Here is a 53,989-nt window from a genome sequence, read left to right as displayed (position 1 = left end):
GGCCGCGATTTTGCCCTCTATGCTAGCTGATCTCCTCAGGGATCCCTTGCGCAGAAACCTCTTCAGGGCTGTAAGTTTGCAGGGCCAAAGCATGAATGCTCCGCCCCATGTGTTCCGCCAGAGCGGCATACACCAGGCGATGTCGCTGTAGGGTCGTTTTGCCGACAAACAGAGGCGACACCACTTGAACTCGGTAGTGCCCTCCTGTCCCGCCCCCGTGGCCGATGTGAAGGTGGGACTCATCCTCCACCTGCACATGAAGAGCCTGCAGCTTCTCCATCAGGTGCTGCCGAAGGTAGTCGGGGGTAAGCATGGCAACCCCTCTGGATGAGATGGGATCCCTTAAGATTGAGCCGTGGCCTTAGCAAAGGCTGCCTCGACCAGCGGACGCAGCTCGTTGCGGGCGTGCATCTCTTGGATGATGTCGCAACCGCCCACAAACTCCCCATCAATATAAATCTGCGGGATAGTAGGCCAGTTGGAAAACTCTTTAATCCCCTGGCGGATCTCAGGATCCTCGAGTACGTTAATCGCCGTGTAGGGGAAGCCCAAACTATCCAGCACACGAACGGCGGCATAGGAAAACCCACATTGGGGCATTTCCGGGGTGCCCTTCATGTAGATGAGCACCTTGTGGGTGCGGATTTGCTCACGGATTTTCTCTTCCAAAAGGGGATCCAGCATGGTGTTCAGCCACTATAGCGACAACAGTCGATAGGCAAACTGGCATCCTATCGAGATCTCATTTTCGTCTACTTTTAACATGCTCGACACTTTTCCCGCGGTTGGGCCGAGAGATTCTCTCATAGACTCTGTTCTACGGACGCCACCAGCAAGCCCCATTGCCCAGGGCTGGCCCAAGCCCCCAACCTATCCAGGCAGCGACCCCAGGATCCATGTTAATTTCTACACCAACATGGTTAGCGACAGGGTCGGCGACAAACCTCAAACCCTGATTCTTCCGTTGACCCGGTCGATCCCGCTCTGGGCAAGGGTTTCAGGCCCCTCGGCGGAGAAAAACAAGGGGAAATTGCAGCCGAAAACAAGACCTCTGGGCAAGGGTTATAATGGGGGGGGTCGCTTCCCTTCGGGGAAGTGGAATTAATGGAAACGCTGTAATTAAATTTCAACCCATGAAGTTTTTTGAAAAATACCTTACCGTTTGGGTCTCGCTATGCATTGCTGCAGGCATTGGTCTTGGGAAAATACTGGGGAATTCTGTTTCGGTGCTTGAAAGCTGGCAGATATATACCATCAACATTCCGGTAGCGGTGTTGGTTTGGATGATGATCTACCCGATGATGGTACAGATTGATTTTTCATCGATAGGCGGTGTTTCAAAAAATTGGAAAGGGCTGGCGCTGACAGTTACTGTAAACTGGCTGATCAAACCTTTCACCATGGCATTATTTGGATGGATTTTCTTTAAAAATCTGTATGCTACCTGGATCACTCCGGAAGATGCAGACCAGTACCTGGCAGGCGCCATTCTGCTGGGTGCCGCACCCTGCACAGCCATGGTGTTTGTGTGGAGTTATTTGGTAAAAGGCGATGCCAATTATACGTTAATACAAGTTTCAGTCAACGATCTTATTCTGCCGGTTGCATTTGTACCCATTGTAAAATGGCTGCTGGGAGTAACCAACATACAGATACCGTATGAAGTACTGATTACTTCGGTGGTTGTTTTTGTTGTTATACCGCTAACTACGGGTTATCTGACCAATCGGATATTGCCTCAACGAAAAGGAAAGGATTGGTTTGAACAAAAATTTCTTCCGGCACTTCGTCCTGTTTCCATACTAGCATTGCTTTCAACCCTGGTTTTACTCTTTGCCTTTCAGGGCGAACACATACTGGATCATCCATACACCATTTTGTTGATAGCCATACCACTGACCATTCAAACCTACTTCATATTTTTTATAACCTGGCTGGGTGGAAAATTGCTCCGTTTATCACATCCGGTTTGTGCACCGGCTGCGATGATTGGTGCCAGTAATTTTTTTGAACTCGCAGTTGCCGTGGCCATATCACTTTTTGGTCTTAATTCAGGTGCGTCGTTAGCCACGGTGGTTGGTGTACTCATAGAAGTACCCATCATGTTATCGTTGGTAGCCATCGCTAACAGTTGGAGGTATTAAATAAATCCAGATAAGTAACATTTCCCCATCCACTTCGCAATTGGAATCTGATTCTGGCGGCGGTTTGAGAAGCATACGGGCTTAAATCTATTGTCTTGGTTGCCCATTGTGATGGGGTAGGTACAAATGCAGTGGTCATATCAGGTGCTGTAGCCAATGGACTCGGGCCTGTATTATTACCATAAGATGCTAATCGTATCCAAGTATTGCCACAACCAGTGGTGATACTTACTATTAATGAATCAGTCGCTTCCCTTCGGGGAAGTGGAATTAATGGAAAAATTAATGGAAACAAACCAAGTGATCCCCTTTCACTTCCAGCCAGTGCCCACCTGGATAATCGGGGCTACGGCTGCCTCGGTCTGCTTTTAAGAGCTGGATCCCGGCTTCTACCTGGTCAAAGGTGGGGTGGTGGGGCAACACCAGGGACAAAAACTGGAACATTACCTGCCGCTGCAGAGCCAAGGGGGCAGCCCGCAAGGGATCCCGTCGCAGCCCTGGCAAAGCGGGCTCATATACCTGTGGCCATAGCTGAGCTGCTTGAGCTACCACCAGCTCATGTTCTGCTTGCAGCAGTGTGGCAGCCCGATTTAGGGCCGCTTCCAGTTGCGGATTAAAGTGCTGCTTCAAGTAGGGCATCACCTCCAGGCGGAGACGGTTGCGGCAATGGGCCAGATCTTGGTTGCTGCGATCCGGCCAGACCGGCAATTGGTGCTGCTGGCAAAATTGTTCGGTTTCCCAACGGTATAGACCCAGCAGGGGTCGCACCACCTGGGCAGAGGTGGGATCCCGGTCGTCTAGGTGCCGCTGCCAATCCAGGCTGCTCAGCCCGGCGGCTCCTGTTCCCCGCAACAAGTTCCACAAAAACGTCTCTGCTCGATCCGTGGCCGTATGCCCCATCACCACGGCGCTGCAATCCCAGATGCGGGCCCATTTCTCCAGTTGTTGGTAGCGCCAAGCCCTGGCCCCTGCCTCATCTCGGCGGATGGGATCCGCAGTCTCAACGGCATGAGGCAGTCCCTGCTGCTGCAGCCACCCCTGCAAAAAGCGAGCACACTCCGTTTCATCTGCCGACCAGCGGTGATCGCAATGCAAAACGAAGAGCTGCCAGCCCCAGCGAGGCTGTAGATCCCGCAGGATTTGGAGCAGGCAAAAAGAATCTTGCCCGCCCGAAAAAGCCACCAGCAGCCGCTGGCCAGGGTGAAGAAGTTGCCGCTGCCGAATGGCGCACTGTACCCGCAGGTGGAGAGGAGAGAGCCTGGCCACAGCTTGTTATTGCTCAGGTGCAACCCAGACCCTGCCTGCCTTCATGGGATCCCTTAGGCAAGAGCCCGGGTCAGATGAGAGGCCACCGCCTGCACAGCAGCAATGCTGCGTTCGTAGGCCATTCGGGTCGGCCCCAGCAAGGTGACGGTGCCCAGAGGAGCCGAGCGACGGTGGTAAGTGGAGGCGATAACCGTGCAGTGGTGCAGAGACTCCAGTGGATTCTCGCTGCCAATGTAGATGATCACCGGGATCTTGGGGGCAGGCTGTCCTGACTCTTGATCCATCTCCGTTGAGCTCGGCAGAGGAGGCAGATGCGCCAACTGCGGATCACCCCCATCGGCAAAATGGAGCCCAATCATCCCCTGAAGTTGCTTGGCTCCCTCCTCGATCAACTGCATCACCGCCTGCACCTGCCGGGCCTGGGAAAACTCCGGCTGACGCATCAACTCGGCCATACCGGCACTGAACACCTGCCCCAGAGAGGGCTGTAGACAGCGTTGCACCACCGAGCGCAGCAGTTGCTGGAGCCAATGGCCGTAGGTACGAAATTCTTCATCCAGTTTCAGCCAGCTCAGATCCTGCAACTCGGCAAAGGTTTTGCCCCGCAGCTTCAGGGTGAGAAAGTTGCTGAGCAATTGCAATTCATCTTCCAAATCCTCTCGGGAGTCGCTGGGCCAGTCGGGGGGGCTGACCAGAGCCGAATGGGTTTGATAGGAGTCGGTTACCACCAACACCATCACCCGCCCTGGCGCTACCGACACCAACTGCACATGATGAATGGCTACCACCGGCCCCTGAGGAGGAGTGATGAGAGCAATGCAACCGCTCAGATGGGCCAAAAGCTGAGCTACCCTTTGCAGGAGGCTGTCTAGGTCGTCTCCCAGCTCACGGCCAAGCTGATCCATCAACTGTTGCAGAGCGGGATGGGGATCCGGCTGAGGAGCATCGTGGGGGATCCCACCGCTGTTGGCGGAGGTCAACAAATCGTTGACATAAACCCGATAGCCAAAGTCGGAGGGAACCCGACCCGCAGAGGTGTGGGGCTGAAACAGTAACCCCACCTGCTCAAGGGTGGCCAGGTCGTTACGAATGGTGGCCGTGCTTACCCCAAAGTTGTAGGACTGGGCCAAGGTTTTGGAACCGACAGGTTCAGCCGTCGCAATGTAGCTGCGCACCGTCGCCCAGAGAATCTTCCGCTGGCGGGGAGTCAGTTCGAGTTTCATAGCCGATCAAAAGAACCCAGTCAACGCCTATCAAAGGAAACTGTTAATACAGAGCCGGTAAATTGCTCCAGGATAAACCAACTCAGAGCTGAGATAGGAATCCAGACAGACTTTTACATCTTCTAATCTATATGCATCTATTGTTACTCTTTATATAGCGGGTTGCCTAGGAAGGAAGTTGCAAAACCCGATGTCGGAAGAGGTTGAGACTGCTGCTTGTGCAGGAGAGAGTGAAATCTCTTGTAGCCTGGGCTCCCCTTTTTTGCCCAGAGGTGGTAGAAGATGAACTACGGCTAGCCACCTTGTTGCGTAGCAACAGTCCGCTGCGCCAAGACTGGGGATTTCTGCGCATGAGTTCGGTCAACTCTAGGCCAACTGGGCCTGCTGCTGTCCCCCCTGTATCCTTTTTTATCTTTGAGGTTGTCCCGTGTACTTATCCCCCCAGGAGAAAGACAAGTTGTTGATCTACCTGGCTGCCCAGTTGGCTCGGGATCGGCGGCAGCGGGGCCTCAAACTCAATTACCCTGAGGCGGTGGCCTACTTGAGCGCAGCAGTCTTGGAAGGGGCGCGGGAGGGGAAAACGGTCGCCCAACTGATGAGCGAGGGGCTGACGTGGCTGACCCGCGAGGACGTGATGCCCGGGATCCCAGAGATGATCCCGGAAATTCAAGTGGAGGCTACTTTCCCCGACGGAACCAAGCTGGTTACCCTACACCACCCCATTCGCTAGGGATCCCCCAGATGCTCCAAAGACCCAGAGACTTCAGGAGGTCGTCCCCATGGCTCGCCAATCCAGAACCAACCCTGCTGCCAACGCAGAGCCGGCCCTGATCCCAGGGGAACTGTTGCTGGCAGAGGATCCCATCCAGGCCAACGTCGGGCGGGCCACCGTGACGCTAGAGGTCACCAACCGAGGGGATCGGCCCATTCAGGTGGGATCCCATTTTCACTTTTTTGAGGTGAACCGAGCCCTGGTTTTCGATCGCGCCGCCAGCTTTGGCATGCGCCTCAACATTCCTTCCGGCAACGCAGTGCGTTTTGAGCCAGGGCAAACCCATCGGGTAACGCTGGTGGCTTTGGGGGGCAAGGGGTTGGTGCATGGCTTCAATCGGCTCACGGAGGGCACGATACGCTCCGCTGCCCAGAAGCGGCTGGCTCTGGCCCGATTGCAGGAGTGGCTGGGTGAAGCAGCCCATCCGTAGGGGGAATATGCCCCCCTCAAGTGTGCAGCTTTGGGCAGCGGTGTCAAGGCTCAACCCCATCCCCGTCTCTGCTCAGATTCAGGACAGTAGGGCTATCCTATTTCTCCTCTAGGAGCTGACAGATGTCAGAGCGCGAGACTGTCTTGTGGATGTGGGTGCAAGGCTTGGGGCTAAATCTTTCTGGGTTGGCGCTGTTGGCAGCAGCAGGCGCCGCCTTTGGGCCTCTCAGTTGGACAGGTGCAACGGTGGCGGTGATGTTGAAGCTCATTGGGGATAGCCAACTGGTGCGGGGCTACTGGCTCTGGCAAAGCCAGCGGCAACAGAAGGGATCCCAGCCCGTCAGCTCAGCAGCGGCAGTGCTCCACAGTCAAGCTTGAGACATTGCCCGGCACTTGTCCGGTCTCCGACTCGAGAATGCCAACGCGACCACCCCTACTCCCTTCTGGCACTGGCAAGCCTCACTGTACAAGCCTCACTGTAAATGAGCCACGGTCACTCCAGTACCGCCGTCTTCGGGATCAGCGGCTGAAAAACGCTGAACGCGCGGGTGATTTTGGAGATAAGCCTGGACGCCGGCTTTCAGGCGCCCTGTGCCGTGGCCGTGGATGATCCAAACCGGGCCGGGAGGAGCTTGGGCAAAGTGCTGTTCCAGAATGGCCTCAGCATCAGCAACGGTTTTCCCCCTCAGATCGAGGGTGTTCTGGCTGGTGCGCAGGTTCAGGGGAGCGGTGGCTGCAGGGGAGGGAGGTGGGGCTTTGGGGCGTTGGCGTTGCTTAGCCTGGTGTTCATCGATGGGATCCAACTGCCCCCGTGGCACTGTGAATTTGAGGATGCCGCTGCGCACCACATACACATCCCCTTCGATGGCGATCACTTCCCCCGTCTGACCCAAGCCTCTCAGCCGCACCCGATCTCCCACCTCTGGCACAAACTCCATATCCACAGGCGGCGGTGGGGGAGAGTAGCGCTGCTGGATTTGCGCCAGCTCGGCAGTAATGCGTTGGGGATCCTCTCCCTGCTGCAATTTGCGGATGGCGGCAGCCACTTCCTGACGGGCAGCAGCCAACAGGGCTTGCAGTTCTTGGTTTTGCTTCTGCTCCAGCCGGGCTTCTCGCTCGGCGATTTGGCGGCTGCGCTGCTGCATTTGTTGATGTAGGCTCTCCAGCTCTCGATGCAGGGATCCCACCTGGGCCGCCCGCTCTTCCAATTGAGCCCGCTGCGCTTCCAGGCCGGCAATGACCCTATCCACCTGGCTTTCCCCTTGCAGGTGCCGCTGGGCCCGCCGCAGAATCTCTGGATCCAACTGCAGCCGTTGGGCAATGGCCAAGGCGTTGGAGCGGCCTGGGATCCCCCACAAGAGGCGATAGGTGGGGGCCAGGGTGACCTCGTCGAACTCCACCGAGGCATTTTCAAAGCCGGGATGTTGGTATTTCAGGGCCTTTAGCTCGCCGTAGTGGGTGGTAGCCAGGGTGAGCAGTGCCCTTTCCGAGAGGTACTCCAATAGCCCAGCCGCCAGGGCAGCTCCTTCGGTGGGATCCGTGCCCGCCCCCACCTCATCCAACAGGACAAGGGCCGGCTCCGGAGCAGACTGCAGGGCCTGCACGATGCGGCTGATGCGGCGGATGTGCCCCGAAAAGGTGGAGAGATTTTGTTGCAGCGACTGCTCGTCCCCAATGTCGGCGTAAACCCCGTCGAACCAAGGCAGCTGGGGCGGATCCTGAGCCGGCAGGAAGATCCCCGCCTTGGCCATGAGCACCAACAGCCCCAGGGTTTTCAAGGCAACGGTTTTGCCGCCGGTGTTGGGGCCGGTGATAACCACGACACGAATGGAGTCCGCGAGGGTGAAGTCGATGGGGACAACGGCAGAGCCTTGACCCTCCGAAGGGGCGGCGGCGCGGGACTGCCAGAGCAGCAGAGGGTGCTTGGCCTGACGCAGGCGCAATCCTGCCGAGACAAACTGGGGACGATTGCCCTCCAGCCAGAGGCTGTAGCGACCCCGAGCCAGAGCCACATCCAACCCCACCATCACCCCCTGCAGATGCTCCAGATCGGTGGCCACGGCTGCCACCTGAGCCGAGAGCGCGGCCAAGATCCGCTCTTCCTCCGCCTGAATCTGAGCTTGGGTTTCTCGCCAGCGGTTGCCCAGTTCCACCACAGCGTAGGGCTCCACATAGAGGGTGGCTCCACTGGCAGAGCTGTCGTGCACAAGGCCGCGGATGAGATCCCGATGGGTGGCCTTCACCATCAGGACAAACCGCCCCTGCCGCTGGCCGATCAGGTTGTCCTGCAGCGCCTGGGGGTACTGGCTCATCAACTGTTGCAGGCGCTCCTGGATCTGGCTGCGTTGCCGCCGTTGCTGCTGGCGCAGATCCGCAAGGGTAGGGCTGGTGCTGTCCCGCACCTCACCATGCTCCTCCAGGCAGCGGAAGATCTCCTGCTCCAGCTCCGGGTAGGTGCGCAGGTTGCTCACCCAGGCCTGCAGGTGGGGCAGATGGTCATGATCATCGATCAGGCGGCGGATGCGGCGGGCTGCCCCCAGAGTTGTAGCGATCTGCACCAGCTCTTCCCCGCTCAGGATCCCCCCCCGTTCGGCCCGTTCCAAAGCCGGCAGCAAGTTGTGGATCCCTGCCATGGAAAGGCCCCCCGCCTGTGTGCGATCGAGGCGGATCGCCTCTTCCGTCTGCTCAAGGTAGGCTTCGCTGTCGGCGCGGCTCTGCCAGGGATCCAGCTCCAAGCAGGCGCGGCGGCCCAAGGGTGTGGCCGCAAAGGTGGCCAAGTGCTGACAAAGGCGGGGCCACTCCAGCAATTCCAAGGTTTCTTGCCGTTCGCCTTGGGAGGCCGTAGGCCTTGGGGAGGGATCGGGCTTGGAGAAGACTGGCAGCGGGTGCAAGGTGGGGACGGTGGGCATTAACCATTCAGTGATGCAAGGAACCCTGGAGACGCAGTTGCTTCATCTCTTGCAAAAACTGCTGTTGATACTTGAGGAAGGCAGTGTGCCACTCGCGGAAGCGACGTTCGCCATCCCGCACCAGCATCTGGCGGTACTGCTCTGAGTTGAGGCGGGGCCGAGCAAAAGATGGGTTCATAGGGATCGGGGACGCTCTCCATCCTATTGTGGCAGGCTCTGGGTCGGCTTCCACAGATAGCTTTTGGTGAGAGGGGCACGCTGATAATGGCGCCGTTGTCTCACGCGCTGCCTCTGGTGATCTTCCCAAGAAGCTGAGCTCACCGAAAAACTGGGTTCAAAGCCCCGCCCTACCGCTGTGGGGTTCGCCTTGGGTGTCCTGTGGAGGGTGGAAGTGAGCTGCATTCACGGCCAAACTGAACCTCACAAGCCTGCCATACTGAAGGAAGTTGCTGCACTCAAAACACTCAAGATCCGTGCGCAAACGAGTCACCCTCATTTTCCCCCGCCATTTGGTGAATGTGCCTCTCACCTATCGGTTGGCCAAAGACTTCGATGTGGCTGCCAATATCGTGCGCGCCAGGGTAGCCCCCAACGAAGTGGGTACTTTGGTGGTGGAGCTGTCGGGGGATATCGACCAGGTGGAAGCAGGATTGGAATGGGTACAGTCTTTGGGCATTGAGGTGACTGAACGGGCCAAGGAAATTCAGATTGACCCAGACTTGTGTGTGGATTGCGGATTGTGTACGGGAGTTTGCCCAACCGAGGCCCTGAAGATTTCTGCTCCCAGCTGGAAGCTGGAGTTCTCTCGCAACCGCTGTGTCATGTGCGAACAGTGTGTTGCCACCTGCCCCGTTGGGGCGATCAGCACCAGTTTGTAGTCAGTTTGTGGTCAGTTGGCTGAGTTACGAACTCCCCCAAGCTGACAAATCCCTTTACAATCCTGTTAGATTTGTTGGACATAGGTCTAGCTGCGGAGCGCACTCGACATGGCTTCTACTCCATCGTTGATTGGGTTAACTTATGCCGGTTTGGCTGTTCTCTATTTGCTGGTGCTGCCTCTGTTGTCTCTGCTGTATGTGGACAAACGCTGGACTTCAGGCAGTGCTTGGGAAAAGGTGTTGATGTTTTTCTTGGTCTTGTTTTTCTTTCCCGGCATGGTGCTCTTGGCTCCCTTCATGACGTTTCGGCCCAAGCCCCGGTCGCTGTAAGGTCAGCCGTTTATCGGTTCACTGAGCCATGCGCAGATTGGATGTTCTTGCTATAGGCTTAGCCCTGCTGTTGGGGGGAGGGATCCTCTACGGCCTGCTGCTTTGGGCGGGCTTGGATACGGGGGCTGCGCAGCAGATATCGAGCGTGGTGCTCCTGCTGGCTTGCTTGGGGTGGACTTTTGGCTACCTGAGGCGGGTGCTGCGGGGGGAAATGACCCTGAAGGCTCAGTGGGCCAGCTTTGAGACCCAGCAACTTCAAGAGAAACTCCACTCGCTGTCTCCAGAAGAGTTGCAGGCCCTGCAAGCTGAATTGGAAAGTGAGAAAGAAGGGATCCCAGATTGAATTGAGCAAGACAAACGTTGAGGCCGTCGGACAGGCCGCACCCAGAAATGGGCTGTCGGCTGCTGGGGATCCAGGTTTAAGGGTATGGAGCGTCGGGCTTAAACCGCAATACTTGTATATCTGTATATCCGGTTACCATTTGCTTCCCCTAAGAATGCTACATTACGCCCCGCGCAAGATTCTGGCGTACGACGGATTATTAAGTGGTGCAAGCCTTTGCCTTTCCTTCTACTCGCATATCTCCATCCACTGTGAGCAAAACCATACTGCTAGCTCAGGGCCAGCCCTTGCAATCTCATCTCTGGCAGTTGGGGCTGGAGTCTCAGGGGCACTCTGTGGTGCCGATTTCCCCACGTGAAGATCTGCTAGAGGCGGCAACAAGCCAGCCGCTGGATCTGATGGTGGTGGACATGACGACGGGGCTGTTTAACCCCTATGCCTTTTGTCGAGAGTGCCAAAGTAAGCTGCCCAACATCCCTGTGATCCTGACTCATCACCCCCGTCGCCACATCGAGCCTGCAGAGCGGCGCTGGGCAATTTATCAGGGGGCAGCAGATGTGATCCCTGGCTTGGCGGAGGCCGGCGACCTTCTCCACTCCCTCGAACGGATTTACGAGGCTGCCAGGTGGTTTTTGCCTATTGACACGGAGGCGCTCCACAGGGCTTTGGAGCAAGCGGGCGTATGGCCTGGGGAGGTCAGCCGTACATCTTCTTCCACCCCTCCCCCGCAGCCGAGCGCCCACTCTCCCACCGCCCCTCCACAACCCATCACCGCGGAAGGGGATCCAGGGCAAAAAGACTTGACCCCGCAGGTGAAGTACCGACTGATGTACCGGGGTCGCCCTGTCGATTGAGGTACTCGTTCCAACCTGCCGTCACTCGTTTTTCCTCGTAGCTTCTTGCCCTGCCAGGGTTGAGCTGCCGATTGGCAACGAGCAGGATGCAATCGCTGCAGCCCCGGGCAGCAGTGTATGGCCTCGCCGTGCAAGCTACCCGTCTTGTTCAGCGTCAATGTATCAGCGAAGTCTGCTGGCAGAAGTTGTGGAATGGATCACCTGGCCAGCAGAGGGGCCTGCAGAACTGATAGAGTTTTGGCACCTCTGCCTTCCCATTGCCCATGACCAAGCCCAAAGCCGGGATCCTCTACAACGACGCCAAACCCGCCGCCAAACGCAGCAGCGAAACCCTAGCCCGCTGGTTTCAGGAGCAGGGCTGGGAAGTCTGTGTGGCCCCCAACTGGGGCGGTATCCTCGGTTATGCCAAGCCCGACAGCCCCATCTGCCTGACCAAAGTAGATAGCCTGGCCCCGGCTGGATTTGATCAAACCATGAAGTTTGCGGTGGTGTTGGGGGGAGATGGCACCGTCCTGGCAGCAGCACGGCAACTGGCCCCCAAAGGGATCCCCTTGTTGGCGGTGAATACGGGCCATCTGGGCTTTCTGACGGAGACCTACCTTCCTCACCTAGAAGAGGCAGCCAGTGCCGCCATTGCCGGGGAATACACCCTGGATCGCCGCAGCATGTTGCTGGTGCAAGCCTACCGAGGGCAAGAATTGCGCTGGGAGGTCTTGAGCTTAAACGAGATGGTGTTGCACCGCGAGCCTTTGACCAGCATGTGCCACTTCGAGATCACCATCGGGGATCACTCACCTCTGGATGTGGCTGCCGACGGAGTCATCTTGGCTACTCCCACCGGCTCGACGGCCTATGCCCTCTCGGCGGGTGGGCCGGTGATCACACCGGGGGTGCCGGTTTTGCAGCTGATTCCCATCTGCCCCCATTCCATGGCGTCGCGGGCCTTGGTCTTCCCCGATTCGGAGGAGGTATGGATTAGCCCCGTTACCCCTCAGCCACTGGTTTTGGTGGTAGATGGAAATGCCGGCTGCTACATCATGCCGGAAGACCAGATTCGGGTGGTACGTGCCCCCTATTGGACAGATTTGATGCGCCTGCGCCGACCGGAATTTTTCCGGGTTATGCGAGAGAAGTTGGGGTGGGGACTGCCCCACGCTTCCAAGCCCACGTCGGTGGAGTTGCCTTAACTTTGCCGAGGCAGGACAAGCCATAGCTGCAAAATGGCCAATGCCCTTAACAACTCCACCCCTCTGTCGCTATGATGGTTAGGCTCGGAAGCGGATGTGGCGGAATTGGTATACGCGCACGTTTGAGGGGCGTGTGGCTTTGCCTTGCGAGTTCGAGTCTCGCCATCCGCATTACGCAATTAGTACGCGTTATTCATTAGTCCCTCTCCCAGAGAGGGAGAGGGGAAGCTGGCTTCGGCCTTTGGCACTATTCCCGAACGGCACCCTGCAGGCGTGCGCCCCAGGTGCGAGCAAAGCGCAGGTCAGCCCCAACCAGGTTGGCGTCGCGTAGATCGGCCCCCCGCAAGTCGGCGCCGTACAGGGATGCAGAAGAGAGATCGGCCCCCCGCAGGTTGGCCCCCCGCAAGTCTGCCCCCTCCAGGTAAGCGCCACTCAGGTTGGCTCCCCCCAATTGAGCCCGCCGCAAATTGGCCCCCACCAGGTAAGACTGGCTGAGATCGGCGCCCGTCAAGATGGTGCGCTCCAGATTGGCCTCGATGAGATCGGAACCGCTGAAATTGGCCTCCGCCAAATCCAGATTGCTCAGCTCAATGGATCCCAGGCGGCAGTTGGGACAGGTGCGGGAAGCCATGAGGTAGCGCATAAAACAAGAGTTGTAGGTTGTGGCTGCGGCAGAGGAAGCCAAGGCTGCCGTGGCCAGTAGTGCCCAAATGGCGGGAACTTTGAGATTGAGGTTCATGGTTACCAAGCCTCACAATTTTGAAGGTTTACGTGAAGGGACACAGCAGAGGGGGATGGTTCTGCGCTGGTCACATGATAGTGGCATCTTCTGGCTTCGGCCACTCCGCAGGTCTGTCTGGCCCACCTGATAGCAGGCTCTCTCAGGGCGGGATGACGTTTGGAGTCCTATCGTCCCGAAGCTGCCGGGCCGTTGCCAACACTGGGAAGGGGTGGATCTTTGAGCAGCGGCTGCACCCAATGCCAAGACAGTTGCCCCAACCCCACCAAAACCCCGAGTATTGCCGAGGAAGTCAGGACGCGATCCCAGCGGATTTCCCGCCAGCCGGCAGGGCTGGTTGTTGGCCTTCTTGGGTTGAGTTTCTCGACAACAGGAAGCGGGCGATGGCGCAAAAAGTGCCCACAGCGACGACAGCGATAATCGGAGTTGGAGTTGAGCCAGTAGCAAGCTGGGCAGCGAAGCATGGGAAGGCCAGGGATCCCCTAGTGAAATGATCCCATTTTGAGGGGGGCGAGCAGTTGCCGTGAGCTATATGAGAACCCCATTAAGGATCCCTCCGGTTGGCTTGAGAGGGATCCACTTTGCCTACACTCCCCTGGATTGTGGGCGGGGTTTGGGGCATCTTTGAGGAAGTAGCCTGTGCGCTGCGGCAGCCGGGATCCCTGTCGGTTGGAGAGAATCAGCCCTACAGAATCAGTAAGCATTGATCAGCAGCCCTGTGCCGGCCCTATGCAGATCTACTTAGAAAACATCTGTAAGCGCTATGGCCGCCGTGAGGTGGTGAGCGACGTTAGCCTGAACATTCAGCAGGGGGAAATCGTGGGGCTCCTGGGCCCCAATGGGGCGGGGAAAACCACCACGTTCTACATCATGACTGGCCTGATCCAGCCCAACCGCGGCCATGTCTGGTTGGATGACCAAGACATCACCCACCTGCCCATGCATCGCCGGGCCCAATTGGGGATCGGCTACCTGGCCCAGGAGCCGAGTATTTTTCGTCGCCTCAGCATCCAAGACAACCTGCTGCTGATCATGGAGCAAACGGGGGTGCCTCGCCGCCTCTGGCAGCAGCGGCTCAACCAACTGCTGGAGGAGTTTCGCATCGCCCACGTGGCCCACAGCCTGGGCCTGCAGGTATCGGGGGGGGAGCGTCGCCGAGCGGAGATCGCCCGTGCCTTGGCCGCTGGGATCCACGGGCCGAAATTTCTGCTGCTGGATGAGCCCTTTGCGGGGGTGGATCCCATCGCGGTGGCGGATATTCAGGAGGTGGTGGCCAAGCTCAAGCAACGGGGCATCGGTGTTTTGATTACTGACCACAACGTGCGGGAGACGCTGGAGATCACCGACCGGGCCTATATCCTCAACGACGGGGCCATTTTGGCCAAGGGCACGGCGGCGGAGCTGGCAGCGGATCCCTTGGTGCGCAAGTATTACCTGGGGGAGAAGTTCCGTCTCTAGGGCAGCTCCAGGTCACCTCCAGGAGTACAGAGCTCGCAGGCGTTGGCTTTTCTTGTGCTGGTGCTGCTCTAGTGCCGTATCCCCGGCGTAAACTCTTCATAGCTGGGTGCCGTATGGGTCAAACCCTGGGTGGCTGCCAAAATAGCAATCACCGCATCCAGGCTCTCCAGAACCCGCGACTCACAGCGCCCCAGCGAGGACAGCCCCGCAGCCGCCAGCTCCAGTTGCAAGCTGCGCAGATCCTGTTGGCGCAGCGCCAGGTAGCGCGCCAGGTTGTGGATGGCCGCAGGAGGGCTCGTAAGGCAGCCCCAAGCGGCCAAGTATTTCTGGGATCCCTCTACAACCTGCTGCCGCAGCTCCAGGAGCCGCTCCAGCAAACTCCTAAGATTGCAGGAGGGGGAAGAGGAGGAAACCATGTCGAAAGTCTTCCCAAGACAAACCCGGCCCAATTCTATGCCTGAGCTTACTTGGGGTCGATCATAGGCGGGTTAGGTTGAGAAAGGAGGGCGATAGCCTTTCATTGCCCAGTGTTCCGGTCTAGAGTCGTTAACAGCCTTCGGCTGTCCTGCCTACTACTTCCTTGGGTTGCGTGAAACTTCATTCTCTCCCTCCTGCCCGTTCCCGCGAGCGGCCTGACCACAGGCTCTCCCTCGTTTGCGCGGTGGGCCTGATGGATCGCTATGTCCTCTCGGAGATGCTGCTGCCGTTTCTCTTTGGGGTGGGAGCTTTCACAACCTTGGTGATGGCGGTGGGATCCCTGTTTGAGCTGGTGCGCCTGGTGGTGGAAGCGGGTCTGTCGCTTTCGGCGGCGTTACAGGTGTTTGTGTTGCGGGCGCCGGGGATCATCGTTTTGACGTTCCCGATGTCCATGTTGCTGGCGATGTTGCTGGCCTATGGGCGCTTGTCTGCCGACAACGAGATCACAGCCTTGCGCGGATGCGGGGTGAGCCTTTACCGCCTCATGGTGCCTGCCCTCGTCCTCAGCTTGCTGGTGACGACGTTAACGTTTCTGTTCAATGAGCTGGTGGTGCCGGTGAGCAATCGCCAAGCGGCCACGACTTTGAATCGAGCTTTAAATCGGGATCCGGACTTCCGGCGGGAGAATATCCTCTACCAAGAATTTGGCGAGATCCTCATGCCTGAGCCGGACGGCACCTTTTCCCGGCGACAAGGGCTAACCCGTCAGTTCTACGCCCGCAGCTTCGATGGGAAGCAAATGCGCGGCATTATCGTCCTAGATTTTTCCAACGAGGCGCTCAACCAAATTCTGCTGGCCCAGCGGGGGCGCTGGGATCCCCAAGAGAATCTTTGGGTGTTTGAGGATGGCACCAACTACATCGTTTCTCCGGATGGCACCTACAGCAACATTGCCACCTTCAGCCGGCAGGAGTTGCGTCTGCCTCGCGCGCCGCTGGAGCTGGCTCAGGAGATTCGCAGCCCTGAGGAAATGAACATTCGGGAGCTGAAGCATTACATCGAGGTGATCGCCAGTTCTGGAGATCTGCAACGGGTGCGCCGTCTGCAGGTCAGCCTCAACCAAAAGTATGCCATTCCTTTCGCGTGTCTGGCGTTTACCCTGATTGGGGTGCCTTTGGGGCTGCGCCCGCAGCGCACCGGTTCCTCTTTGGGGTTGGGCATCAGTGTGCTGATTATCTTTGCCTTCTATGTGCTGCTGTTCATCACCCAGGCGCTGGGACAAATTGGGACGCTGGGGCCAGCAATGGCGGCTTGGTTGCCCAACTTGATCTGTGCCGCCGTAGGGCTGGGGTTGCTTTACCGAGCCAATCAGTAGCTGCTGGGCACCGTTTCTCCAGATGTAGGATAAAACTGCCCAATGGATTCTCGTATTCTGGAGAGCTCCCCCATGGAAGTTCAAGCTTGGATGAATTGGATGTTTGGCGGATTAGCCCTGCTGATCTTGGGGGGAGGCATGCTGATGATGTTCACCACGGTGTTCACCACCAAAGGGCCCCAGCCCGAGGATTCTCAGTCGGATCCCCAAAAGGGGTGAGCCTAGCCCAAGGCCCGGTGACGGGATCCCTGGCATCCAGCTACATGCCTTCATGGGTTGTCAGTCTGGGCCGAGAGAGAACTAGTCCCGCTCCTGTTGGCGGAGCCGCTGCAGAAGCGAGAGGGGTTTCTCTTCCTCTGGCCCTTTCTTTTCAGTCGCAGTTGGCAGGGCGGCTGTTTCTGTTTTCTGAGGTTCGAGCAAGAGCTTGGCGGCTTCTGACTCAACGGCTGGAGGGCGAGCCGGGTTCTCCCCTTGTTGGCCGGGCAAGGGAACAGACTCCAGAGTGGCCAGCAGAGCTTGAATATGGCTGTGGGTTTCGGGATGGTTGCTGGCGGCATGGGCCAAGAGGGTGAGCTGCTCTTTGGCTGCGACCAGGTTCCCCAGCTTGAGATCCACCAAGGCCAGTTGATAGCGAGCCTTAAAGCCACTGGGATCCACCTCCACCGAGCGCTGAAAGGCGGCGCGGGCCTCCGCCAGCTTGCCTTGACGGGCATAGATCAAGCCGAGGTTAAAAGGCACATCGGGATCCCGTTCGCTGGGCAGCACCAAGGTTTTTTCTTCCAGTTCAATCGCGCTCCGGTAGGCGTTGATGGCCAAGGTATGAAAGCCCATCTGCAGGTAGCGGGCTCCGTCTTCCTTCAGTTGGGCGACCGTCGGCTCCCCTGTCAGTAGGGTCATGGGCGGTTGCGCGTGGGCAGGCATGGCCACCGCCAAGCTCAGCAGGCACCCCACCGTTTTCAGGCCTAAGGGTACAGCCTGACGACCAATCTGCTGCCTATTCATCACCATGATCTGTTTCCTCCAACCACATCAACACCACTTCATTCCACCCCTCTGGGCCGGGGAGCTGAGCCAATTGCCATTGGGGCAGGGCCTCACTCCAGAGGCTATCCGCAATTGGGCTGGGAAGCACCACTTTTTGCTCCGTCCACCGCAAAAAGGCCACATCGGGCGGGGAACAACCAATGCCCAAAGCCTTGATAGGGCCCAAATGCCGTTGATAGCAATCCAGCAGCCGCTGCACCGCCTGCTCCCCCGGTAACCAATTGGGTTCTGCGGCCATCGTTGGCCGTATCCATCCGGTCAGATACCATTGCGGCAGGCTGGAGAAGTGGAGCTGACGCACCCGCAGCAGATGTTGGGTGAGGTTGGCCTCTTGTTGGGCAAAAGCTTCCCGTAGGGTTTCGGGATCCCCGGAATAGCTGAAAATCTCACTGTACTCTCGCTGCTGCGCCCGCTCTGCCTCTTCCAAAGGGATCCCAGTGGCAGCGGCCAGCTCAGAGGCAGTCCAATCCCCAAACCCGATCAAATCCAAGTGGGACTCTTGACGCACCTGTTGCAGGATGCTGCGCAGGCGAGAATAGGGCAGACCCAAAGCATACACGTAGTAGGGCGGTCGGTGTTGCCACTGCTCGTCTAGGATGCCCGCCGGGAAGTAATGCTCGGGAACGTAAACGGCAGAGCCATCCTCACAGATGAACGGATGCTCCAGGCGCAACTGCCGCCGCACATGTTCCAGTTGAGCGCGGGTGCGCAGGCTGTAGAGCACCAAGGGAATGGAGCGGCGCTCTAGGGCAGCCAAGGCTTGTCGGGCAGCACCATAGCTGTTGAACTCTAGATCCAGCAAGCTGCCATCCAAACTGGTAAGGACAAGTCGCATAGGCGCAGGAAAGGGAAAGGCGCTGGCCCCGTCAAAATTTCAAGCAGCACGACCGGCTGAAGCGTCCTACAGTACCTATGATCCAATAGCTTGACCAACCTGAGGGGGGTTAGCCCCAAATGCTCTCCCTCAAAGCATCTGGGTGAATGGGCAATCCGTGCGCCAGAAGTGGTAAAAGCTCGATTGAGCACTACAGAATGCGTGTGTCGCCGAAGATCTTGGCTCAAAAACCAGCAGCAGAGAAGACAGACAGATTGAGTGGGTCAGTGGCTAGTTTTCTGTGCCAAAGGCACGATCCCCTGCATCCCCCAGCCCGGGCAAGATAAATCCTCGATCGTTCAGCCGCTCGTCAATCATGGCGCAGAAGATTTGCACCATCGGGTAGTGGGATCCCAACCGCTGTAACCCTGGGGGCGCTGCCAATGCGCTGACAATTCTAACCAAGCTGGGATCCGCCCCCCGTTTTTTTAGCTCATCCAAAACCCAGAGCAGCGTGCCCCCGGTGGCCAACATCGGCTCGGGAATGAGAATGCGCATCTGTTCAGGGATCCGCTCTGGAAGGCGATTGAGGTAGCAACTGGCCTGCAGCGTTTCCTCATCCCGCACCATGCCAATGTGAAAGATCCGCGCCTGGGGCAAAAGGGCCTGACAGCCTTCCAGCATCGCCAAGCCAGCCCGCAATACAGGCACAATGCCCAGCAGGGTATCCGGCGCGATGACCTCTGCGGCAACGGGTTCCAAAGGGGTTTGCACCTGAACGGTTTGGGTGGGGATCCACTCCCGCATCGCCTCATAGGTTAGCCAGCGGCCCAGCTCCGACATGGCCGTGCGAAACAGGGGCATGGGCGTCTCCGCATCCCGAGCCACGGTTAGCCAGTGCTTAATGAGCGGGTGAGGGGGGACATAGACACGAAGCTGCTGACTTGCCACGGGAGAATGCCTCAATCTGGGCGGTAGCATAGCGGGTTGCCTTAGCAGAAAGCAAGCTCTAGAAAGCAAGCTCTCCAATTGGCCGCAACTCCATCCCGACCGGGGATAAATTGCCAACAGCTCCGGCAAATGCTCAAGGGGTGGGGCTCTTTGACCCAGCAAGATTGCGGCAGAATGAGATCTGCAGGCTACTTCGAGCGCCGGTCATGTTCGGTGGCTACAGGTTTGGGATAGACCAGGGCAAGGCTGGTTTCGGGTTTTGTTCCTCTTGCCATTTGCGAACTGAGGTGCTGGCCCCAGGGCAGCTTGGCCTCCCGCCGATGGAACCCAATGCCGGCGGATCTCGTCTGCAAGTACCGGTAGCCGGAGATACCGCTCTGTCCAAGGGTTTCTGGCTTAATGGGGTGTCGCAAGTTACAGCCTGTTCACAAATTAAGGGATACAAAACTTAAGGGATACAAAACATCGTGTTTCTGAGGCTTGACTCCGATGAGGTTTAGAACAAGTAGGTTTACAACCGTATCCGTAGCCCCTCAATAGGCTGTACCTGCATCTTTGGCCCCCTCACACCTTGCAAGGATTAGCTTAGGGAGAATGGATTATGGCTTCGTCTCAACCCTCTGACTCGAACACCAAGGCTCTGAGCCGCCGTCAGCTTCTCAAAGTGGGGGCCGCAGCCCTTGGGGGCGGTCTACTGGCGGCAGGGGGCGCCCAAGCTCAGCGCAAACCCTCTCCCACCCTGATCGTGGCTCAGGGATCCGGCCTGGATCGCGTTTCCTACGCTACCAACTGGTATGCTCAGGCGGAACACGGCGGCTTCTATCAGGCGGTGGCGACCGGCATCTACCGCGAGCATGGCCTGGATGTAACCATCAAGATGGGTGGCCCCGGCATCAACATCACCCAAGTTTTGGCCGGTGGAGCTGCCGAATTTGCCATGGGAGGAAGCACAGGGGTGATCAATGCCGTGCGAGAAGGGATCCCTTTGGTGTGTGTGGCAGCCATTTTCCAGAAAGACCCGCAGATCATCATGACCCACCCCGGCACCCAGCGCTTTGAAGAGCTCAAGGGCCGGCCCATTTTCGTCTCGAAAGGGGGGCTTGCCACCTACTGGCCCTACCTAAAGGCCCGCTTTGGCTTCACCGACGATCAGGTTCGTCCCTACAACTTCAACCCCGGCCCCTTTTTGGCGGATCCCAGCTCAGCTCAGCAAGGCTATCTGACATCCGAGCCTTTTGCCATCCAACGGGAAGGGGGATTTGAGCCGGTGGTCTTCCTCCTGGCGGATTTGGGCTACAAACCCTACGCCACCACCATCGAAACCCGTCGCCAACTGGTGGAAACCAAGCCCGACTTGGTGGAGCGATTCGTGGATGCCTCTATCAAAGGCTGGTACAGCTTCTTGGAGGATCCCCGTCCGGCCTATCGCTTGATCAAGCAGGACAACCCGGAGATGACCGATGCCCAGTTGGCCTACAGCTTCGAGAAATTGCAGGAGTACGGCATCATCTTGTCCGGCGATGCGTTGGAAAAAGGCATTGGCGCCATGACCGACAAACGCTGGCAAGACTTCTTCGACAGCATGACGGTGGCCGGCGTATTTGAGCCAACCATCAACTACCGGGCTGCCTACACACTGGGCTTCGTCAATAAAGGCACTGCCTACTACACTGCCTGACGGACTTCCACCCTTGGCGCTTCTCAGCCCAAGGGATCCCCCCTCGCCCCCAGCCCCTCTTCCACCAAGGGAGAGGGGAACTATAGTCATTTCAAACTAGATTGAGACACCCCCTAAACGCTCCGCGCCACTGCCCTCACCCCCATTCCTTCTCTCAGAGGGAGAAGGGGGCTAGAGGGAAATGTTTCATTCCGGTTTAATTGAGAATGCCAGAACACTGCGTGATCACCTCCCCCAACACCGCCAGCAACACCGGCACCCCCAGACGGATCCCGGAGACCAACAGCGAGATCAAACAAAAAGCTCCAAGTGAAAAGGCGTTCCAGCGAAGCTTGGCCCAGCACTCCATCAACAAATGCAGGCACAGGTGGGAGCAGATTCATCGCCGAGCTGGAAAGCCTATCATGGGATCCAGTATGGAATCCATTGTGTCAGCAGCGCAGGGCACTTTGACCCTTTCACCCTCCTCTTCTCCGCCAGACCCGCCAGCCAGTCTGACGGGCTCATTCCCCGCCGCTGACGCGGCAGGGATCACTTGGCCTTGGGCAGCGCAGCGGGATCCCATCCTTGTCCTCGGGGCTGGGCTGATGGGGCGTCTGTTGGCCGCCAGCCTTGTCGAGGTTGGGCATCCTGTCCGCATTGTGGAGGCGGCCACTGCTCCTGAGAGCAGTGCTGCCCATTTTGCCGCTGCTATGCTAGCTCCTTTGGCCGAGTCCGCCATCGCCGAAGCCAGTGTGGTGGCCCAGGGGTACTATGCCCTCTCCCGCTGGCCCGCCCTTCTGGCCAGCCTGCCAGAGCCGGTTTTCTTTCAGCAAGAAGGCACTCTGATCCTCTGGCACCGCCAAGATGCCGGGGAAGCCAGACGTTTCTCGTCCCTGCTGGCCGCTGTGGGGGAACACCTCCCGCATCTCCCCCGCCCTCAGCCGCTGGATGCCCAGGCTATTGCCGAGCTGGAGCCATCGGTAGCCGGGCGATTTGCGCAGGGCCTGTATCTTCCCCAAGAGGGCCAACTGGACAACCGCCAACTGTTGTCGGCTCTGCTGGCCAAGCTGCGGCAGCACGAGGTGGAGGTGGAGTGGGGTTGCCCCTGGGATCTGAAGCAGGCCCAAGCCTGGCAGCAACAAACCGGAGGCTGGGTTTTGGATTGCCGCGGCCTGGGATCCCAAAAAGAATGGGGCGGGCAAAAACTGCTGCGCGGAGTTCGGGGTGAGGTGGTGCGCCTGTATGCCCCAGAAGTCTCTTTGCGGCGCCCAACCCGGCTGTTGCACCCTCGCTACCCGATCTACATCGCTCCCAAGCCGGGTCAGGTGTTTGTGGTGGGGGCCACTGAAATCGAATCTGAGGATCGCTCGCCGGTGAGCGTTCGCTCGGCTTTGGAGTTGCTCAGCGCCGCCTACGCCGTACATCCTGCCTTTGCCGAAGCGCGTATCCTGGAATTAGGCAGCCAATGTCGTCCCACCTTGGCAGACCATTTGCCAGCCGTGGTGGAGCGCTCACCTCGCCTGTTGCAGATCAACGGCCTCTATCGCCATGGCTTTCTGATCTCCCCGGCCATCCACGATGCTGTCTTGGAGTATCTTCACCAGGGCAGTTGTCGCTTGGCCCAGCAGCTTGGGATCCCCTTTCAGGTGCAGGCTGCCCCTCTTTCCGGTGAGTCCCTGTCGCCATGCGTGTCTTGATCAACCAAAAGCCTTACGATTTGCCGGAAGGCACCACTTTGGCCGAGGCAGTGGCTCAGGTGGGGGCCAGCGGCCCTTTCGCGGTAGCGGTTAATCTGAAGTTTGTGCCACGTGCGCAGCATGAGCAAACCCGTCTGCAAGAAGGCGACCAGGTGGAGATCGTCACTCCGGTTGCCGGCGGCTAGCGCTCAAGTCCGCTTTTCTATCTGCCTCAGCCATGTCCACCCTTCTCCATTGCTCTCCCTCAACTCTGGCCGATGAGGATCCTTTGGTTCTCTACGGCCAACCGTTGCCCAGCCGCCTGATGTTGGGTACGGCTCGCTACCCTTCGCCAGCCATTTTGGAGCAGGCGGTGGCGCGCGCGCAGCCCTGTTTGTTGACGGTTTCTCTGCGGCGGCAAGGGGCACTGGGGCCAGAAACTTCCCAGAGGTTTTGGGCCCTGTTGCAGAAGATGGGGATCCCGGTTCTGCCCAACACCGCCGGTTGTCACAGCCTGCAGGAGGTGATCACGACGGCGGAGATGGCGCGGGAGGTGTTCGGCACCGACTGGATCAAGCTGGAGTTGATCGGGGATGACTACACGCTGCAGCCGGATCCCGTGCAACTGCCCACTGCTGCTGCTGAGCTGGTCCGGCGCGGCTTTAAGGTGCTGCCCTATAGCACCGACGACCTGGTGCTCTGCCAGCGGCTTTTGGATGCTGGCTGTGAGGTGGTGATGCCCTGGGCGGCCCCCATCGGCACCGGCAAAGGCCCTCTCAACCCCTACAACTTGCGCCTGCTGCGGGAGCGGATCGAGGCGCCGCTGATCGTGGATGCCGGCTTGGGCCTGCCCTCCCATGCCTGCCAGGTGATGGAGTGGGGCTTCGACGGGGTGCTGCTAAACACGGCAGTGGCCTTGGCCCGGGATCCGGTGGCCATGGCCGAGGCCTTTGCAGAAGCGGTGCGCTCAGGCCGCCGAGCCTACCTGGCCGGGGCCATGATCCCTCAGGAAACAGCTCAGCCCAGTACGCCTGTCCTCGGCACTCCCTTTTGGCACCAGGGCTGACTGCCGCTCTCAGGGGTGCAGCTCAGGCGGCAGGCTTTCGCGCCTGGATAACCTGCAGAGCTCCCCCAGCGTGGAGGGTCTGCCGGATGGATTGCCAACCCTGCTGCTGCAAATGCTCGGGCAAGTCCAGCTTGAGTAGCTCCCAGGCGGTCTCGGTTTCAAACAGGGCCAAAAAGAGGGCCAGCCCAGGCCAGATCAAGGGTTGTCGAGGCGCGTGCAGATCCAGAATCAAGAGTCCTCCCCCCGGCTTGAGCACCCGCCACACTTCCCGCAGCACCTGCTCCAAGTCGGCGAAGGACAATTCGTGCAGAGCCAAGCTGGTATGCACCCAATCAAAGCTGGCATTGGGAAAGGGCATATCTTGGGCAAAGGCCTCCACAAACTCCACCTGGGGAAGGCGTTTGCGGGCTGCCGCTAGAGCTTTGGGGGAAGCATCCAGGCCCACCACCTGCTGGCTCAGCTCCGCCAACAGTGGGGTTACTTCAGCTGGGCCACAGCAGAGATCCAACACCCGCTCCTGGGGATGAATCTGGATCCCTTGTAGGGGCAATTTCCGCAGCCGCTCGTATCCCCCCACCGCCAGAGCAGCCCCGCGGCTGATGCTGCGGTAAAGCCAGGGAAAGCGGTAGCTCCAGTCGCGCAGGAAGGTGGCCACAGACAGGGATCCCTCAGGGGCTCTTTCAGCCTACCTAGCCCCTCTCCCAGCAGGGGAGTTGGCCTGGCTATTTTCTTGGCCTATGTGGAACTTTTTCCCGCCGGCAGTCGTCTGGGGCGATGGGCCATCTTAGGCCTTTTCTCCATCCACCTGCTGATGATGACTCAGTTTGAGCTGCCTTCTCCCCCTTCTGGAAGACCTAACCGGCACAGCTTGGTTTGGCTGGTGGTTGCTGCAGGTCTGACGGTCTTGCTCTGGCGGTTTCCCTGGGGTAACTACATCCTCTACCCCTTTACCTTGTTGGCCACCTGGTTTCACGAGATGGGCCATGGTCTGATGGCAGTGCTGTTGGGGGGGGAGTTTCATCGTCTGGAGATCTATCCCGACGGCTCGGGGCTGGCCATTCACAGTGGCGAGCTGTTTTTAGGACGGGTGGGGCAAGCTTTGGTGGCCGCTGCTGGGCCGATGGGGCCGCCGCTGGCTGGGGCCCTGTTCATCCTTGCCTCCCGCCGCCACAGCACAACTCGGTTGGGGCTGGTACTTCTGGGATCCCTGCTGTTGCTATCGACGCTGCTCTGGGTTCGCTCTCCCTTTGGCCTCCTGTTCCTCTTGGGTATGGGTTTGGGGATCCTGGCGGTAGCTCGCTGGGCCTCCCCCTGGCTGCGGGGCTTCGCTGCACAATTTTTGGGGGTGCAGGCCTGTGTGAGCACCTACCACCAGCTCGACTACTTGTTTACGGCCTCTGCCGTGATCAATGGGCAGGTGATCCACTCCGATTCCAGCCAAATTGCCCAAAACTTGTTCTTGCCCTACTGGTTTTGGGGAGGGGTGATGGCGGTATCTTCTTTGGTGCTGCTGATAACCAGCTTGCAACTGACGTTCCGAGACTAACCGGCGGGGGGCAAAGCCGCAATTTTGGCAGTGATTTGTGTCACGCAAAAATCCGTCCTCCATCACTGCCAAGTCGAGAAAACCGCCGCTACAGTAATGGGCAAGAGGAGTGAGGAGCTGAGGAGTGGAGCATGTGGCGGGATGTTATTGGGCTGGCCCTGGCGGCGACCTTACTGTTGATCAGCAAAACCGCCGCAGATACGCTTGGCCAAGGCCAGGTGCAGACTTTCACCGAACCTGAGCCAACGCCCCATTCTTTTCCGGTGGAATGAGGTACTTGAGTCTGCTGACGGAAGTCGTAGCGGCGTTGTCGTTTTGTGCAACACTCATTCTAGAGTCTTTGAGGACTCCGTCCGAGTGGCGCGGTCGCAGCAGCGTTGCGGAGCAATAACAGTAGGCTTGGGATCCCTGATGCGCATAGCCCTGTTTACGGAGACGTTTCTGCCCAAGGTGGATGGCATCGTTACCCGCCTCTGCCACACGGTGCGTCACCTAACCGCTCGAGGCAACTCGGTGCTCATCGTCGCGCCCCGGGGAGCCCCCCGGCGGTTTGCACGGGCACGGGTCTACGGGATCCCGGGGATGCCGCTGCCTCTGTATCCAGAGTTGAAGCTGGCTGCCCCCGGCCCGGCCATCGGCAAGTTGCTCAGCCGTTTCCGACCGGATGTGATCCACGTGGTGAACCCGGCGGTTTTGGGATTGGGGGGCCTCTACTACAGCCAGACGATGGGGATCCCACTGGTGGCGTCCTACCATACCCATCTGCCGAAGTATCTGCAGCATTATGGGCTGGGCTTTCTGGAAGGGGTTTTGTGGAATCTCCTGAAGCTGGGGCACAATTTGGCGCGGGTCAATCTTTGCACCTCAACGGCCATGATGCAGGAGCTGAGCGCCCACGGCATTGAGCGGGTGCAGCTGTGGCAGCGGGGAGTGGATACGGAGTTGTTTCATCCCCAGGCTGCCAGTCCAGAGATGCGGGCTCGGCTCACCGCAGGGCAACCGGAACGGCCTCTTTTGCTCTATGTGGGGCGGCTTTCGGCTGAGAAGGAAGTGGGGCGGATCCGGGTCTTGTTGGAGCAGATCCCCCAAGCCCGCTTGGCTATTGTGGGGGATGGGCCAGAGCGGGGATCCCTGGAGCAACATTTTGCCGGCTACGATGTGGTGTTTACGGGCTATCTGCAGGGGGAGTCTCTGGCAGCGGCCTTTGCTTCGGCGGATTTGTTCGTGTTCCCCTCCCGCACCGAGACCTTGGGGCTGGTTCTGTTGGAAGCCATGGCTGCCGGTTGTCCGGTGATCGCCCCCCGCTGCGGTGGCATTACCGATGTGGTGGACAGTGGGCGCAATGGCTTTCTGTTCGATCCCAATTCGGATAGCGACTTTGTCCAGGTTACCCAGCAACTCCTGAGCAGCGTCGGGCAGCGGCAGCTCTTCCGACAGCAAGCCCGCCAAGAGGCAGAACGCTGGAGTTGGTCGGCAGCCACCCAACAGTTGGAGAACTACTACCGATCCGTCATTGCCGCCGGCTAGCAGTGGTTCCCTAGTGGGAAAGGCTCGGGGCACATGAGGACTCCGCCTTGCTCTCTCCAACGCCAGCGGCTAGTCTACGCAGAGACCGGATGATCCCCCTCAATGGCCCGCACTTGCTCCACAAAGAATTCTTCTAGGGATTGCCGTTGCCAATGCAAGTCGGTGACCAGTGCCCCCGCTTGGTTCAAAAGGCTCAGCAACTCCGGTAGGGATCCACTCCATTCCCCCGACCAATGGGATCCCTGAATCGAGAAGTGCTCTAGGCGGTCGCGGAACTGTTCGACGGCGCCACCGTGCCCCTGTACCCGATAGCTTTTGCTCTCTCCCAGCAAGTCATCCAAAGTTCCCTGATGCACCAATTTGCCGCCGATGATCAGGCCGACTCGGTTGCAGATAACTTCCACATCCGCCAGGATATGGCTGTTGAAAAACACCGTTTTGCCCTGCTGCTTGAGGGACAGAATGATCTCGCGCATTTGATAGCGGCCCATCGGATCCAGTCCCGACATCGGTTCATCCAGAAACACCAGCTCTGGGTCGTTGATCAGCGCTTGGGCCATGCCAGTGCGCTGCAGCATGCCCTTGGAGTAGGTGCGCAGTTGTTTTTTGCGGGCCGTATCTATAGAAAGCCCCACCAGCTCCAGCAGTTGCGGGATCCGCTCCTTCAACAGGCTATTGGGCAGACCAAACACCTTGCCGGCAAACTGGAGAAACTCCCATGCCGTCAAGTAATCGTAAAAATAGGGGTTCTCCGGCAAATATCCCACCTGTTGCTTGATGGAGCGATCCCCCAGGGGTTTGCCCAGCAAAGTGCCGCTGCCGCGGGTGGGCTCCACAATGCCCAGTAGGCATTTGATGGTGGTGGTTTTCCCGGCCCCGTTGGGCCCCAGCAGCCCAAAGGTTTCTCCGCGGGCCACAGTCAGAGAAAAATCTTTGAGGGGGCTGACCACCTTGTTCAGCCAAAATCCTGTGCGATAGGTTTTGGTCAGGCCGGTGATGGCAATGACCGGCTCTGGTGCCGCGAACGCTTCTGCTGGGGAAGTGGGGGTCTCGCTCATGGACTCGCTCGTAGGTATGTTGGAGTTGAGGGAGAAAAAGGTGCCGCGAACACCGAGTTAAGGAGCACACAGTCCGCCAGGCGATAGGCTACCCAGCCTAACCTTTAGTTTACCCACAGGCTTTGTCCCAGCCTAGGCTTGCCGCAGCACTTCCGGTAGAGGAAAGGGGCCAGAGCAAACATACTCCGCGTAGGTATCCGCTTCATTCGCAACAGCGGTGCGGTTCCTTTGCCGTAGGCACAGCACTTTGCTCTGACCTCCCTTCAGTAGCATTCTCATCATCTGGGATGATTCTGGGATGATGATTTCCATCGCGTTGGCGGTGCGGAGCAAGAAAATTGAATCCAGAGGTTTTGTGGGATCCCAGCCGGTGGTGATCATCGGCAACAGCGTTGCAGAGCAATAAGAAAGGAGTGTTTCTTGCTGGATAAGGTGCTTAGGCAGTGGAAGGAGCGGCTGTTGGCTCCAGTGCTGCAAACCCCTCTCCAACAGGTGCATCCCCTAGCCATTACCCTGTCGGGGTTTGCTGTGGGCCTGGCCTCTGGGACAGCGGCAGCTTACGGGGCCTACGGGTGGGGGCTGGGCCTGTGGTTGCTGAACCGGTTTATGGATGGGCTGGACGGCACGTTGGCTCGTCTGCAGGGACGGCAGAGCGATCTGGGGGGCTACCTGGATATGCTGCTGGACGTGGTGGTCTACGCAGTCGTTCCCCTGGGGCTGGCCTTTCACCAGGGATCCCTGCTGGGCTATGCTTCTCTGGCTCTGATGCTGGCCAGCTTTTACATCAACCTTTGCTCCTGGATGTATTTGGCAGGGCTGTTGGAAAAACGGCGTTCGCGACAGCGTTGCGGAGCAACAAGGACGGATGGCACTGTCGGGGCGGGATCCCTGGATGAACTGACCAGCTTAAGTATGCCGTCGGGGCTTATCGAGGGCAGCGAAACCATCTTTTTCTACGGCTTGTTTTTCCTTTTCCCGGAGTACATGGTGGGCTTGTTTGGGCTGATGGCGATTCTGGTGCTCTTGAGTGCTGTGCAGCGGTTGGTTTGGGCGCTGGGATCGCTTTCTGCTCCAAGGTGAGTTCGGAAAGGGTCTGTTACTATGGCTCCGTCCGGCTGGCGCGAGTTGGGTTACAAGGGTTCCCCATCAGATTTCACCGGGCGAGAGGATCCAAAATAAAAAAGCCATGGAGATCTGTTGCCATGACCTCCACCCTCAACCAACGCATTCGCCACTTCTACGATGCCTCCTCCGGCCTCTGGGAGCGGGTGTGGGGGGAGCACATGCACCATGGCTATTACGAGCCGGGCCAAACCGGCAAGGATCGCCGCCAAGCTCAGATTGACTTGATCGACAGGGTTATCCAGTGGGGCCAGATCGGGGATCCCTGCCCTCCCCAGCACATTCTCGATCTTGGCTGTGGCATTGGGGGAAGCAGCTTGGAGTTAGCCCGGCGCTTTGGGGCACAGGTTACGGGCATTACCCTCAGCCCCGTCCAAGCCAAGCGGGCTACGGAGCGCGCCCAAGAGGCCGGCCTGAGCAACAAGGTGCGATTTCAGGTGGCCGATGCCCTGGAGATGCCCTTTGCAGACAACACCTTTGATCTGGTGTGGTCTCTGGAAAGCGGCGAGCACATGCCGGATAAGCGGCAGTTTCTGGCCGAGGGCTGGCGGGTCTTGCAACCGGGCGGGCAGGTGATGGTGGTAACCTGGTGCCACCGCGAGGGATCCCTGAGCCAGCAGGATCAACAGCTTTTGCAGAAAATCTACGAGGTGTACTGCCTGCCCTATGTGATCAGCCTCTCCAGCTACGAGGCTCTGGCCCAACAGGTGGGCTTTGAGCAGGTGCGCAGCGCCGACTGGTCGGAGCGAGTGGCCCCTTTCTGGGATGAGGTGATCGCTTCTGCCCGCGACTGGCGCTGGATCTGGGCTTTGCTGCGCAGCGGCTGGGTTACCGTTCGCGGGGCGCTGGGGCTGGGCCTGATGCGTCAGGCTTATGCCACCGGCTTGCTCCGCTTTGGCCTCTTGACTGGGTTCAAACCTGGGGATCAGCCAAGGTAGGGATCCCTTGCTCTCCTTTGGGAGGAGGGGCGCTTGGGGAAATGGGCTCAAAAGTTGGGCTGGGGCGGTGCTGTGCCGGTGAGTTCCAGATACTTTTGCTTCACCGCCTGAATATCCTGCCACATCAACCACTTGGGGCTGCCAGGGGTGCGGTCTGGGTTGCGCAGCAGATAGGCCGGGTGAAAAATGGGCATACACCAGCGTCCCTGCCACTGGATCCATTCCCCGCGGATCTTGGTGATCCCTCGCTTCTCGCCCAAAAGGGAGCGCACCGAGGTGGCCCCCGTGAGCAGAATAATCCAGGGATCCACCAGGCGAATCTGCTCCAACAGATAGGGACGGCAGGCGTCCATCTCCTCCTGGGTGGGCACGCGGTTGTTAGGGGGGCGGCACTTGACCACATTACAGATGTAGGTGTCCTGCTCGGGATCCAGCCCCACCGAAGCCAGGATTTTATCCAGCAATTGTCCCGACTTGCCCACAAAAGGCAGCCCCTGCAGGTCTTCGCTTTCCCCTGGCCCCTCTCCGATGATTAAAATCCTTGCCTTGGGGTTGCCCCGATGCACCACCACATGGGTACGGCTGGCTGCCAAGTCGCAGCGCTGGCATACCAAACAATGCTGCTTCAGTTGCTCCAAATCCCTGTAAGTGCCGGGGGGGATGGGCACCTGGGCCGACAGGGGGATCTGATCCCACTGGGGGAGTGTCTCCTCCGCCGGGGCTGGCGGCTCGATGGGATCGTCAAACAGGCTGGGCTGAAGCTCCGGCGGTTTTTTCTTGGCAGCCATTGCAAGTCGAGGTTTCCTTGTGCAGCGATCTTCGATTGCTCCCCCGCCCTTGTCAAGCTCAAGGCCAACCTGCCGGCAGGGGAGCATGCCTCTAACCCCCAAAACCCTGAACTTTGCTGAATTTACTGAGCTTTAGGCGGTTTGGCAAAAGTCATTGAGAGGGATATAGTAGACCAAGTTTCCCCCTGATCCTTGAGTCCACCGCAACGGTTGCCGGGAAGTGAAGGGGGAAAGCGCTCGGGGGGTATTCCTCAGGGCTTTGCGGGATACCGCCTTCCTGTTTGGACTCCGTCCCGCTGACGCGAACAGAGATAGGCAGGATGCGATCGCTTCTTTCCTGAACCATGTTCAGGAGAGTTCAGCGTGAATGTATCAGAACCTTTACTCCTTGTTAAACTGAGAAAACGAAAACTTGCGCCGGCCTTAGCTCGTCTCTACTCCCTGAGCCTGCCATGCTGGTTTTGTCCAAAGAACTGCCCAACCTGAACTACCGTCATACTCTACAGCGCTTCGACGAGGATTGGCGGGATCCCCTCTCTGCCCTGTTGGGCTGGGGGCGCGCTGCCGGTGCCGATTTGGTGGAGATTTTTCTAGAACGGGGCAATTCCATCAGTTGCCTGGCCGAAGATGACGCCATCACCAGCATCACCCCACGGCTCTCCACCGGGGCCGGCGTGCGGGTGTTTCGCGGCTTGGCCGACTGCTACGTCAGCACCAACGATCTGTCCTTTGCCGGTCTCAAGGCTGCTCTGGAGAAGGGCCTTTCGCTGATGGGCTTCACCCCTCCTGGCCCCACAGCGCTGGTTTCTGCCATCAACCTGGAGATGCTGCAGGACTACGGCGAGCGTCGCCGCAAAGATGGCTGGTTGAAGGAATGTAGCCCCATTGCGGAGATGGGGGAGATCCTGCTCAAAGCCAACGAGCAACTGGGTCGCCAAGCCCGCCATGTGCAGTCCCGCCGCACCACCTATTTCCGCGATTGGCAAGAGATTCTGGTGGCCTGCAGCGATGGCACCTTTGTGCGGGATGTGCGCCTCACCCAATCCGTGAGCTCTACGCTGCTCTGTGCCGATGGATCCCATCGCGCCTCTGTCAGTCAACGCTCCGGCGGTACGGGGGATCCCAACTTTTTGCGCCGTTGGGATCTGGAGGCCCATAGCCGGGAACTGGCAGAAGCTGCCGGCCAGATGCTCTATGCCGACTACGTGGAATCCGGCACCTACCCGATTGTGATGTCCAACGCTTTTGGCGGCGTTATCTTCCACGAAGCCTGCGGCCACTTGTTGGAAACCACCCAGATTGAGCGCAAAACCACTCCCTTTGCCGACAAAAAAGGCCAGAAAATTGCCCACAAAAACCTCACCGCCTGGGATGAAGGTCTCTCTGAAGGGGCCTTTGGCAGCCTGGATGTGGACGACGAGGGCATGCCCGTCCAGCGCACTCTGCTGATCGAGAAGGGCATTTTGAAAAACTTCTTGGCGGATCGGGCTGGCTCAATGCGCACCGGCCACCCTCGCACCGGCAGCGGTCGCCGCCAAAACTACACCTTTGCCCCCGCCAGCCGTATGCGCAATACCTACATTGCCCCTGGAGATGCAGAGTTGGACGATCTTTTTGCTTCTATCGACAAAGGCATTTACTGCAAGCGTATGGGGGGAGGGAGCGTCGGCCCCACTGGGCAATTTAACTTCGCCGTCGAAGAAGCCTATCTCATCGAAAACGGCAAAATTACCAAGCCCCTCAAGGGAGCCACCCTGATCGGAGAAGCCAAAGACATCTTGACCAAAATCTCCATGTGTTCCAAAGACCTCAGCTTGGCAGCCGGGTTCTGTGGCTCCGTCAGCGGCAGCATTTACGTCACCGTCGGGCAGCCCCACATCAAGGTAGATTCCATTACCGTGGGCGGTCGCTAATTCCAGGGATCCACCTCGACATGGCCTATGACAACGTCTGCAAATATCTGGCCGAGCGTTTCCCAGAGCAGTTTGTCCGCTGGCTCATGGGAGAAGTGGCTCGGCTCCGACTCTATCGGAGGTATCCTCACCTATCGGTGCAGCAGGTGGTCAAGGTGCTCCGCACCGCTAACGCGATTGACTTGCGCAAAACGGGGTCGGAGGGAGTTTTCCAGACCTCTTTTCGTCTAGAGAGGCTGAGCCATGAGTTTGATGTTGTCCGCCTGTGGGAATGTGATTTGAGGGCCGGAGCGGATCGGCAAGCCCTACTGCCTTTTCGGGTTCTGAGCCAGGTGGAAGATCCAGCAGAAACCTTGCGAGAGGTGGTCAGTGAGCTAGAGAGCTTGGCAGACCCCAGTGAGAGAAGGGAATTGGCAGCCGCAACAGCCGTCTTGGCGGGACTAGCATTGGATCGGGGTTTGATTCGACAAATCATGAGGTCTTTGGATATGAGGGAATCGGTGATCTACCAAGAGTGGCGGGCAGAAGCTCTGCGAGAGGGGCTGGAAGAAGGGCGCAAAGAAGGACGCAGAGAAGGACTACAACTGGGCCTGCAACAAGGGCTACAACAAGGATTGCAACACGGGGAAGCAACGCTGGTTTTGCGGCTGCTCAGGCGGAAGTTGGGATCTCTTGAGCCGGCCCTTGAGAATAGGATTTGGGCTTTGTCAACGTCACAACTGGAGGCGCTGGGGGAAGCTCTGTTGGACTTCAGCAGCAAGGACTACGTCCCGCTGGCGCGATCGGAAGAGTTGACCGCCTGGCTGGCCCGTCAGCTAGAAACCGCAGGAGCCCCGCTCTCTGCCCACAGGGCAAGGGTCGGGAGGAATGTGAGTAAAATGCAATAAGGCTATGACCCAAGTCCTGACCGTTTCTTGCAAGCTCAAGGTGTCCCAGTCGCAAGCCGCCAAATTGGACGAGACATTGGATGCTTTGTCGCTACGCGACGCTAACGCGAACGGCCAAGTCTTGAACTGGGTCAACCAAAACACACCCGAGAAAGTCGTCAACCCACTGAAACTCCAATCCCTGTGCTACTACGAAATCCGTGCCCGTTTCGGCTTGTCCAGTAATTTGGCAAGGACTACGTCCCGCTTACGCGACCAACAGATATGCAGACGGGTAGCGTCTGCTCGCAAGGTGGCACAACAGAAAAACCGCCCGGTCAAAGCGTTGTCGCTACGCGACGCTAACGCGAACAAGGGTGGCTTCGCTACCTACGACGCTCGTATCTTTTCGTTTCGCGAGAAAGACTGGACGGTGTCGCTGTCGCTACGCGACGCTAACGCGAACACCATGGTGGAGGGTCGAGAGCGCTTTGAGCTGGCGATTGGTCATTACCAGAGAGAACAGTTGGCAGGCTCCAATCCCAAAAAGACCTCCGGTCCGCTGACGCGAAAGACCTCCGGTCCGCTGACGCGAACGGCCACTCTGGTCAAGCGCAAAGACGGTTCCTACTCCATCCAGATTTGCGTGGAAGCAAAGTTACCGGAGCGGCAGAACACCGCTCAGGTGGTAGGCGTGGATTTGGGAAGGACAGATATTGCCCATACGTCAGAGGGGGACAACTGGAATGGACAGCAGTTGAGCAAAATACGAGACCGTTATTCCAAGCTGAGAGCGGTACTCCAGCAAAAAGCCAGTAAGGGCACCCGCAGTTCCCGGCGCAGATGCAGAGAACTGTTGCAACGGCTGTCTGGTAAGGAGAGACGCTTTCAGTCGCGTCAGCGTTGCGTAGCAAAAACGTGGGTCAATCATCGCATCTCTAAAGCTATTGTTTCTAGGGCAAAGGCCACAAATAGCGCTATTGCTTTAGAGGACTTGACAGGGATACGGGAGCGTATCAACCAACAACCCCGCAGCAAAGCCGAGCGGCGCAGGGCCAACAGTTGGGCGTTCTACCAACTGAGGCAGTTTCTGGAATACAAGGGCAGTTTCTGGAATACAAGGCGAGAGTTGCAGGGGTTTCTCTGATCCTTGTTCCGCCTGCTTATACCTCGCAGACCTGTCACAAGTGTTTGCACATCCATCCCGACCCTGCGCAATCCTGTCGCGTCAGCGTTGCGTAGCAAAATCGCAGTGGGAAGCAGTTTAAGTGTGGGCACTGTGGATGGGAAGGGGATGCGGACTGGAATGGGGCCAACATGATTGCCAAACTTGGGGCTGCTGTAAACCAGCCTAGAGGTCCGTGGTTGGCTTGCCAACTACAGGGCTACCGAAAGCCTGCACTGATACATTTACGCTGAACACTGCTGAACATCACTGTTCAACTATGCAGCGATAGCATTCTGTTTGTTTCCAACCAGAATGGCGGTATCCCGCAAAGCTTTGAGTAGAATACCCAAAGCGCAGTTTCCGTGTCGTCTTACTACCAATTTTCTGCTTTGCTTTGGCTACCATGTTGGCAGACTCGAAAGTAAACAGAAAGATCAACTGGTAGTAATCCGTACTGAACATATTATACATTATTTTCAGTATAGTTGAGCTTATTATTGACTAGAGTCATGCTCTTTCGCTTTAGCGGTGCGGAGCGCTCTGCGTCAGCATGAGTGCGGGTAGTTTACTAGAGGCGCTGGATGGCAATAGGAACTTGGGGAGTGGCAATGGTGCAGGTCGAGGTGTTGGCAGAACAGACACAAAGCTGTGCCCGGCGGCTGGGGATCCCTCAGTTTGATCTCTACGGGGCTCAAGTGGATGAAACCAGCGTGCAGGTAGATCATGGGGAACCTCGCCAGGTCAAGGCTTCCCACCGCTGCAGCGTGACGGTGCGGGCCTGGAACGACCAGGGTCAGGTGGGGGTGACCTCCACCACCGATGTGGATGAGGCGGGGCTAGAACTGGCCCTGCAAACGGCCTTTGAAGCCAGCCATTTTGGCGTGCGGGAACATGCCCCTCAATTCAGCCCAGAAGCCACTCTGCCCATTGCTCAGCCTTGTAACGACAAAGGGCCGTTGGCTTTGGCTGGCGACTTGTTGGAACAGTTGGTGGCTGCCGAAAAGGCACTCCTGGGATCCCATCCCGCCATTCAGGGGGTGCCCTATAACGGCTTAGCGCAGCGGCAAATCAACCGCTTCTACCTCAACAGCCACCAAGCCCTGCGACAAGAGGAGCATACCCTTGCTTCGGTTTTTCTCTACAGCAAGGCAGAGCAAGAAGGACGCAAACCCCGCAGCGCCGGAGCCATGCGAGTGGCTCGCAGCCTGGATGAGTTGGATATCCAGGGTTGTGTGCAGGAAGCTGCTGAGAAACTGATTAGCCATCTGGAGTACGAGCGGATCCCTTCTGGAAAATACACAGTGGTCTTTTCCGGAGAAGCCTTTTTGAGTTTGTTGGGCGCCTTCTCCAATGTGTTCAATGCCCAAAACATTTTGGACAACCAAAGCCTGTCCACCCCAGAATCCCTGGGCAAGACCATTGCCTCACCTCTTCTGTCGGTGTGTGACGATGCCCTACACCCGACCAATGTGGGAGCGATCAGCTTTGATGGCGAAGGCACCCCCACCCGCCGTGTCCCTCTCATCACCAATGGGGTCTTGACCCACTTTTTGCACAGCGCCGGTACGGCTAAGCGCCTAGGAGCCCAGCCCACAGGCCACGCCAATATCGGTGCTAAGGTCACGGTTGCTGCCCACTACTACCATGTATTTGCCGGGGCACCGCCGGAGAGCACCTATGACTTGGCTACGGCTGAAAATGTAGTTTGGATCGATGAGCTGCAAGCGCTTCATGCCGGCGTTAAGCCTCTCCAGGGATCCTTCTCCCTGCCGTTTCAGGGGTGGTGGGTACGCCAAGGAGAACGCATCAGCATCGAAGCGGCCACGGTGGCCGGAGACTTCCTGGAGCTGTTGAAGTCGATTTTCTACGTCGAGCCCGAGCCGCAAGTCACACCCGGTGGGCTGTGTCCCCGCATTTGGGTTGCCGATCTCTCCATTACCGGGCAATAACCTCACTTCAAGCTCATGCAACTGACCCGCATCGACCTCAACAGTTGGCTCATCCACACCCGGGAGCAAACCTTCCTATTGGATCCGTGGCTGGTGGATCCCCTGGTGTTTCTGGGGATCCCCTGGTTCATCCGCCTGGAGCACCGCCAGCCGCTCCCTTTTACGCCGGAGACCTTGCCCAAAATCGACGGGATCCTCCTCAGCCAAGCCCAGCCGGATCACTGCCACCCACCAACGTTGCAGCGCCTGGATAAGCGGATCCCCGTTTTGGCCTCGCCGGCTGCAGCTAGAGTCGTGAAGAGTCTAGGATTTGCAACGGTTCAGGCTCTGGATCCCTGGCAGTCCGCTCAGTGGGGGGATCTGCGGGTCACAGCCATTCCCGGTGCGCCCCTAGGGCCTGTCCGTGAGCTGGGCTATCTGCTGGAAGAGGTGCCCTCTCAGACACGGCTTTACTACGAGCCTCATCTTTCCCAACCGGATATCCGGCTGCGATTGCAGCAGGAATTGTGCCCCATTCATACTCTGCTGATCCCGGTGGTGGGGCAGATCTTTCCCCTCTTGGGAGAGGTGATCATGGGGCCAGAGCGGGCCCTGGAGGTGGTGGCAGCCCTACGCCCCCAGCAGGTGATCCCAACCGCGATGGGAGAGGTGGACTACCACGGGTGGTTTGCCGCCCAGATCCGCCCCTTGGGCAGCCTGCAGGAGTTTCGAGAAAAGCTGGCAGCCTTGAATGCCGCCACGTCCCAATCCATCCAGTTGTGTTGCCCCGCCCCTGGGGAAACGGTGTCTCTTTCTGTCGTGGCCAAGACATGAGCCTTCCTTCCCAAGCCCCGCCTAGCGCCGATCTGGTGGCCATCTTGCGGGCAGATTACGCTCGCTTTCCCCGGGATCAGACCTATGCGATCTACGACCCGCAGGTTTACTTCCGGGATCCCCTCAACGAGTTTCGCGGCTTGGATCGCTATCGCCGCATGATCGAGGGGATAGGGCGTTGGATAGAGGATATCCGTCTCGAGCTGCAGGATATTCGGCAAACCGGCAACCAGATCCGCACCGAGTGGATCCTAAGCGGTTCTTTGGCTTTGCCTTGGCGTCCCCGCCTGTGCATCCCTGGCTGGACAGAAATACAGATCAACGAGTCGGGGTTAATCGGATCCCATGTTGATTACTGGCGGTGCTCTCGCCGGCAAGTGTTGCTGCAAATGTTTCGGCCTGGGGATCCCAAAGGATCCCGTTAATAGCTTCCATCCTTTGCTAGGATCACAAAGCTGACTTTTTAGCCCTCCTGGAAAGTCGCCCCTATTCTCAATCTGGAGAGATGGCCGAGTGGTCGAAGGCGCAGCACTGGAAATGCTGTGTGGGGCAACTCACCGTGGGTTCGAATCCCACTCTCTCCGCTGGAACTTGTTTGTGAGAGCAACTCACCGTGGGTAAGGCCATCCGGCCCGCTGGCGCGACCGAATCCCACTCTCTCCGTAATCCGATAACGTCCACTGAAGTCCAGAAAGCTCTTACCCAGCAAGGCTTCTGGGCTTTTTAGTGTCCACGATAGACCGGGGAAACCCACTGTAATCCAGGCTAAAGTGGGACACAATAGGGGATATAACAGACGGGGTGGGACATGGCCCTGTCAGAGATGGCCATTCGGAATGCCAAACTCAAGGACAAGCCGTACCAGTTGCCGAATAGAGAAGCAAGGCCATCCTGCCTGCCGAAGTTTTTGCCGAACCAGCTGACTATAGACTAACGGCCAACCGTAGGACGATGCCGACAAGAGCTACGGTGGCAGCTCCAATCAAGGCAAAAGCCAGGTTAACCACTTGGGCGCTAGCCTTTTGATAGGTGTCAATTCGTTCTAGGATCACCCGGTTTTCTATCCCCTGCTCGGCCCAACGTCTCTCCTGCTCAGCCCAACGTCTTTCCTGCTCGGCCCAGCGCTTTGCTTGATCGGCTGCCAGGGCTTCTAGCCGCTCGTTGGTTCTGGAGACATCCTGCCGGAGTCCTTCCACATCCTGTCGGATCTCTTCCACATCTTGCCGGATCTCTTCAATAACACTCAACACATCCCTGAGGGTGGGTTCACCGGCGGGCATCATAGAGCTGCAACCTCACTGAACAGCAAACGGTCTGAGCTCGCTAGATCAACTCGCTCACCGGGAAGCGATCCAGCATTTTTTGGGCTTGACGGGCATTTTCCCGTAACTCCGCCGGCAGATGGGGAACATAAGGGATCTGAGAAAGCAAATCCAGCGTGCGGCGGATCAGGCGCACCAGGTCTCCGGCATCTAGGTTGGTGCTGGCTTCCAGGGTCTCCCAAGGGATCCCTTGCGCCCAATGTTCGACGATCCCAGCCAAGCTGGGCTCAAACCCAATCGGCACATGAAACACCTGGTGTTGCCGTTGGCTGCGGAACAGTTGCCGCCGTAAACCCCGTAACCCGTGCAGCACATCTTCCACCAGTCCTGAGGTGCGCAACCGGCTGTAGGTACCTGAACGGGGAGCCTCTGAGACCAAGGCAGCCACAACTCCGGCCAAATGATGGGGAGCACAGCCCTGACACTCACCCGAGAGCAGAGCCAGCGCCAGCCAGAGCTCGTTATCCCCCCGCAGCGCGGCCACCACCTCTCCGCTATCGGTAGGTTGATACTCTTGCAGACAGTTGAAATCCTGCAACACCCCCACCAAGGCCATAAATTGCTGCCAGCGCAACTCCTGCACGGAATCGCTTTGCCGCTCCAGGTGCTCGAGGCGCTTGAGCAAGCGCTGGCGTTTTTCTCGCAAACCCAGCAATTTTTTCCCCACTTGGTGAGCGGGATTCTCTCGGATTTGAGCTTCTAGGGCACGGATTTTTTCCTCTTGGGCATGAATGTGGGGAAAGGCCAACAGCCGCAAGGTGGGATCCGGCTCAGCTTCCCGTTGTTTGAGCAAGTAGCGCAAAATGCGCCGTTCTTCCCGCCGTTGCGCCTGCATCTTCTCATAGCGGGCGATATCTTCGTCGGCAATGCCTCCCAAGAGACGGTCGATCTCCTCCAGCTCGGCGCGCGTGTGCAGGATCTCCTGTTGTTCGGGCAACTTTTGCAACGAGAGCAAATATTGTCCAAAGCTGCGGTTGATCAGATCCCGTGCTGCTTCCAAAGAGTGCTTTTGCAGCAGGTTCAGCACCATGCCATAGGTGGGGGTAAACTGGCTCACCAAGGGATCCGCTCCAGAGGTGGCCAGCCGCGCAGCTTCTTGGGCCCCCTCAAACGGGGATTGCACCGTCACCACATGGCCGATGATATCCTTGCCCCGCCGTCCGGCTCGGCCCGACATTTGCATGAACTCGGAAGCGGTCAAGAGGCGGTGGCCGTTGTCGGTGCGCTTAGAAAGGGAGGAGATGACAGTTGTGCGGGCGGGCATGTTGATCCCGGCGGCCAAAGTCTCAGTGGCGAAGACCAGCTTCACTAGCCCCTGCTGAAACAGATGCTCCACCAGTCCCTTCCAGGCAGGCAACATGCCGGCATGGTGAGCGGCAATACCCCGGTAAAGGGCATCCAACTGATCTCGGCGGACAGCTTCGGGCGTTTCTCGACAAAAGCGGTCGATCTGGTCGGCCAACTGCTGCCGTTCTTCCTCGCTGGCTACCAAGTCCAGATCCCTTACGCTGGCCACGGCCATATCACAGCCTTTGCGACTGAAGATGAAATAGATGGCCGGCAGCATGTCCCGCTGGCGCAAGTTCTCCACCACCTGCACCATATCCGGCACTCCCCCATAGGGAGACTGACCTGACTTGGGGAGTTTGCTTTTCAGGCGGCGATTGCAAACCCACTGGCCGGACTCGGTTTGCTCCAGCAGGGGGAACAGCCCTTTGCGATTGGCAAAGTGAAATTGCAGCGGCACCGGGCGGTGGTTGGAGTCGATCAGATGGGTGGGGCCATGCACCTGGTTCATCCAATCGGTGAGCTGGTCGCTGTTGGCCAGGGTGGCAGAAAGGGCAATGAGCTGGATCGTGGGGGGGCAGTAGATGATTGCTTCTTCCCAGACGGTGCCCCGCTGCTGGTCGTTCATGTAATGGCATTCGTCCAGGATCACCGCCTGCACCTCTCGCAAGGGATCCCGACTCAAGGCCTCCGCCTCCTCCCAAGGTTCCATCCCATCGCCGGAGGCTCCTCTCTGAACGGCCAGAGAGAGCGGCGTGCCATAGAGCATGTTGCGGAAGATCTCGGTGGTCATCACCAAGATCGGCGCCTCCCGGTTGATGGAGATGTCGCCGGTGAGCAGGCCAACCTGTTCTGGGCCGAATTGCTGGCCAAAATCCCGGAACTTTTGGTTGGAGAGGGCCTTCAGGGGCGTTGTATAGAAAACCCGCTTGCCCTGGGATAGGGCCCGATAGATGGCATACTCTCCGATCAGGGTCTTGCCGGATCCCGTGGGAGCACAGACCACCACCGATTCCCCAGCAGCCAGAACCTGAATGGCTCGGATCTGAAAGTCGTCCAGCTCGAAGGGGAAAAGCTGCCGCAACTCGTCCAGCAAATCGGTTGCCGGGGAGAGAAGCGCACTCATGGGATCCAAATCAACATTGGGAAACCTGGAAACCCGCCCAATTCACTGCTTCCTGTGGGTTGTACCTTCTAGGATACAAGCTTTCTTGGGGCGTCGACTGCTCCCCTGCAAAAAGCGCCAGTTACTCTGCTTCTTTGGATCAAGAACAGCAGCTCAAGCAAGTGCTAAAATGGGGTGCCGTTGCCGGATGCTATCGTGCTGGTCGTCATCGACAACTACGACAGCTTTACCTACAACTTGGTGCAGTACCTGGGGGAGTTGGGAGCTCAGCTTCAGGTTTTTCGCAATGACCAGCTCTCCGTTGACGACCTGCGCCGAATGCAGCCGCAAGCTGTAGTTATCTCTCCTGGGCCAGGGCGGCCGGAAGATGCCGGGATCTCCCTGGAGTTGATTCGGGAGCTGGGGCCAGAGCTGCCGATTTTGGGGGTTTGTCTGGGGCACCAGTGCATTGGCCAGGTCTATGGTGGTCAGATCGTGCGCGCACCTGAGCTGATGCATGGCAAAACCTCGCTCATTTACCATCGAGGGGTGGGGGTGTTTGAGGGGTTGAGCCAGCCTTTCACGGCCACCCGCTACCACAGCTTGGTGATCGAGCCTTCTACGTGTCCTGACGAGCTGGAGGTGACGGCTCAAACAGGCGATGGGATCATCATGGGGGTACGCCACCGCCGCTATCCCCACGTTCAGGGCGTGCAGTTCCACCCGGAGAGCATCTTGACTGCAGAGGGCAAGCGCTTGTTGAGCAACTTCCTGCGCAGCGCCAAAGCCTCAACTGCTGCTCAGCCCAATGTTTCGCAGAAACCTCAGGAAACCGTTGCCGTTGTTACATCAGGGATCCCCACTCCATGAAGCGTCGCCAGCTTCTGCAAGCCAGCGCTGGGCTGCTGGGATCGATGGCCGTGAACCTGGCCAGAGGGCGCAAAGCGGGCGCTCAGACAGCGCCGGCACAAGGTTCGGAAACGCCAACAACCCCAGGGTCTATAGAGTTCACTCCCGGCTCCAGCTCGCAGGGGCTGCAACTGACTTGGCTGCACCACAGTTGTGTTTTGTTCGAGGGGGAGGGCCGACGGTTTCTGGTCAACCCGTTTCGGCCGGCGGGCTGTACGGCTGGCTATCCTGCCCCACGAGTTGCTGCCGATCTGGTGTTGCTCAGCAGCCGCTTGTTGGATGAGGGTGCTTTGGATGTGGTGCCCGGCAACCCCAAGGTGCTGTTTCAGCCGGGAGACTATCTGATTGACGGGATCCGGGTGCAAGGAGTACGCATGCCCCGTGGCCCTCGCTTTGGCGTAAACGTGGGTTGGCGCTGGCGCATGGCTGGGATCGACATTGTCCATTTGGGAGGGGCGCTGCAGCCAATTACGCGGGAGCAGTCCATCCTGCTTGCTCGTCCCGACCTGTTGCTGGTGCCAGTGGGGGGTGGGCCGAAAAATTACGATCCTGCTGGGGCCAAGGCGGCCATTGAAGCGCTGCAGCCCAAGCTGGTCATCCCCACCATGTATCGCACGGCCGCCGCTGAGGAATCCCAATGCGAGCTGCTGCCGCTGCAGGAGTTTTTGCGTCTCTTCCCCGCTGCTGCCCCGCAACCTGCCCTCAGCAACCCGTTGCTGCTCTCGGCCCAGGCTCTGCCCAGGCAGGGGCTCGCCATCCTTTTCTTTGAGGAATAGGGCTATGCGAGGTCAGGTCCTAAAAATCGCTGTCGGACTGGGATCCCTGCTAGTGGGGGGTCTGGGATTCTATGGATACTCCCTACCAGAAGATCCACAAGCCTTGGCCCAAGCCAACCCGCTGCGGCTGCAACTGGCTCTCTGGCTGGGGAAAGACGCCAACGCTGTCGATGAGCGGGGCAAGACAGCCCTGTTTTTCGTGGAGAGCGGCCTCAACGCCCGTCTTTTGCTGGCAGCGGGGGCGGATCCCAATCGACCGGACTATGGGGGAGCCAGCCCACTGCACCAAGCGGCTCGCCTGGGCAACCCTGAGGTTACGAAAGCCCTGCTCCAGGGAGGGGCCGAGGTGAATGCTCGTTTTGGCGCCGGTGGCCTTCCCCTGCATTTTGCCGCTTGGTCCGGCAACCCCGAGGTCGTTCGGCTGCTGCTGGAACATGGCTCCGAGATCGACGAGCCGGACGGCTACGGCCTCACGCCCCTGCGCATCGCCCAGGATCTGCGCCGCTGGGAAGCTGCGATCCTTTTGTCCCGCTGGCCCCGCTCCGCCTCAACCGACGGGCATACAGATTGATTCCCCTTCTCTACCACCCCACCACCCAGGCGAAGATCAAAGGCGCCACGATGGTGGCATCCGACTCGATGACAAATTTGGGGGTGTCGATCCCCAATTTGCCCCAGGTGATCTTCTCATTGGGCACTGCCCCCGAGTAGGAACCGTAGCTGGTGGTGGAGTCGCTGATCTGGCAGAAATAGCCCCACAGGGGTACGCCCTGGCGACCCAGATCTTGATGGAGCATGGGCACCACACAAATGGGGAAATCCCCAGCAATGCCGCCGCCAATTTGAAAGAAGCCGATGGAGCACTCCGCCGAGGTGTGCGTGTACCAGTCCGCCAGGTGGATCATGTACTCGATCCCTGTGCGGACGGTATGCACATTGCGGATCTCACCCGTGATGCAGTGGGCGGCATACATGTTGCCGGTGGTGGAGTCTTCCCATCCCGGCACATAGATGGGCAAGTTGGCCTCCATAGCCGCGTAAACCCAAGAGTCCCGCGGATTGATCTGGTAGTAGGGCTCCAGCCGGCCACTGCGCAGAATCCGGTAGAGAAACTCATGGGGAAAATAGCGCTCGCCCGCCTGATCGGCGCCGATCCACTCTTCCAAAAGGGCTTTTTCCAAGCGCCGCATCGCCTCCTCTTCGGGAATGCAGGTATCGGTTACCCGGTTCAGGTGCCGCTCCAGCAGCTCCTGCTCCTGCTGCGGGCTAAGATCGCGGTAGTGGGGCACGCGCTCGTAGAAGTCGTGGGCGATGAGGTTGAAGATGTCCTCTTCTAGGTTGGCGCCGGTGCAGGAGATGGCGTGCACTTTGTTCTGCCGGATCATTTCCGCTAGGGAAAGGCCCAGCTCCGCTGTGCTCATGGCGCCGGCCAGGGTCACCATCATTTTGCCGCCCTTTTCCAGGTGAGCACAGTAGCCCTTGGCCGCATCCACCAGCGCGGCGGCGTTGAAGTGGCGAAAGTGATGCTCGATAAATTGGCTGACAGGGCTGTTGGTCACGATTTTTCCGGTCCCTCTGACCTGGTGAAGCACGGTTTTCTAGTCTATCAACTTTAGGGGCGCTGACAAGCTTTGCTTGGGGATACCTTTATCGGTATTGGCAACCATTCCCCTGCAGGTCGGCTGGAGCAGGTTGCGTTGCGAAGCCGGGATCCCATACCGGTTCTCACCCGGCCTTGGCTGAGACAAAGGGATCGCCTGCCCATGTCAGAATGGTGGCGAATCACCGCCCTATATCCGTTCACGCTATCTGTTCACGTTGGGTTCATGCCTCCTGTCAGCACTGTCGAGCCAGCCGAGCCCATTGCCGAAGTCCAATCTCCTGAGCTGGCTTCTTCTCCTGCCGAGCCATTGCCTGGCGCTGTGGACATGTCAGTGCCAACAACGACCGGGATCTCTATGGGATCCCTGCGGCGCTGGTGGGCGCGATGGAAGCAAAAACTGCGGTTGGAAACTCAGTTGCTCTTTGTGGCAACGCTGGTGGTCTCATTGGTGGTGAGCAGTTTTACCTTCTGGGCCGTCAGCACTGTGCAGCAGGATGCCCGCTTCAACGAGGCCCGCTTTGGCCGGGATCTGGGGTTGCTTTTGGCGGCCAATGTCGCCCCCCTGATTGCGGAAGATCGCATTGGCGAAGTCGCCCAACTGTCCCGCCAGTACTTTGAGAGCACCAGCAGCATCCGCTATTTGCTCTACGCCGATCCCGAAGGAAACATCTACTACGGGATCCCGTTTTCCAACCAAGAGGTGAAAACCTCCCTCAGCCTCACCCGTCGCATGCAACTGCCGGACAATCGCCCCCCTGCTGAGGGCCAACCGCTGGTGCGCACCCACCTTACCCCTGCCGGGCGGGTGACGGATATTTTTGTCGGCATCTATCATCAGGGCCGCTTTTTGGGCACCCTCGGCCTGGGGATCAATCCCAATCCTGCCCTGGTGCGCTCCACACAATTGGCGCGGGAGGTCTCGATCGGGGTGTTTTTGGCGGTGTGGGTCTTGGCCATCCTGGGAGCGGTGGTCAATGCCCTCACCATCACCTATCCCATCAAAGAGCTGGTCAAAGGTGTCCAGGAGATCACCAAAGGTAACTTCAAGCAGCGCATCGACCTGCCCTTCGGGGGAGAGCTGGCCCAGCTCATCGACAGCTTTAACGAGATGGCGGAGCGGCTGCAAAGCTACGAAGAACAGAACATCGAGGAACTGGCTGCCGCCAAAGCCAAGTTGGAGACCTTGGTCTTCTCCATCGTCGATGCTGCCATTTTGCTGGATGCCGAGTTGCGGGTGCTGCTGCTCAACCCTGCCGCCTCCCGCATGTTTGGCTGGGAAGGGGATCCCGTTTTGGGCAAACCCTTGCCGGAGCTGTTGCCGGAGGATCTGCGGCAGCAACTGGCCCGCCCCCTGATGCAAATTGCCCGCGGGGATCAAGAAGCAGAGGAAGTTCGCGTCAACCTCACCGGCCCTACCAAGCGCGTCATTCGCATCCTGCTTTCTCCGGTGTCGGATCCGCGTCGGCAAAATCTCAAGGGGATCGTGATGACGGTGCAGGACATCACCCGCGAGGCAGAGCTCAACGAAGCCAAGGCCCAATTCATCAGCAACATCAGCCACGAGCTGCGCACCCCCCTCTTCAGCATCAAGTCTTTTATCGAGACCCTCTACGAGTACGGCGAGCAGATGTCCCCCGCCGAGCGGCAGGATTATCTGGAAATTGCCAACCGCGAAACCGACCGCCTCACCCGCCTGGTCAACGATGTTTTGGATTTGTCTCGTCTGGAATCGGGCAAGCAGTACCACTTTGAGGGCGTCGATATCTCGGCGGTGATCGAGCAAACGCTGCGCACCCATCACCTGCAGGCCCGCGACAAAGGGATCCAGTTGCGCAAATTCGTTGATCCCGATCTGCCTTTGGTGTGGGGCAACTACGATCTGCTGCTGCAGGTGATGACCAATCTCCTGGGCAATGCCCTCAAGTTCACCCCCTCAGGGGGCCTGGTGACGGTACATGCCCACCTGGTGGTTCAGGCGGATGGATCCCCGCAGGCAGTGCGGGTGGCGGTGGCCGATACAGGCATTGGCATTGCCCCAGAAGATCAGGAGCGGATTTTCGACCGCTTTTTCCGTGTCGAGAACCGGGTCCACACCCTAGAGGGCACCGGCCTGGGGTTGGCCATCGTGCGCAACATCCTGGAGAAACATCGAACCCGCATCTGCCTGGAGAGCAAGCTAGAACAGGGATCCACCTTCTGGTTCGACCTGCACCTGTACACTGAAGAGGGACCGCTGGAGTTCGAGGTTCAGCCAGCCGAGACGGATCCCCCCAGTTGCGCTTGGCGGGAGCATGCCTCTAACCCCCAAAACCCTGAACTTTGCTGAATTTACTGAGCTTTAGGCGGTTTGGCAAAAGTCATTGAGAGGGATATAGTAGACCAAGTTTCCCCCTGATCCTTGAGTCCACCGCAACGGTTGCCGGGAAGTGAAGGGGGAAAGCGCTCGGGGGGTATTCCTCAGGGCTTTGCGGGATACCGCCTTCCTGTTTGGACTCCGTCCCGCTGACGCGAACAGAGATAGGCAGGATGCGATCGCTTCTTTCCTGAACCATGTTCAGGAGAGTTCAGCGTGAATGTATCAGCACTCCCATCAACGCTGAGGATATGAAGGGCATACCGGCCATTTTTTGGGGGTTGGGCCTCAGTTTCGCATTTTTGTGCCACACTGGTGACCTCTACCACCACACAGGGGGGCTGGGCAACCCGCTGTTGGCCACCGGCGAAAACGTCACTTCTCTGCTGCTGGCGGTGGTGGCGGTGCTGGCCCCTTGGCTGGCAGTGCTGCTGATGGGTTTGCTGGTGTACTGGCTGGGCAAACGGGCGTTGAAACTGGGGTTCCGCAGCAGAAATGCCGCTCCCAAGTCTCAGGGATCCCCGCCGACGGCTGTTCTACACTGGAGAAGGTTTTAACTGGATGGTTTTGCCATGCCGCCTCGCTGGCCCCGGAAGCCCTCCCGTCGGGATCCCGAATTTCGCAAGCTGGATGATCGCTATACCTATGCCGCCCACCTGTCTGTTTTCCTCTGTAGCGGGTCTGGGCTGGTGTTTTTTCAGCAACTGTACCGCGCGGATTGGCCGTGGCTGGTGCCCCTGTTGGGCTGGTGGGCTTTGGGGCTAGGGATCCACAGCTTCTGGATCTTTTTTGTGGCCCGCTACCCTGTCGATGCTGGCTTGATAGAGTTCACTCCCAACGGCGATGCGCACGAGAATCCAACAGCCGCCGAGACGGATCCCTCCAGAGCCAGCTAGGACTTAGAGAGGGGATGATCCCCTTGCTCCTGTTCTCAGCCAGGGGAGGTAGAAGCTCCACCTGGTCGCCGCTGCCGCTGCAGCAGCAGGGGGGAGAGGTCGCTCTCGTCGTAAATATCGCCCACCAGCTCCTCCAAAATGTCCTCCAGCGTGATGAGGCCGGTGGTGCCGCCAAACTCATCCACCACAATCCCCAGGTGTTGGCGAGAGCGCAGCATTTCCTTGAGCAACAAGCTGACCCGCTTGGTGTCCGGCACAAAAAAAGGCGGTGCCATCGCCTGGGTCACTTCGGCATTGCCTTTTTGATCGAGATAGCGCAAGGCTTGCTTGAGGTGGATAATGCCGACGATCTCGTCCTTGGATTCTCCCTGCACGGGGATGCGCGAGTAGCCCGTTTCCAAACAGAGCTTCACCACATCCTGCAGTGTTTTGTCGTGGGAGATGGTCTCCATTTTAACTCTGGGCTTGGCCACGTCCCGCGCCTGCAGCAAGTCCAAAGCCAAGGCCCCACGGAACAGCCGCCGTTTTTGCCAATCCAGCAGCCCCCGCTGCCCCAACACATCGATCAGCAGCTCCAAATCCTTGAGAGAAGCGGTGGCCGTCAGGGGGGAGAATTCCAATAGATTGAAGAGCCTGCTGACAACCCACTCAAAAGCGTCGCTAAAAGGGCGCAGCAGCACCGATAGGACATGAACAGGCCGCACCACCCAGCGGAACACCCCTAGCGGATGGCTCACCGCCAAGGACTTTGGGGCTACTTCTCCAAAGAGGAGCACCACAATTGTGGTGGGCACGGTGGCGGCCAAAGCTCCAATCTGGGTTCCCAACAGTTCAATAGAGAGGGTTGTGGCCAGAGCAGCAATGCCGATGTTGACAAAGTTGTTCACCAGCAACAGGGTGGTGATCAGCCGCGAGCGCTGTTGTTGGGCCAGTCGATACAAGCCCTGTGGATCCCCTTGTTCTTCGATCAGAGATTCCAGGCGCAGGTTGTCCATGGCCGTGATGGCGGTTTCGGCCCCAGAGCAAGCTCCTGAGAGGAGCAGCAAAAAGGCCAAGAGGAAGACATTAACCATAGCGCTCCGTTACGGGATATGGGTGGCGTCGAAGGACTAAACCCAAGCTGCTCAAGCCAGTCAGCTCCTCGAAGATCTTATTCATCCCGTTGATTTGTTCTTGATTGAGTTAAGGCTACTGATCGAAATGGGCGGAGCCGGATCGCTCCAAAAGTTGCCGGTACAACATGACAATCTTGTCTTGCACCTCGGATTGGCTCAGGTGATCTGTGTCGATCAAGATGGCATCGGGGGCAGGCCGCAAAGGAGAAATCAGCCGTTCGCTGTCGCGGCGATCCCGCTGCTCGATTTGCGCTTTCAATTCTTCGAGAGGCACCATTTGCCCTTGGGCTTGGAGTTGGTGTTGCCGACGCTGCGCCCGCTCCCCGACAGAAGCAGTCAAAAAGACCTTCAACTCTGCATCAGGAAAGACGTGGGTGCCGATATCCCGCCCCTCCAAGACAGCACCGCCATCCCGGCCAATGCTGCGTTGCCGCTTCACCAGCTCCTGGCGTACTCCCGGCACTGCCGCCACGTGAGAGACCCAGCGGGTCACTTCCGGAGAGCGAATGGCCTGGGTAATTTCTTCGCCATCGGCCCAGATGCGGGTCGGCTCTGTCGAAGAGGTGCCACTTTGCAGGGTGAGCTGGGTTTGGGCGGCCAGTTGGGTGAGTTGCTCGGCATCGTCCAAAGGGATCCCCCGTTGCAGTGCCAGCCAGGTGATGGCTCGATACATGGCCCCCGTGTCCAAGTACAAAAGCTGCAGCTGGGCGGCTACTGCCCGCGCCACGGTGGATTTTCCGGCTCCAGCCGGGCCGTCGATGGCAATCAGCGGGCGACGTGGGGGAGAGGTCGTGCCGGAAGAGGGCGGTGCCGCATGCTGGGCTCTCTCCGGCGAGGGATCCCCTTGCTCCGGGGAAAGGAGCAGGTTGTCGATCAGGCGAGTCTGCCCCACATAGGCAGCAATGGCCAGCAGGCCCTTGTCTTCCACCCGCGGCAGCGGCTGTAGCGTTTGGGGATCCACCAATTCCAGGTACTGCAGTTGCAGCTCTGGGGTATGCTCCAGCTCAGCACGGGCGGCGGCAAGGATCCCTTCTGCTGAGGGATCCCCGGCCCGCCAATGGTCATATCCTCGACGCAAGGCCCGGTATAGCCCGGCGGCCACCTGTCGTTCAGCAGCAGAAAGGTAGCGGTTGCGGGAGCTACAGGCGAGGCCATCGGCTTCTCGCACCGTGGGGCAGGGAACAATCGTGGTGGGTATTTGCAGATCCCGAACCAAACGCTGAATGATCGCCAGTTGCTGGGCGTCTTTTTGGCCGAAGTAGGCCCGCTGCGGCTGCACCAGGTTCAGCAGTTGCAGCACAATGGTGGCTACACCGCGAAAGTGGCCAGGTCGGTGGGGGGCGCAGAGGGTCTGCAGAAGGGATTCGGGGGGCATGACCCAGGTGCGGTCGCTTCCGGTTGCGGGGTCAGCTCCCATCTCTTGCGGGTCAGGGGCAAAGACCACATCCACACCTGCTGCCTCGCACAAGGCCCGATCCCCCTCCTCGTCGCGGGGATAGCGATCCCAGTCTTCGTTGGGGCCAAATTGCAGCGGATTGACGAAAATGCTGACCACCGTGTGGTCACACTCTTGCCGGCAGCGGCGGATTAGGCTGAGATGGCCCTCATGCAGGGATCCCATCGTGGGCACCAAGCCGATGGTGGATCCCCGCCAATCGGCTACCTGCTCCCGCAAAGCAGCGACTGTGCGCAGCCAGTGCATTGCCATGCCACCTCAATCTCTCTCTCCCCTATGGGTTTTCTCCAACCCCCCCAAAGGCTGCTCCTACAGGCCGATCTTGTTGCTGCGTTGATACTGCCTGTAGGCTGCCACGAACAAGCCTGCCAAGGTGACCACCACCATGCCCAAGACGATCCCCAACAAAATCGGCTCGATCACAACACAGACCTCCCAGTTCAAACCTAGATCATGATAAGCCAAGCCCAAACCCATCCTCACCCTTTCCTGTCAAGGGAATTGAGCGGGCATCCTCGAATACAATGCAGGGGATCCGCGAAGCCGTTGAGATGGCATACCCATAGCCCATGAGGTCAATTGTCTTGTCCGGGGATGGCGGAGACTTGAAGGGGCGCCTGTCCGAACTGGAAGAGCAACTGCGCCCTTTGGCAGACAAGGCCGTTCCCCTGCTGGTGGCGGACTCGCATCCAGTGCAGGTGTGGGCGGCAGTTTTGACCTGCCAACGCTTGGGGATCCCGCTGTTCCTGGGTAATCCCCACTGGGGAGAACGGGAATGGGGACAGGCTTTGGCGGATATGGGATCCGGCTGGTGCTGGCGCCAGGGACGGCTGGAAGGGGATCCCGCCCCCTTGAATCCGCGCCTGCGGGATTTGCGGGAAGCTGTGCCCAGCTCCCATTGGCCGTTGATCGGCATCCCCACGGGTGGCTCCGGCGGCCAAGTGAAATGGGCCCTGCACTCTTGGCTGACCCTCAGTGCCTCGGCCAAAGCCCACCAACAGCACTTTGCCGTCGGGCCTGTACACAGCTATTGCCTTCTGCCCTTGTACCACGTCAGCGGCTTGATGCAGGCAGTCCGCTCCTGGCTGAGCGGTGGGCAGTGGGTTGTCTGGGATTGGAAACGGCAACAGCAGGCCGAGTCTTGGGATCCCCCTTTGCCGGGGAGCTTTCTATCGCTGGTGCCCACTCAGTTGCAACGGCTGTTGCTCAGCGCCCATCCGGGAGTTTTGGAGAGCCTGCGCCAATTTCGGGCCATTTTGGTCGGCGGTGGCCCCACCTGGCCCAGCTTGCGGCAACAGGCCCGGCAACTTCACCTTCCCCTTGCCCTCACCTACGGTATGACCGAGACCGCCTCCCAGGTGTGTACGTTACTGCCAGAAGCCTTTTGGCAAGGGAGCGACAGTCTGGGTCGGCCTCTGCCCCACGCCACGCTCCAGATCCGCAGCGAAAAAGGGGATCCCCTGCCCAGCCATGCTGTGGGCTACATTCACATTCAGGCAGAGTCGCTGGCACTGGGCTACTACCCGCACCTAAGTGCTACGCACCGCTTACGCGAAGGGCAACAGCAAGGCTTTACCCCCGGCGATTTGGGCTATCTAGACCGACAGGGATCCCTCTATTGGTTAGGTCGAGCCGATGACCTAATCCTAACCGGCGGGGAAAAGGTGATGGCTGCAGAAGTGGAAGGGGAGATCCGAGCCAGCGGCTGGGTGGAAGATGTGTGCGTGTTGGGCCTACCGGATGCCGAATGGGGGCAGCAGGTGGTGGCGGTGGTCGTCCCCAAAACAGGGATCCCGGCAATCCCCAAAGAGCTGGAAATGCACCTGAAGCAACACCTAAGCCGCCAACTGAGTCCCTTCAAGCACCCCAAGCACTGGCTGTGGTGTACGGGGATCCCGCGCAACCCTCAGGGCAAAGTCAACCGCCAACAACTCCGGCAGTGGGCAGCTCAGACGTTGGGGATCCCAACGCAGGCAAGTTAGCGGGATCCCTCCCGAATGCCCAGACGGGCTAAATCTCGCTTGATTTCAAAGGCCAATTCTCGGTTGTGCGGCTCCGTGGCCAAAGCTTTTCTCAAGTAGGCTTCCGCCTGCTGATAGCGCCCCTCGTAGATCAAATGGTTGCCGAAGCGCTGGTAGGCCAACGCCAAGATGTGGATAGCCTCGCTGGAGTTGGGAAACCGTTTCAGCAGCGCCTCTGCCTGGGCCACCGCCGTGGGCAACTTCCGCTCCCGCCAGGCTGCCTTGACGCGGGCAATCCCCTCCTTGAGCCCTTCCGGATTGGGCTGCTCTGCCGATGAGGGGCCTATGCTGCGAATGACCACCCGCCTTTCGCCGGCAGCAGGAGAGCTGGGTGGAGATTGACGTTGTGCAGATTGACGTTGTGCATCGTAGCGCCGCCGCTGCTCAGGGTCGCTCAGCACTTGGTAGGCTTGGTGGATTTGTTGGAAACGCTCTCGGGATCCCTCCCCTGCCACATCAGGGTGAAACTGCCGCGCCAACCGTCGAAACGCCTGTTTGATCTCTTCAATGTCCGCTGCAGGAGATAGGTTCAGGATCGCGTAGTAATCCATAAACGGTGGCGAAGTCAAGGGAGCGGGAAAAGACTTGACCGAAAACCAGCTCTAGTCTACCCCTGTAGCCCCGGCTTGACTAAGGGATCCCACCAAGCGCTTGGTTCTCCCGCTTCCCTCAGCAGCAGGGATCCAGTGTTAGACTTTGCCCAAGTTGTTTGGAGCCTCCATTCCGGCCTATCGAGGATCTCTTCCTGTTGCCCAACTTCATTGCAACTTGGCTTTTTTATTTCTATCTGTTATGAGTGAAGCGCTTCATCAAGCTCTTGCCAATCGAGATCTAAAACAATTATTGGCCCATTTGCAGCGGGGGGAAGATGTAAATGCTGTCGATGCTCAGGGAATGACTTTGCTTCATAAAGCGACACGCCTTGGCGATTTGGAACTGTTGGATTTGCTCTTGGCCCATGGCGCTTCTCCCAATGCCTTGGATCCCACAGGTGCCACCCCTCTCCATTTGGCTGCTGACGTCGGCCAGGTCAAGCTGGTGGAGCGTCTTTTGAGGGCAGGCAGCGATATCGATCTCCCAGATAACCGTGGCTATACCCCTCTCCAGCGGGCTGCTTTAACCGATCAGGTAGAAGTAATCGGTCTGCTCATCCAAAAGGGAGCCAACACTGGTCGTGTTCTCCACTGGGCCACAGCCACCGGTCGAAAAAGCATTCTGGCCCGCCTCTTATCCAAGGGAGCGCCGGTGGATGCCACTGACGAAACAGGCCGAACCCCTCTGCATGAAGCCGCCACCCGAGGGGATTTGGGCATCGCTCGCTTTTTGCTCTTGTATGGGGCCAATGTGAATGCACGCAACCGATTCGGGGCGACACCGATGCACTGGGCTGCTTGGGAAGGACACATCGAAATCCTGGAGCTTTTGCTGGAAAATGGAGCCGAACTAAACCCTCGCAATGAAGATGGGCATACCCCCTTAGCCTATGCACAAAAACGCCAACACAGGCTGGCTGTCCAATGGTTACAAGATCGAGGAGCAACTCTTTAGCTTAGTATCAAGTTTGGCATAGAGAGTAAAACAAAAGTTAATGAAAATGCTGCTATTTCAAGTCATAGGGTATTTGGTCTTCCTCCCTTCTCATGAGATGGGGTTTGAGAGTGAGGGTAACCCCTACAGAAAAAAGGAGAGAGGCTGTTAGGCTTTCCTCCCTCCAGTCTCTTCGTCGCGGTTAGCGTTAACGCCAGCTAGATTCTAACTGATTCTTCCACCTGATTCAACTTTTTTCTAGAGTTTCTCTTGAGCCCAACATAAATTTTTGAACGACAAAACAAGACATAGGACAGACAGTTTGTCCCAAAAGGTTGGTCTTTTTCCTTAGCTTCTGACAAGTTTGCAAAGGAAACTAGAGCAGCAATCTTTGTA

56 protein-coding genes, 2 tRNA genes and 2 pseudogenes are annotated in these 53,989 nt (G+C 58.4%); 37 read left to right on the top strand and 23 right to left on the bottom strand.

The window, feature by feature from the left end; genetic code table 11:
* Nucleotides 1–22 precede the first annotated feature (22 nt).
* Both ACVWZU_RS02265 and grxD read right to left on the bottom strand, forming a co-directional pair.
* On the bottom strand, nt 23–313 hold the full coding sequence (locus ACVWZU_RS02265) for a BolA family protein (RefSeq protein ID WP_011433931.1): 291 nt from the start codon (nt 311–313) through the stop codon (nt 23–25).
* A 29-nt stretch (nt 314–342) separates the two neighbouring features.
* Complete coding sequence (gene grxD, locus ACVWZU_RS02260; RefSeq protein WP_011433932.1) at nt 343–684, bottom strand: Grx4 family monothiol glutaredoxin; 342 nt, start codon at nt 682–684, stop codon at nt 343–345.
* 449 nt (nt 685–1,133) lie between these two features.
* On the opposite strand from grxD, the gene arsB reads away from it, so the two are divergent.
* Nucleotides 1,134–2,144: an ACR3 family arsenite efflux transporter gene (gene arsB, locus ACVWZU_RS02255; protein ID WP_414328751.1), complete on the top strand. Its 1,011-nt coding sequence runs from the start codon at nt 1,134–1,136 to the stop codon at nt 2,142–2,144.
* A gap of 282 nt (nt 2,145–2,426) precedes the next feature.
* Here arsB and tilS read toward each other — a convergent pair whose 3' ends face one another.
* Together tilS and ACVWZU_RS02245 are read right to left on the bottom strand one after the other, a co-directional pair.
* Entirely contained in the window at nt 2,427–3,410 is a 984-nt protein-coding gene (gene tilS, locus ACVWZU_RS02250; RefSeq protein WP_457443107.1) for a tRNA lysidine(34) synthetase TilS, read from the bottom strand.
* Between the two features lie 53 nt (nt 3,411–3,463).
* Nucleotides 3,464–4,633, bottom strand: coding sequence for an HrcA family transcriptional regulator (locus ACVWZU_RS02245; protein WP_414523003.1), 1,170 nt, complete (start codon nt 4,631–4,633; stop codon nt 3,464–3,466).
* A gap of 427 nt (nt 4,634–5,060) precedes the next feature.
* Between ACVWZU_RS02245 and ACVWZU_RS02240 the strand changes: the two genes are divergently transcribed.
* From ACVWZU_RS02240 to ACVWZU_RS02230, 3 genes are all read left to right on the top strand, one after another.
* Nucleotides 5,061–5,363 carry an urease subunit gamma gene (locus ACVWZU_RS02240; protein ID WP_011433938.1) on the top strand — a complete coding sequence of 101 codons (303 nt, stop codon included), beginning with the start codon at nt 5,061–5,063 and terminating at the stop codon, nt 5,361–5,363.
* Between the two features lie 49 nt (nt 5,364–5,412).
* Nucleotides 5,413–5,835, top strand: coding sequence for an urease subunit beta (locus tag ACVWZU_RS02235; RefSeq protein ID WP_457403312.1), 423 nt, complete (start codon nt 5,413–5,415; stop codon nt 5,833–5,835).
* 122 nt (nt 5,836–5,957) lie between these two features.
* Complete coding sequence (locus ACVWZU_RS02230; RefSeq protein WP_011433939.1) at nt 5,958–6,212, top strand: hypothetical protein; 255 nt, start codon at nt 5,958–5,960, stop codon at nt 6,210–6,212.
* 95 nt (nt 6,213–6,307) lie between these two features.
* Here the strand turns inward: ACVWZU_RS02230 and ACVWZU_RS02225 are convergent, their stop codons facing one another.
* Both ACVWZU_RS02225 and ACVWZU_RS02220 read right to left on the bottom strand, forming a co-directional pair.
* Entirely contained in the window at nt 6,308–8,743 is a 2,436-nt protein-coding gene (locus ACVWZU_RS02225) for an endonuclease MutS2 (RefSeq protein ID WP_457443105.1), read from the bottom strand.
* Nucleotides 8,744–8,750: 7 nt separating this feature from the next.
* Complete coding sequence (locus tag ACVWZU_RS02220; RefSeq protein WP_457443103.1) at nt 8,751–8,921, bottom strand: hypothetical protein; 171 nt, start codon at nt 8,919–8,921, stop codon at nt 8,751–8,753.
* Nucleotides 8,922–9,216: 295 nt separating this feature from the next.
* On the opposite strand from ACVWZU_RS02220, the gene ACVWZU_RS02215 reads away from it, so the two are divergent.
* From ACVWZU_RS02215 to ACVWZU_RS02190, 6 genes are all read left to right on the top strand, one after another.
* Nucleotides 9,217–9,621: an NIL domain-containing protein gene (locus ACVWZU_RS02215; RefSeq protein ID WP_414344412.1), complete on the top strand. Its 405-nt coding sequence runs from the start codon at nt 9,217–9,219 to the stop codon at nt 9,619–9,621.
* 108 nt (nt 9,622–9,729) lie between these two features.
* Nucleotides 9,730–9,951 (top strand): NAD(P)H-quinone oxidoreductase subunit L, encoded by a 222-nt coding sequence (gene ndhL, locus ACVWZU_RS02210; RefSeq protein WP_011433942.1) that lies wholly within the window; start codon nt 9,730–9,732, stop codon nt 9,949–9,951.
* Nucleotides 9,952–9,979: 28 nt separating this feature from the next.
* A complete protein-coding gene (locus ACVWZU_RS02205) occupies nt 9,980–10,294 on the top strand; it encodes a DUF3007 family protein (RefSeq protein ID WP_457443101.1) in 315 nt (104 codons plus the stop codon).
* Between the two features lie 251 nt (nt 10,295–10,545).
* Nucleotides 10,546–11,148 (top strand): response regulator, encoded by a 603-nt coding sequence (locus ACVWZU_RS02200; protein ID WP_457443099.1) that lies wholly within the window; start codon nt 10,546–10,548, stop codon nt 11,146–11,148.
* A gap of 263 nt (nt 11,149–11,411) precedes the next feature.
* The gene (locus tag ACVWZU_RS02195) at nt 11,412–12,335 is read left to right on the top strand and encodes an NAD(+) kinase (protein ID WP_011433945.1); all 924 of its coding nucleotides are present in this window, start codon (nt 11,412–11,414) and stop codon (nt 12,333–12,335) included.
* Between the two features lie 90 nt (nt 12,336–12,425).
* A tRNA-Leu gene (locus ACVWZU_RS02190) sits at nt 12,426–12,506 on the top strand.
* Between the two features lie 76 nt (nt 12,507–12,582).
* Here the strand turns inward: ACVWZU_RS02190 and ACVWZU_RS02185 are convergent.
* Both ACVWZU_RS02185 and ACVWZU_RS02180 read right to left on the bottom strand, forming a co-directional pair.
* Entirely contained in the window at nt 12,583–13,074 is a 492-nt protein-coding gene (locus ACVWZU_RS02185; RefSeq protein WP_041436730.1) for a pentapeptide repeat-containing protein, read from the bottom strand.
* Nucleotides 13,075–13,241: 167 nt separating this feature from the next.
* Nucleotides 13,242–13,538, bottom strand: coding sequence for a hypothetical protein (locus ACVWZU_RS02180; protein ID WP_457439881.1), 297 nt, complete (start codon nt 13,536–13,538; stop codon nt 13,242–13,244).
* 265 nt (nt 13,539–13,803) lie between these two features.
* Here ACVWZU_RS02180 and lptB point away from each other — a divergent pair, with 265 nt between their 5' ends.
* The gene (gene lptB / locus ACVWZU_RS02175; RefSeq protein WP_011433949.1) at nt 13,804–14,532 is read left to right on the top strand and encodes an LPS export ABC transporter ATP-binding protein; all 729 of its coding nucleotides are present in this window, start codon (nt 13,804–13,806) and stop codon (nt 14,530–14,532) included.
* Between the two features lie 68 nt (nt 14,533–14,600).
* Here lptB and ACVWZU_RS02170 read toward each other — a convergent pair whose 3' ends face one another.
* Entirely contained in the window at nt 14,601–14,948 is a 348-nt protein-coding gene (locus tag ACVWZU_RS02170) for a hypothetical protein (protein ID WP_457443097.1), read from the bottom strand.
* Nucleotides 14,949–15,202: 254 nt separating this feature from the next.
* On the opposite strand from ACVWZU_RS02170, the gene ACVWZU_RS02165 reads away from it, so the two are divergent.
* Nucleotides 15,203–16,324: an LptF/LptG family permease gene (locus tag ACVWZU_RS02165; RefSeq protein ID WP_457443095.1), complete on the top strand. Its 1,122-nt coding sequence runs from the start codon at nt 15,203–15,205 to the stop codon at nt 16,322–16,324.
* Nucleotides 16,325–16,396: 72 nt separating this feature from the next.
* Nucleotides 16,397–16,543 carry a hypothetical protein gene (locus ACVWZU_RS02160; protein WP_414422186.1) on the top strand — a complete coding sequence of 49 codons (147 nt, stop codon included), beginning with the start codon at nt 16,397–16,399 and terminating at the stop codon, nt 16,541–16,543.
* Between the two features lie 81 nt (nt 16,544–16,624).
* On the opposite strand, the gene ACVWZU_RS02155 is transcribed toward ACVWZU_RS02160, so the two are convergent.
* The 3 genes from ACVWZU_RS02155 to upp all read right to left on the bottom strand — a co-directional run bounded on the left by ACVWZU_RS02155 (nt 16,625) and on the right by upp (nt 19,163).
* Nucleotides 16,625–17,332 carry a tetratricopeptide repeat protein gene (locus tag ACVWZU_RS02155; RefSeq protein WP_414383967.1) on the bottom strand — a complete coding sequence of 236 codons (708 nt, stop codon included), beginning with the start codon at nt 17,330–17,332 and terminating at the stop codon, nt 16,625–16,627.
* Nucleotides 17,319–18,203, bottom strand: coding sequence for a hypothetical protein (locus ACVWZU_RS02150; protein WP_457443093.1), 885 nt, complete (start codon nt 18,201–18,203; stop codon nt 17,319–17,321). The genes ACVWZU_RS02155 and ACVWZU_RS02150 overlap by 14 nt, the downstream gene beginning before the upstream one ends.
* Before the next feature lie 270 nt (nt 18,204–18,473).
* Nucleotides 18,474–19,163 (bottom strand): uracil phosphoribosyltransferase, encoded by a 690-nt coding sequence (gene upp, locus ACVWZU_RS02145; RefSeq protein ID WP_011433955.1) that lies wholly within the window; start codon nt 19,161–19,163, stop codon nt 18,474–18,476.
* 571 nt (nt 19,164–19,734) lie between these two features.
* Between upp and ACVWZU_RS02140 the strand changes: the two genes are divergently transcribed.
* The 4 genes from ACVWZU_RS02140 to ACVWZU_RS02125 all read left to right on the top strand — a co-directional run bounded on the left by ACVWZU_RS02140 (nt 19,735) and on the right by ACVWZU_RS02125 (nt 23,535).
* The gene (locus ACVWZU_RS02140; protein WP_414523011.1) at nt 19,735–20,811 is read left to right on the top strand and encodes an ABC transporter substrate-binding protein; all 1,077 of its coding nucleotides are present in this window, start codon (nt 19,735–19,737) and stop codon (nt 20,809–20,811) included.
* 416 nt (nt 20,812–21,227) lie between these two features.
* Nucleotides 21,228–22,490, top strand: a complete 1,263-nt coding sequence (locus tag ACVWZU_RS02135; protein ID WP_457443091.1) for an FAD-dependent oxidoreductase — start codon at nt 21,228–21,230, stop codon at nt 22,488–22,490.
* Complete coding sequence (gene thiS / locus ACVWZU_RS02130; protein WP_414328933.1) at nt 22,478–22,675, top strand: sulfur carrier protein ThiS; 198 nt, start codon at nt 22,478–22,480, stop codon at nt 22,673–22,675. The genes ACVWZU_RS02135 and thiS overlap by 13 nt, the downstream gene beginning before the upstream one ends.
* Nucleotides 22,676–22,707: 32 nt before the next feature.
* A complete protein-coding gene (locus tag ACVWZU_RS02125) occupies nt 22,708–23,535 on the top strand; it encodes a thiazole synthase (protein WP_414409283.1) in 828 nt (275 codons plus the stop codon).
* Between the two features lie 22 nt (nt 23,536–23,557).
* On the opposite strand, the gene ACVWZU_RS02120 is transcribed toward ACVWZU_RS02125, so the two are convergent.
* On the bottom strand, nt 23,558–24,190 hold the full coding sequence (locus ACVWZU_RS02120; protein WP_414328936.1) for a class I SAM-dependent methyltransferase: 633 nt from the start codon (nt 24,188–24,190) through the stop codon (nt 23,558–23,560).
* Nucleotides 24,191–24,349: 159 nt separating this feature from the next.
* Here ACVWZU_RS02120 and ACVWZU_RS02115 point away from each other — a divergent pair, with 159 nt between their 5' ends.
* The 3 genes from ACVWZU_RS02115 to ACVWZU_RS02105 all read left to right on the top strand — a co-directional run bounded on the left by ACVWZU_RS02115 (nt 24,350) and on the right by ACVWZU_RS02105 (nt 26,608).
* Nucleotides 24,350–25,081: a M50 family metallopeptidase gene (locus ACVWZU_RS02115; protein WP_457393304.1), complete on the top strand. Its 732-nt coding sequence runs from the start codon at nt 24,350–24,352 to the stop codon at nt 25,079–25,081.
* Nucleotides 25,082–25,212: 131 nt separating this feature from the next.
* A complete protein-coding gene (locus ACVWZU_RS02110; protein ID WP_414383973.1) occupies nt 25,213–25,353 on the top strand; it encodes a hypothetical protein in 141 nt (46 codons plus the stop codon).
* A gap of 139 nt (nt 25,354–25,492) precedes the next feature.
* Nucleotides 25,493–26,608 carry a glycosyltransferase family 4 protein gene (locus ACVWZU_RS02105; protein WP_457443089.1) on the top strand — a complete coding sequence of 372 codons (1,116 nt, stop codon included), beginning with the start codon at nt 25,493–25,495 and terminating at the stop codon, nt 26,606–26,608.
* Between the two features lie 74 nt (nt 26,609–26,682).
* Here ACVWZU_RS02105 and ACVWZU_RS02100 read toward each other — a convergent pair whose 3' ends face one another.
* Complete coding sequence (locus ACVWZU_RS02100) at nt 26,683–27,666, bottom strand: ABC transporter ATP-binding protein (RefSeq protein ID WP_414344385.1); 984 nt, start codon at nt 27,664–27,666, stop codon at nt 26,683–26,685.
* 432 nt (nt 27,667–28,098) lie between these two features.
* Here ACVWZU_RS02100 and ACVWZU_RS02095 point away from each other — a divergent pair, with 432 nt between their 5' ends.
* Together ACVWZU_RS02095 and ACVWZU_RS02090 are read left to right on the top strand one after the other, a co-directional pair.
* Nucleotides 28,099–28,746: a CDP-alcohol phosphatidyltransferase family protein gene (locus tag ACVWZU_RS02095; protein WP_457443087.1), complete on the top strand. Its 648-nt coding sequence runs from the start codon at nt 28,099–28,101 to the stop codon at nt 28,744–28,746.
* Between the two features lie 122 nt (nt 28,747–28,868).
* Nucleotides 28,869–29,726, top strand: a complete 858-nt coding sequence (locus ACVWZU_RS02090) for a methyltransferase domain-containing protein (RefSeq protein ID WP_414407448.1) — start codon at nt 28,869–28,871, stop codon at nt 29,724–29,726.
* 47 nt (nt 29,727–29,773) lie between these two features.
* Here ACVWZU_RS02090 and ACVWZU_RS02085 read toward each other — a convergent pair whose 3' ends face one another.
* A complete protein-coding gene (locus tag ACVWZU_RS02085) occupies nt 29,774–30,514 on the bottom strand; it encodes a uracil-DNA glycosylase (RefSeq protein WP_457404234.1) in 741 nt (246 codons plus the stop codon).
* 452 nt (nt 30,515–30,966) lie between these two features.
* Here ACVWZU_RS02085 and ACVWZU_RS02080 point away from each other — a divergent pair, with 452 nt between their 5' ends.
* From ACVWZU_RS02080 to ACVWZU_RS02070, 3 genes and pseudogenes are all read left to right on the top strand, one after another.
* Nucleotides 30,967–32,427, top strand: a complete 1,461-nt coding sequence (locus ACVWZU_RS02080) for a TldD/PmbA family protein (RefSeq protein WP_457443085.1) — start codon at nt 30,967–30,969, stop codon at nt 32,425–32,427.
* Between the two features lie 20 nt (nt 32,428–32,447).
* A complete protein-coding gene (locus ACVWZU_RS02075) occupies nt 32,448–33,314 on the top strand; it encodes a DUF4351 domain-containing protein (protein ID WP_457443083.1) in 867 nt (288 codons plus the stop codon).
* Between the two features lie 4 nt (nt 33,315–33,318).
* Nucleotides 33,319–34,712 (top strand): annotated as a pseudogene (locus ACVWZU_RS02070) (RNA-guided endonuclease InsQ/TnpB family protein).
* Nucleotides 34,713–34,736: 24 nt separating this feature from the next.
* Here ACVWZU_RS02070 and ACVWZU_RS02065 read toward each other — a convergent pair.
* Nucleotides 34,737–34,920 (bottom strand): annotated as a pseudogene (locus ACVWZU_RS02065) (hypothetical protein); the annotation flags it as partial.
* A 149-nt stretch (nt 34,921–35,069) separates the two neighbouring features.
* Between ACVWZU_RS02065 and ACVWZU_RS02060 the strand changes: the two are divergent.
* From ACVWZU_RS02060 to ACVWZU_RS02045, 4 genes are all read left to right on the top strand, one after another.
* A complete protein-coding gene (locus ACVWZU_RS02060) occupies nt 35,070–36,410 on the top strand; it encodes a TldD/PmbA family protein (protein WP_457443168.1) in 1,341 nt (446 codons plus the stop codon).
* Between the two features lie 15 nt (nt 36,411–36,425).
* Nucleotides 36,426–37,223 carry an MBL fold metallo-hydrolase gene (locus ACVWZU_RS02055; protein ID WP_414417397.1) on the top strand — a complete coding sequence of 266 codons (798 nt, stop codon included), beginning with the start codon at nt 36,426–36,428 and terminating at the stop codon, nt 37,221–37,223.
* Complete coding sequence (locus ACVWZU_RS02050; RefSeq protein WP_457443081.1) at nt 37,220–37,648, top strand: DUF2358 domain-containing protein; 429 nt, start codon at nt 37,220–37,222, stop codon at nt 37,646–37,648. The genes ACVWZU_RS02055 and ACVWZU_RS02050 overlap by 4 nt, the downstream gene beginning before the upstream one ends.
* Before the next feature lie 74 nt (nt 37,649–37,722).
* Nucleotides 37,723–37,807: transfer RNA gene (locus ACVWZU_RS02045), tRNA-Ser, on the top strand.
* Between the two features lie 339 nt (nt 37,808–38,146).
* Here ACVWZU_RS02045 and ACVWZU_RS02040 read toward each other — a convergent pair.
* Complete coding sequence (locus tag ACVWZU_RS02040; protein ID WP_414331067.1) at nt 38,147–38,506, bottom strand: hypothetical protein; 360 nt, start codon at nt 38,504–38,506, stop codon at nt 38,147–38,149.
* Between the two features lie 40 nt (nt 38,507–38,546).
* Nucleotides 38,547–40,958 carry a DEAD/DEAH box helicase gene (locus tag ACVWZU_RS02035; RefSeq protein WP_457443079.1) on the bottom strand — a complete coding sequence of 804 codons (2,412 nt, stop codon included), beginning with the start codon at nt 40,956–40,958 and terminating at the stop codon, nt 38,547–38,549.
* A gap of 195 nt (nt 40,959–41,153) precedes the next feature.
* Here ACVWZU_RS02035 and ACVWZU_RS02030 point away from each other — a divergent pair, with 195 nt between their 5' ends.
* From ACVWZU_RS02030 to ACVWZU_RS02020, 3 genes are read left to right on the top strand one after another with little or no spacing between them, the layout of a single operon-like run.
* Nucleotides 41,154–41,807 carry an anthranilate synthase component II gene (locus tag ACVWZU_RS02030; RefSeq protein WP_011433980.1) on the top strand — a complete coding sequence of 218 codons (654 nt, stop codon included), beginning with the start codon at nt 41,154–41,156 and terminating at the stop codon, nt 41,805–41,807.
* The gene (locus ACVWZU_RS02025) at nt 41,804–42,622 is read left to right on the top strand and encodes an MBL fold metallo-hydrolase (protein ID WP_414331279.1); all 819 of its coding nucleotides are present in this window, start codon (nt 41,804–41,806) and stop codon (nt 42,620–42,622) included. The genes ACVWZU_RS02030 and ACVWZU_RS02025 overlap by 4 nt, the downstream gene beginning before the upstream one ends.
* 4 nt (nt 42,623–42,626) lie before the next feature.
* Nucleotides 42,627–43,193 carry an ankyrin repeat domain-containing protein gene (locus ACVWZU_RS02020; RefSeq protein ID WP_414416676.1) on the top strand — a complete coding sequence of 189 codons (567 nt, stop codon included), beginning with the start codon at nt 42,627–42,629 and terminating at the stop codon, nt 43,191–43,193.
* Nucleotides 43,194–43,203: 10 nt separating this feature from the next.
* Here ACVWZU_RS02020 and ACVWZU_RS02015 read toward each other — a convergent pair whose 3' ends face one another.
* On the bottom strand, nt 43,204–44,181 hold the full coding sequence (locus tag ACVWZU_RS02015; RefSeq protein ID WP_457384197.1) for a deoxyhypusine synthase family protein: 978 nt from the start codon (nt 44,179–44,181) through the stop codon (nt 43,204–43,206).
* 267 nt (nt 44,182–44,448) lie between these two features.
* Between ACVWZU_RS02015 and ACVWZU_RS02010 the strand changes: the two genes are divergently transcribed.
* From ACVWZU_RS02010 to ACVWZU_RS02000, 3 genes are all read left to right on the top strand, one after another.
* The gene (locus ACVWZU_RS02010) at nt 44,449–46,551 is read left to right on the top strand and encodes a HAMP domain-containing sensor histidine kinase (RefSeq protein WP_457384196.1); all 2,103 of its coding nucleotides are present in this window, start codon (nt 44,449–44,451) and stop codon (nt 46,549–46,551) included.
* Nucleotides 46,552–46,775: 224 nt separating this feature from the next.
* Nucleotides 46,776–47,135 (top strand): DUF4126 family protein, encoded by a 360-nt coding sequence (locus ACVWZU_RS02005; protein ID WP_457443076.1) that lies wholly within the window; start codon nt 46,776–46,778, stop codon nt 47,133–47,135.
* 15 nt (nt 47,136–47,150) lie between these two features.
* Nucleotides 47,151–47,474, top strand: a complete 324-nt coding sequence (locus ACVWZU_RS02000; RefSeq protein WP_414424685.1) for a hypothetical protein — start codon at nt 47,151–47,153, stop codon at nt 47,472–47,474.
* A gap of 35 nt (nt 47,475–47,509) precedes the next feature.
* On the opposite strand, the gene ACVWZU_RS01995 is transcribed toward ACVWZU_RS02000, so the two are convergent.
* The 3 genes from ACVWZU_RS01995 to petG all read right to left on the bottom strand — a co-directional run bounded on the left by ACVWZU_RS01995 (nt 47,510) and on the right by petG (nt 50,468).
* On the bottom strand, nt 47,510–48,547 hold the full coding sequence (locus tag ACVWZU_RS01995; protein WP_414424684.1) for a hemolysin family protein: 1,038 nt from the start codon (nt 48,545–48,547) through the stop codon (nt 47,510–47,512).
* 115 nt (nt 48,548–48,662) lie between these two features.
* Nucleotides 48,663–50,291 carry a bifunctional pantoate--beta-alanine ligase/(d)CMP kinase gene (locus ACVWZU_RS01990; RefSeq protein ID WP_457443167.1) on the bottom strand — a complete coding sequence of 543 codons (1,629 nt, stop codon included), beginning with the start codon at nt 50,289–50,291 and terminating at the stop codon, nt 48,663–48,665.
* Nucleotides 50,292–50,354: 63 nt separating this feature from the next.
* Complete coding sequence (gene petG / locus ACVWZU_RS01985) at nt 50,355–50,468, bottom strand: cytochrome b6-f complex subunit V (RefSeq protein ID WP_011433989.1); 114 nt, start codon at nt 50,466–50,468, stop codon at nt 50,355–50,357.
* Between the two features lie 146 nt (nt 50,469–50,614).
* On the opposite strand from petG, the gene ACVWZU_RS01980 reads away from it, so the two are divergent.
* Nucleotides 50,615–52,027, top strand: coding sequence for a 2-succinylbenzoate--CoA ligase (locus tag ACVWZU_RS01980; protein WP_457443074.1), 1,413 nt, complete (start codon nt 50,615–50,617; stop codon nt 52,025–52,027).
* Here the strand turns inward: ACVWZU_RS01980 and ACVWZU_RS01975 are convergent.
* Complete coding sequence (locus tag ACVWZU_RS01975; RefSeq protein ID WP_011433991.1) at nt 52,024–52,617, bottom strand: J domain-containing protein; 594 nt, start codon at nt 52,615–52,617, stop codon at nt 52,024–52,026. The genes ACVWZU_RS01980 and ACVWZU_RS01975 overlap by 4 nt on opposite strands.
* A 241-nt stretch (nt 52,618–52,858) precedes the next feature.
* On the opposite strand from ACVWZU_RS01975, the gene ACVWZU_RS01970 reads away from it, so the two are divergent.
* Entirely contained in the window at nt 52,859–53,614 is a 756-nt protein-coding gene (locus tag ACVWZU_RS01970) for an ankyrin repeat domain-containing protein (RefSeq protein ID WP_457443072.1), read from the top strand.
* Nucleotides 53,615–53,989 lie beyond the last annotated feature (375 nt).

This window comes from Thermostichus sp. MS-CIW-26 (assembly GCF_054059115.1).
Note: the sequence above shows the minus strand (reverse complement) of the source record. Positions and strands in the feature narration are given on the sequence as shown.

What these genes read in the sequence shown, in the direction of transcription:
- ACVWZU_RS02265 (WP_011433931.1), bottom strand. Translation starts at nt 313, where the DNA reads ATGCTTACCCCCGACTACCTTCGGCAGCACCTGATGGAGAAGCTGCAG.
- grxD (WP_011433932.1), bottom strand. Translation starts at nt 684, where the DNA reads ATGCTGGATCCCCTTTTGGAAGAGAAAATCCGTGAGCAAATCCGCACC.
- arsB (WP_414328751.1), top strand. Translation starts at nt 1,134, where the DNA reads ATGAAGTTTTTTGAAAAATACCTTACCGTTTGGGTCTCGCTATGCATT.
- ACVWZU_RS02245 (WP_414523003.1), bottom strand. Translation starts at nt 4,633, where the DNA reads ATGAAACTCGAACTGACTCCCCGCCAGCGGAAGATTCTCTGGGCGACG.
- ACVWZU_RS02235 (WP_457403312.1), top strand. Translation starts at nt 5,413, where the DNA reads ATGGCTCGCCAATCCAGAACCAACCCTGCTGCCAACGCAGAGCCGGCC.
- ACVWZU_RS02230 (WP_011433939.1), top strand. Translation starts at nt 5,958, where the DNA reads ATGTCAGAGCGCGAGACTGTCTTGTGGATGTGGGTGCAAGGCTTGGGG.
- ACVWZU_RS02225 (WP_457443105.1), bottom strand. Translation starts at nt 8,743, where the DNA reads ATGCCCACCGTCCCCACCTTGCACCCGCTGCCAGTCTTCTCCAAGCCC.
- ACVWZU_RS02220 (WP_457443103.1), bottom strand. Translation starts at nt 8,921, where the DNA reads ATGAACCCATCTTTTGCTCGGCCCCGCCTCAACTCAGAGCAGTACCGC.
- ndhL (WP_011433942.1), top strand. Translation starts at nt 9,730, where the DNA reads ATGGCTTCTACTCCATCGTTGATTGGGTTAACTTATGCCGGTTTGGCT.
- ACVWZU_RS02205 (WP_457443101.1), top strand. Translation starts at nt 9,980, where the DNA reads ATGCGCAGATTGGATGTTCTTGCTATAGGCTTAGCCCTGCTGTTGGGG.
- ACVWZU_RS02195 (WP_011433945.1), top strand. Translation starts at nt 11,412, where the DNA reads ATGACCAAGCCCAAAGCCGGGATCCTCTACAACGACGCCAAACCCGCC.
- ACVWZU_RS02185 (WP_041436730.1), bottom strand. Translation starts at nt 13,074, where the DNA reads ATGAACCTCAATCTCAAAGTTCCCGCCATTTGGGCACTACTGGCCACG.
- ACVWZU_RS02180 (WP_457439881.1), bottom strand. Translation starts at nt 13,538, where the DNA reads ATGCTTCGCTGCCCAGCTTGCTACTGGCTCAACTCCAACTCCGATTAT.
- lptB (WP_011433949.1), top strand. Translation starts at nt 13,804, where the DNA reads ATGCAGATCTACTTAGAAAACATCTGTAAGCGCTATGGCCGCCGTGAG.
- ACVWZU_RS02170 (WP_457443097.1), bottom strand. Translation starts at nt 14,948, where the DNA reads ATGGTTTCCTCCTCTTCCCCCTCCTGCAATCTTAGGAGTTTGCTGGAG.
- ACVWZU_RS02165 (WP_457443095.1), top strand. Translation starts at nt 15,203, where the DNA reads ATGGATCGCTATGTCCTCTCGGAGATGCTGCTGCCGTTTCTCTTTGGG.
- ACVWZU_RS02160 (WP_414422186.1), top strand. Translation starts at nt 16,397, where the DNA reads ATGGAAGTTCAAGCTTGGATGAATTGGATGTTTGGCGGATTAGCCCTG.
- ACVWZU_RS02155 (WP_414383967.1), bottom strand. Translation starts at nt 17,332, where the DNA reads ATGGTGATGAATAGGCAGCAGATTGGTCGTCAGGCTGTACCCTTAGGC.
- ACVWZU_RS02150 (WP_457443093.1), bottom strand. Translation starts at nt 18,203, where the DNA reads ATGCGACTTGTCCTTACCAGTTTGGATGGCAGCTTGCTGGATCTAGAG.
- upp (WP_011433955.1), bottom strand. Translation starts at nt 19,163, where the DNA reads ATGCTACCGCCCAGATTGAGGCATTCTCCCGTGGCAAGTCAGCAGCTT.
- ACVWZU_RS02140 (WP_414523011.1), top strand. Translation starts at nt 19,735, where the DNA reads ATGGCTTCGTCTCAACCCTCTGACTCGAACACCAAGGCTCTGAGCCGC.
- ACVWZU_RS02135 (WP_457443091.1), top strand. Translation starts at nt 21,228, where the DNA reads ATGGAATCCATTGTGTCAGCAGCGCAGGGCACTTTGACCCTTTCACCC.
- thiS (WP_414328933.1), top strand. Translation starts at nt 22,478, where the DNA reads ATGCGTGTCTTGATCAACCAAAAGCCTTACGATTTGCCGGAAGGCACC.
- ACVWZU_RS02125 (WP_414409283.1), top strand. Translation starts at nt 22,708, where the DNA reads ATGTCCACCCTTCTCCATTGCTCTCCCTCAACTCTGGCCGATGAGGAT.
- ACVWZU_RS02115 (WP_457393304.1), top strand. Translation starts at nt 24,350, where the DNA reads ATGACTCAGTTTGAGCTGCCTTCTCCCCCTTCTGGAAGACCTAACCGG.
- ACVWZU_RS02110 (WP_414383973.1), top strand. Translation starts at nt 25,213, where the DNA reads ATGTGGCGGGATGTTATTGGGCTGGCCCTGGCGGCGACCTTACTGTTG.
- ACVWZU_RS02105 (WP_457443089.1), top strand. Translation starts at nt 25,493, where the DNA reads ATGCGCATAGCCCTGTTTACGGAGACGTTTCTGCCCAAGGTGGATGGC.
- ACVWZU_RS02100 (WP_414344385.1), bottom strand. Translation starts at nt 27,666, where the DNA reads ATGAGCGAGACCCCCACTTCCCCAGCAGAAGCGTTCGCGGCACCAGAG.
- ACVWZU_RS02090 (WP_414407448.1), top strand. Translation starts at nt 28,869, where the DNA reads ATGACCTCCACCCTCAACCAACGCATTCGCCACTTCTACGATGCCTCC.
- ACVWZU_RS02085 (WP_457404234.1), bottom strand. Translation starts at nt 30,514, where the DNA reads ATGGCTGCCAAGAAAAAACCGCCGGAGCTTCAGCCCAGCCTGTTTGAC.
- ACVWZU_RS02080 (WP_457443085.1), top strand. Translation starts at nt 30,967, where the DNA reads ATGCTGGTTTTGTCCAAAGAACTGCCCAACCTGAACTACCGTCATACT.
- ACVWZU_RS02075 (WP_457443083.1), top strand. Translation starts at nt 32,448, where the DNA reads ATGGCCTATGACAACGTCTGCAAATATCTGGCCGAGCGTTTCCCAGAG.
- ACVWZU_RS02060 (WP_457443168.1), top strand. Translation starts at nt 35,070, where the DNA reads ATGGTGCAGGTCGAGGTGTTGGCAGAACAGACACAAAGCTGTGCCCGG.
- ACVWZU_RS02055 (WP_414417397.1), top strand. Translation starts at nt 36,426, where the DNA reads ATGCAACTGACCCGCATCGACCTCAACAGTTGGCTCATCCACACCCGG.
- ACVWZU_RS02050 (WP_457443081.1), top strand. Translation starts at nt 37,220, where the DNA reads ATGAGCCTTCCTTCCCAAGCCCCGCCTAGCGCCGATCTGGTGGCCATC.
- ACVWZU_RS02040 (WP_414331067.1), bottom strand. Translation starts at nt 38,506, where the DNA reads ATGATGCCCGCCGGTGAACCCACCCTCAGGGATGTGTTGAGTGTTATT.
- ACVWZU_RS02035 (WP_457443079.1), bottom strand. Translation starts at nt 40,958, where the DNA reads ATGAGTGCGCTTCTCTCCCCGGCAACCGATTTGCTGGACGAGTTGCGG.
- ACVWZU_RS02025 (WP_414331279.1), top strand. Translation starts at nt 41,804, where the DNA reads ATGAAGCGTCGCCAGCTTCTGCAAGCCAGCGCTGGGCTGCTGGGATCG.
- ACVWZU_RS02020 (WP_414416676.1), top strand. Translation starts at nt 42,627, where the DNA reads ATGCGAGGTCAGGTCCTAAAAATCGCTGTCGGACTGGGATCCCTGCTA.
- ACVWZU_RS02010 (WP_457384196.1), top strand. Translation starts at nt 44,449, where the DNA reads ATGCCTCCTGTCAGCACTGTCGAGCCAGCCGAGCCCATTGCCGAAGTC.
- ACVWZU_RS02005 (WP_457443076.1), top strand. Translation starts at nt 46,776, where the DNA reads ATGTTCAGGAGAGTTCAGCGTGAATGTATCAGCACTCCCATCAACGCT.
- ACVWZU_RS02000 (WP_414424685.1), top strand. Translation starts at nt 47,151, where the DNA reads ATGCCGCCTCGCTGGCCCCGGAAGCCCTCCCGTCGGGATCCCGAATTT.
- ACVWZU_RS01995 (WP_414424684.1), bottom strand. Translation starts at nt 48,547, where the DNA reads ATGGTTAATGTCTTCCTCTTGGCCTTTTTGCTGCTCCTCTCAGGAGCT.
- ACVWZU_RS01990 (WP_457443167.1), bottom strand. Translation starts at nt 50,291, where the DNA reads ATGCACTGGCTGCGCACAGTCGCTGCTTTGCGGGAGCAGGTAGCCGAT.
- ACVWZU_RS01980 (WP_457443074.1), top strand. Translation starts at nt 50,615, where the DNA reads ATGAGGTCAATTGTCTTGTCCGGGGATGGCGGAGACTTGAAGGGGCGC.
- ACVWZU_RS01975 (WP_011433991.1), bottom strand. Translation starts at nt 52,617, where the DNA reads ATGGATTACTACGCGATCCTGAACCTATCTCCTGCAGCGGACATTGAA.
- ACVWZU_RS01970 (WP_457443072.1), top strand. Translation starts at nt 52,859, where the DNA reads ATGAGTGAAGCGCTTCATCAAGCTCTTGCCAATCGAGATCTAAAACAA.